Here is a 56,022-nt window from a genome sequence, read left to right on the forward strand (position 1 = left end):
GGAAAGACGGCCGGCGCACGCGGGCTCGTCACTCGCGGTCGGCCAGGTGCACCTCGAGCACCTTGATGCGTCGCGCCTCGACCTCCGCGACGCGCAGCTCGTCGTCGCCCACGTGCACGACGTCGCCCACCTCAGCGAGCCGCCCGAGCCGGTCGATCACGTAGCCCGCGGCCGTCTCGTACGGGCCGTCGACGAGAGTGATGCCCGTCTGCTCCTCGAACTCCTCGATCGTGAGCCCCGCGTCGACGGTGAACACGCCGTCGACCGCGCTCTCGAACGCTGGCTCGTCCGTGTCGTACTCGTCGCGGATGTCGCCGATGAGCTCCTCGACCATGTCCTCGAGCGTGACGATGCCGTCCGTGCCGCCGTACTCGTCAACCACGACCGCGATGTGCACCCGCTCGGCTCGCATGCGCGACATCGAGGGCAGCAGCCGGTTCGTCGACGGGAGCAGCAGGATCTCGCGCGTGAGGTCGCGCACGAGCAGCTCCCTGTCCGCGGCCAGCAGGTCGCGCACGTGCAGGAACCCGAGGACGTCGTCGAAGCTGTCGTCGATCACCGGGTAGCGCGAGTACGGGGCGTCCGCCACGACGTCGAGCGCCTGCGCGACCGTCAGGTCCGCCTCCATGAACGCGACCTCACCGCGCGGGCGCATGACCTCGCTCAGCGAGCGGTCGCCTGCAGCGAAGACGTCGTCGAGGATGCGTCGCTCCATGTCCTCGAGGCCGCCGTGGCCCGCGACGATCCCGCGGAGCTCCTCCTCGCTCATCTCCTCGTTGCGCGCCGCCGGGTCGCCGCCCAGAAGCTTGACGACGACGTCGGTCGAGCGGGACAGCGTCCACACCGCCGGGCGCATGAGCCGCGCGAACCGGTCGAGGGGTGGCGCGACGAGGGTCGCGAACTGCTCCGTGCGCTGCAGCGCAATGCGCTTGGGCACGAGCTCGCCCAGGACGAGCGAGAGGTACGCGATGACGAGCGTGAGCGCGATGAGCGCCGTCGTCTCCGCTGCTCCCTTGGACAGGCCTGCGCTCACGAAGAGCGGGGCGACGTCAGGCGCGAGCGTCGAGGCGCCGAACGCCGCCGAGAAGAACCCGGCGACGGTCACGCCGATCTGCACCGCAGAGAGGAACCTGTTCGGGTCACGCGCCAGCTGCGCCGTGCGGGCCTTGCGCCCGCCCTCCTTGGCCATGCGGTCCACCTGGGACTCGCGCAGCGAGACGAGAGCCATCTCCGTGCCGGCGAAGACACCGCCGACGAGGATGAACACCAGGACGAGGCCGGCAGAGACAAGAGTGTCCTGGTCCATCAGACCCACCCCCGCCGGCATTCGCTGGGGAGCAGGTCGTCGGTACTACAACTGTCATCCATGTGAACTAGTACAAAGAACGACCCGCGCCCTCGTCAAACTGGATGGCTCACGCGTCCGCGCCGCGGAAGCGCGCCCCCACGTGCTGCCGCAGCGCCTCGACGATCCTCACGTCTCCCGGCAGCCACGGGACCGAGTCCCACTCCTCGGGAGCGAGCCAGCGCACCAGGTCGTGCTCGACGAGAGGTTCAGGCGCGCCCTCGCGGACCTGCGCGAACCACAGCCGCATGACGTGGCGGTCCGTGATGATCCAGCCGCCGTCGTCAGGTCCGACCACCTCGCTGCCGAGCTCGACCTTCACGCCGAGCTCCTCGCAGAGCTCTCGGTGCAGCGCCTCCTCGGGCGTCTCGCCCGGGTCGACCTTCCCACCGGGAAACTCCCACATGCCCACGAGGTGCTCGGGCCGGGAGCGCCGCGCCCCGAGCAACATCGACGGCGCAGACAGGTCGTCCACGATCGCTGCGGCCACCACGAGCTTGCGGTTCATGCCCCTATCTTGCCAGGACCTCCCCAGAGATCCCATGACTTGCAGCGAGGGTCAGCGCAGGTCGAGGCCCTTCGCCGCCCGCACGGCCTCCGCGCGCGAGCTGATCCCGAGCTTCCTGTACACGCTGCGCACCTGCGACTTCACCGTGTTGCGCGTGACGTACAGCTCGCGCGCGATCTCCTCGAGAGTCACTTCCTCGTCCAGCCGCGCCAGCACCACACGCTCACGCCTCGTCAGCGTCGGCCGGGTCATGGTGTCCATCAGGGTCATGTCACTGTCCTCACTCTCACGCGCACCGGCCCCCCCGGGCGGTTGCTCTTCGTCGTGCGCGTTGCTGCTCACACGTCATGAGAGGGCGATGCCCGCAGACCATGACGCAACTCTGAGGAACTTCTTTCTGACCACGTGATACATCCGGGCTGTTCACCCGGCAGACGGCGGGCGGCGTGCCACCCACGACGCCGCGACGCCCCCCGCTAGGGTCGGCGGGAGCATCACATCGACACCAGCAGGGGAACTCATGACTACACCGGCACCGCCTCCGCCCACCGACGGACCCGATCCGCGCGACCTCGCCGTCTGCACGTCCGGGCTCCGCAAGACCTACGCGTCCCTGCGGGGACGCTCCACCGCCGTCTCCGGCCTGGACCTTCGCGTCCCGTACGGGGGCGTGCACGGGTTCCTCGGCCCCAACGGCTCCGGCAAGACGACGTCCATCCGGATGCTCCTCGGCCTCGCCAGGGCAGACGCCGGGACGATGCACCTCTTCGGGCAGCAGGTGCCCAAGGCCCTGCCCGACGTCATCGGGCGCGTCGGCGCGATCGTCGAGTCGCCCAAGTTCTTCCCGAACTTCTCGGCCCGCCGCAACCTCGAGCTCCTCGCGACCGCGATCGGCGCTCCTGACCGCGCCGTCGACCAGGTGCTCACGGACGTGGGCCTCCACGACCGGGCGAAGAGCAAGTACCGCACCTACTCCCTCGGCATGAAGCAGCGCCTCGCGATCGCCGCGACCTTGCTCAAGGACCCGGACCTGCTGATCTTCGACGAGCCCACCAACGGCCTCGACCCGGCGGGCATCCACGAGATCCGCCAGACGATGCGCCAGCTCGCGGAGAACGGCAAGACGGTCCTCGTGTCGAGCCACATCCTCGCGGAGGTCGAGCAGGTCGCCGACACCGTGTCGATCATCGGCCGCGGCCGCCTCCTCGCCGAGGGACGGGTCGCCGACATCATCAGCGCCGCCGGCGGCTCTTCCGTCCGTGTCGCGGTGCGCTCGGAGGACCACGCTGCTGCCGTGCGCGTCCTGCGGGAAGCCGGGCTCGACCTGACCGACGACGCGACGCACGTCGTCGTCCGCGGCGTCGACGACGCATCGGAGATCGCACGCAGGCTCGGTCACCACGACCTGTGGGTCAACGAGCTCGTCACCGTGAAGGCCGGCCTCGAGCAGGTGTTCCTCGAGCTCACCGCAGGCGAGGGCCCGGGGACGACGGCGGGCGCCGGCGCGCTCGCCGCCCCCCGTCCGCAGCACGCAGGCCCCGGCGCCGGCACCGGCACCGACACCGACACCGACAAGGTTCCGCCCGCACCGCCGGCTAGCCCCTACGCCCCGAGGGCCACGGACACCGAGGGAGGCGCGCGATGATCCGCCTCGTACGCGCCGAGCTCAGCCGGTCCCGCTCCCGTCTTCTCGTCTGGATCGCGCTCGTCGCGACGCTCGCGGTGACGGCGATGGTCGCGCTGAGCGTCTACTCCTCGACCGTCCCCCCGAGCGAGACCGAGCTCGCGCAGCAGACGCAGTTCTTCGAGGAGAACCTCAAGGACTGGGAGCTGAACCACGTCCAGCAGTACCAGGACTGCCTCACGTCACAGGCAGACGATCGTGAGGCCGCGAACGACCCCACGATCGACTACGCGTGCGAGAGCATCAACCAGGTGCCGACCCTCGACGACTGGCTCTACACCCAGACGGCGAGCGACGTCGCTCCGTACACGTACAGCGGCTTCCTGCAGGTGCTCCTCGGCGGCACGTTCGTCATCGGCGCGAGCCTGCTCGCCGCCGAGATCGCCACAGGAAACCTGGGGCTCTGGCTCACGTTCGCGCCGAGACGTGGCGCGGTCCTCGCGGCGAAGCTCGTCGCGGTCGCGCTCACGTCGCTCCTGTACGCGATCGTGGGCGCTGCAGCCGGCATCGCGGGCATCGCGGGCGCCGCTGCCATCAACGGCGCGCTCGACCTGACCTCCCAGCAGTGGGAGGACCTCACGCTCATGGCGGTGCGGGCGATCCTCCTGGCCGTCGCGACCGGCGTGGTCGGTGCGACGCTCGGGGTGCTGCTGCGGCACACGGCGGCCGCCCTGGGGGCCGCCTTCGGCTACCTCCTCGTGTTCGAGGCGATGTTCGGTATGGGTGTGGGCAAGCTCCAGCCGTGGCTCCTGCTGTCCAACGTGTCGGCCGTGATCGATGGCCGCAAGGAGCTGTACTGGACGGAGTGCAAGGCCGACCCCACCACCGGCGTCGAGGTGTGCACCGAGATGACCAAGGTGCTCACACAGGCGGACAGCGCGCTGTACCTGGGCGTGCTCGCTGCACTGCTGGTCCTGGCGTCGTGGCTCGTGTTCCGTCGCCGTGACGTCGGCTGACGGGCTGGCCCGCCCACCTTCGCTCCGCCTGCTGCGCGCCGAGCTCGGGCGTGCCCGCTCGCGCCTGCTCGTCCGGTGGATCGCTGTCGCGCTTCTCGCCCTGGCCGCCGTGCTCGTCGCGGAGTCGTACTCGCTGACGGCCCCGCCGAGCGCGTCGGAGCGCGCGCAGCTCGACGTCATGTACGCCGGCGACCTCGCCTGGTGGGAGGCGAACCACGAGGCGCGGTACGCGGAGTGCCTCGAGGCCGAGGACGCGATGCGCGCCGCCGAGCCCGAGCTCGATCTCTCGTGCGCGTCGTTCCTCGAGCCGCCCGTGCGGGAGGTGTGGACCGCGAGCGTGGACCTCAGCGAGCTCGTGTCCGCGCACCTGAACCGGCTGGCGCTGGTGGTCGCGGCGGGCACGTTCCTCGTCGGCGCCAGCCTCGTCGGTGCGGAGGGAGCGACCGGCGGCCTCGCGCTGCTGCTGACGGTCGAGCCACGTCGCACCCGCGTGCTCGCCGCCAAGCTGGCGAGCACGGCGCTGACGTCGCTCGCGCTCGCCGCAGCGGCCCTCGGGGCTCTCGTGTGCGCGGAGATCGCGGTGGCCGTCGCTCATGGCACGTTCGAGACGTCTGCCGAGCTCTGGCAGGCGGTCGGCTCTGTCGCTGCGCGCGGCGCCGCTCTCGCCGTCGCGTCCGGCGTCGTGGCGGCCTCGCTCGGGGCGGCGCTCCGCAGCACCACCGGCGTGCTCGGCGTCCTCCTCGGCTACCTGGTGGGGGTCGAGGCGGTCGTGTGGGGGATGTTCCCGTCGCTGCAGCCGTGGGTCGTGCGACCCCACGTCGCGGCACTCGTGAACGGAGGCTCGGAGGTGTCGTGGGACAAGTGCGGCGCCAGCCCGGTCGACGGCTCCCGCCGGTGCGTCCAGGTCGTCTACGACATCTCGACGAGCGCGGGGGCGGCGTACGTCGCCGGCCTGGCCGTCGTCGTCGTGCTCGTGACGTGGCTCATGTTCCGCAGGCGCGACGTCAGCTGACGTCCGGCCGGGTCGTCGCCTGCCAGGCAACGATCCGGTCCACGGCCTCGCCGATGACCCCGGGGTCCTGTGCGAAGGACAGGCGCACCCAGCGGGCGCCGTCGACCTCGTCGAAGTCGGTACCGGGCGTGAGCGCGACGCCGGCCTCGTCGAGCAGGCGTGCGCACCACGTCACCGAGTCGAGGCCCGCGCCGGAGACGTCGGCGTACAGGTAGAACGCCCCGTCCGCGGGCGCGACCTGGGTCCAGCCGAGCTCGTCGAGACTCTCGAGCAGGAGCGCCCGCGACGCCGCGTAGCGGGCGACGTTCTCCTGCGCTGCGGCATAGCCCGCGTCGGAGAACGCCGCGACCGCCGCACCTTGCGCGAGAGCGGGCGGGCACAGCGCGACGTTGCCCGCGAGCGCGTCGACGGGCGCGACGAGGTCGTCAGGCAGGACGAGCCACCCGAGCCGCCAGCCTGTCATCGCCCAGTACTTCGAGAACGACGAGACGACGACGGCGCCACCCTCGAGGTGGTGCACGGCGCTCGCGCCAGGCCAGCGCGCGTCGTCGTACACGATGCCGTGGTAGATCTCGTCGCTGATCAGGCGCACGCCGTGCGACGTGCACCAGGAGGCGATCTGGGCGAGCGCGGCGGCGTCGACCATCGTGCCCGTCGGGTTGGCGGGGCTCGCGAGGACGAGGCCCTCGAGCGGCGCCGCGGCGTGCGCGGCGTCGAGCTGCGCGACCGTCGGCACGTATCCCTCGGCGGGGCCGCAGCCGATCTCGACGACGTCGCAGCCGAGCGACGCGAGGATGTTCCGGTAGGCCGGGTATCCGGGGCGGACGAGCGCGACGCGGTCGCCGACGTCGAACGCGGCGAGGAACGCGAGCATGAACCCGCCTGACGACCCGGTCGTCACGGCGACGCGCGACGGGTCGACGTCGGTCCCGTACCAGCGGCCGTAGTGCGCGGCGATCGCGCGGCGCAGGGCGGGCGAGCCCATCGCCTCGGTGTAGCCGAGGCTGCCCGTCGCGAGGATCTCCTGGGCGAGGTCGCGCACCGCGTCGGACGCGCCCGTCGTCGGCTCGCCGACGCACAGGTTGATGATCGACTGTCCCGCGGCGCGGCGGGCGTTGGCCGCGGCGACGATCTCCATGACGGCGAAGGCGGGGACGGCGGCCCGGCGAGCGATCTTCATGCGTCCATCCTGCCTCGCGCGGCCGATCGCTCGCCCTCATGCCCGAGTCGCGCATCCACGGGATACATCGGTAGCCCCTCCCGCCTGTCACCGAGGCTGTCGGGCGAGCCCGGTTCGGATCTCCGCCATGAGACCGTCGACCGCTGCCTCGACCTCGTCGAGACAGAGCTCGAAGTCCTCGGGCCCGCCGTACCAGGGGTCGGCGACGTCGAGGTCGCTGTCACGCCGGGGAGCTGGGGCGGCCGGGTCGAGCGAGCGGAACATGTGCACGCGGTCGGCGGCGTCGGGTGCAAGACGGCGCAGGGTCGCGGCATGGTGGGCCGTCATCGCGAGGACGAGGTCCCGTTCACCGATCTCGTCGGGCCGCACGCGACGCGCCCGGTGCGCGTCGACGTCGTCCCCCGCATAGCCGCGGCGCGCGAGCGCCGTGCGGGCGCGTCGGTCGATCGGGTTGCCGTGCTCCTCCGAGCTGATGCCGGTCGAGTCGACGACGACGCGGTCGTCCAGACCGTGCTCGCGCAGCCGCGCGCGCAGCACGATCTCCGCCATGGGGGACCGGCAGATGTTGCCCGTGCAGACCATCATCACGCGCAGCGGGCCGCCCCGGGTGAGCGCTGGGCCGTCGGTCGAGAAGGGGTTCGCGCTGGTCATGGACACCATCCTCGCCCATCGAAGAAAAAGCCGTGCGAGGCCTCCGGAGCAGGCGTAGCGTCGCTCGCACGTAGGGAAAGGAGGTGGTCCACGAGATGAAGTACTCCAGGACTCTCGAGGTGGTCGCCGGCTGACTGCCGGCCCGACCGGACGGTCCGCCAATCCCAGGCGGCCACCGGGACCCGTGGGGGTGCGGACCAGTCCACCGCACCAGCGCAGAGCGCGCGACCCACGGGTCCTTTCACGTCTTCACACGGACGTCGCCGCACTTTTGCCCGCGCGACGTCGGGGCACCGCTCGCAGGTCGGCTCCTTGTCAGAGGGCGCCGATACGTTAGCGCTATGACTCAGATCACAGCCTCCATGGTCACGTTCGACTGTTCCGACGCCGTCGCGCTCGCGCGCTGGTGGGCGGGGGTCACCGCCGGCACGATCGAGAACGAGGACGAGTGGTTCACGGTCGTGACCTACGGCGACGCGAGCCCGAACCTCGGCTTCCAGAAGGTCCCGGACCCGACGCCCGGGAAGAACCGCGTGCACCTCGACTTCCACGTCGAGGACCGCGAGGCGGAGGTCGCGCGGTTCGTCGAGGCTGGCGCGACCGTCGTCGGGGTCCGCGAGGAGGGCGGATTCACGTGGACCACGCTCGCCGACCCGGACGGGAACCAGTTCTGCCTCGCCTGACCGTGGGGCTTTCCACCGATAAATGAGTGGCCCGTCGCACACGGGCCGCGACAGACTCGGGGAGTCCTCGAGAACGAGGACTCCCCCCATCTACCAGGAGAGATACGTCATGTCCGTATTCCGCAGCGGGCGCTCGCTCAGGGCACCCGTCACCTCGGTCACCCAGCGCTACAGGCGCGCGGCCGTGCCGGACGGCGACCCGATGTCGCACGACCAGCGCACCGCGGTCGACATCTACCAGGCGAACCGCCCGATGCCGAACCTGATCATCCGATGAGGCGCACACCGATCCACACCCACCTTTGAAGGGGCCGACGCACCGTCGGCCCCTTCGTCGTTCCCGGGCTTCTCAGACGAGCTCGAGGCCGCGCGCCTCTTCGACGAGCGCCTCGAGGAGCGCCTCGACCGCGGCACCCGGCTCGTGCCGGCTCTTCCGGTGCCGGGCGACGATGCGGCGGCTGCCGAGCCCCGGGAGCGACACGACCTCGACCCCCTCAGGGATGCCGGACTGCAGCGCAAGCGCAGGCAGCAGCGCGGGGCCGTCGCCTGCGGCGACGAGCGTGAGCGCGATGTCGAAGTCGAAGAACGTGTGCCGCATCTGCAGCTCGACACCGAGCGCCTGCGCGACGCGCCCGAGGGCGCGCGCAGCCGCCGTCGACGGGTCTGGAGCGACCCAGCGCACGTCGGCGAGGTCGTGGAGCGAGGTCGGCGTCGGGAACGACGACGGGATGACGAGCCGCCACGGCTCGTCGAGGATCGGGATCTCACGCTGGCCGCGCGGGATGTTCGGCGCGGTGTCCTCGTCGCGCTCGTGCAGGACGACGTCGACCTCGCCCGCGCGCAGCGCGCGCAGCGCCTCCGCGTACTCCATCTCGCGGACGTGCGGCTCGACGCCCGGAGCGGACTCACGCAGCTTGAGGATCGCCGGGACGAGCGCCGCGATCGTGACCGTCTGGAAGGACGCGACCGTGACCGTCCCGCTCGCTCCGTCACCCGCCGCGGCGAGACGCTTGCGGGCCGTGACGAGCTCCGCCTCGATGTGCTCGGCTGCCTCAGCGAGGATGCGGCCCGCCTGCGTCAGGGTGACGCCGCGCGGCCCGCGATCGAGCACGGTGACACGCTCCTCGGCCTCAAGCCGGGCAATCTGCTGAGACACCGCAGAAGGGGTCACATGCAGCAGGTCTGCGGCCGCCAGGACGCCTCCAGCCCTGTGCACGGCCAAGAGGAAGGCAAGTCTCTTCGGGTCTGCGGTCATGTAGCAACACTACACTGGGTATCAAAGAAGATTCAATTGTGCTTAAGCAGATTCGCGGTCAAGATAGAGGTGTTCCTCCACCGGGACGACAGAGATAAGGAGCAGAGAGATGACCGCCGCACAGCACTCCATCGCCAAGGCCGCACGTTGGTTCAAGCGTCGGGCCACGGCTACGTCGTGGGTCCACGGAGAGCACCTGCGGATCAGCCCGGCCATCACGATGCACCAGGAGCCGTTCACCGGGATGAACGTGCGCTGACGCGCACCTTCACACAGGGCCGCGGGACCCCCGCCCGCGCCGCCCACGAGAGCCGCGACCACATGGTCGCGGCTTTTTCGTACCCTCGGCACCCCGGACGCGCACCCCGCCCTTCGCGAGGCAGGCCCTGCCGTCTGAGGTAGGGGCCTCCACGCCGAACAGGGCCGTGCAGGGCCCTACCTCACACGGGCGGCCCTACCTCGCGCGCAGGGCCCTACCTCGGGACCGGCCCCCACCTCGGGACCGGCCCCACCTCGCGTGCGGGCGCACCCTGGCGGGCGGCGCTGCTCGGCGCCGCCCGCCAGGGTCAGGCGAGGCCCAGGATCTCCTCGATCGGGCCAGTCATGAGGTCGGCGCCCTTGATCCGCGCAGTCTCCTCGCTGCCGAGGACGACGCGCTTCCCGTCGGGCTGCTGCAGCTGCGACGCCCCGCCCGTCGGCCCGAGGGGCACCACGATCTGCTCGCGCGCGGCCGTGTAGGTCGCGGTCGGGTTCTCACCGGCGATGAGCGAGCGGATGTTGGCGGCCGCCACGTGCGCGTGGGCGATGGCCGCCTGTGCGCGCTTGGACTCGGGGACGTCCGTGACGTCGCCGACCGCGAACACCGTCTCGAAGCCCTCGACCTGCATCGTGGGCTGGACGGCGAGCCGGCCGTCGCCGCGGCGCACGTTCGCGAACGCGGCGTCGAGGTAGTCGGACTCCTGCTGGTTGCCGAAGCACCGGAACCACATCTGCGCGTCGATGCGCTGCCCGTCGGTCGTGTGGACGGTGAAGTCGTGCAGCGTGCCGACGTCGCCGGACGGCCAGTAGGCGAGCTGCCGCCCGAGGATGAAGTGCACGCCTGCGGCCTCGAGCTGCTCGTGGAGCGCGGTGCGGAACTCGGGCAGGTAGGCGGGGCTCGGGAGGATGTCGAACTCTCGCTCGACCATCGTGATGTTGAGGTGCGGGAACGCGTGCAGCAGCTCGCCGGCGAGCTCGACGCCCACGGGCCCGCCGCCGACGAGAAGGACGTCGCGCGTCACCGCGAGCGCCTCCCGCAGCCGCGCGAGACGCGAGCGCGCGACCCAGGCCTGCTGCTCGATGTACTTGGCGGGGAACGGGTACGTGGTGCCGGTCGCGAGGACGAGGTAGTCGGCGTCGAGCGTCGAGACGGGCGAGATCCGCACCTGGGTCGGCGTGACGAGCCGCGCGGTGTCGTGGATGACGCGGCCGCGCTCGAGCAGCTTGTCGTAGGAGTGGAAGACCTTGTCCTCCCACGCCTCGTCGACGGTGGCGCGCAGCGTCGCGACCGCGTGGACGAAGTGGTCCTTCGGCTCGACGACGGTGACATCGGCGACCGCGTCGAGCTCGCGTGCGACGGTGGCGCCGGCGTAGCCTCCGCCGACGACGACGACGCGAGGCTCGCGGGGGGCGTCGGCCGGTGCGGACTGGGTGGCAGGTGCGAGCTCGGACATCTCAGACGACCTTTACGAGCAGAAGGACGGTCAACGTCGCCGAGACGAGGATCTCGCCGACCCCGACCTGCTTGGGCGTCGCACCGGTCCGGGGCACGGCCAGCGCGCGGAGCAGCAGGATCACGTTGAGAGCGACCAGCAGCCCTAGGTCGAGCGTAGCGACCTGGGAGCCTGTTGCGCCCGGGACCATCCGTCCCGCGATCGCGGCGGCCGCGAGCGGCAGGGGGACCATCGCCGCGTGGTAGGCGAGCGACAGCGCGAGGTAGGTGCGGTTGCCGCGTTCCCTGATGATCGTCTTGACGTAGAACGCGGTGCCGACGAAGTACGCGAGGACGAGGACGGTCGCGAGCCAGACGGCGGGCCACCCGTCCGCCGGGCCGTGTCCGGCGTCGTACGCGACGGGCAGCATGAGGCACGCGGCCGTGACGGAGACGGCGTCGTTGAGCAGGGAGCGGTCCTTGCGACGGTGGGAGCACCACAGGGAGACGAGGAGCAGCGGCAGGAAGACGGGAACCCAGCGCAGGAGTCGCGGCTCGGCGAGCGCGACGACGGCGCCGAGCGGTGCGCTCGCGAGGACGTAGGCGCGCACGGGCGGGAAGTAGCGGGCCTTGCGACGCGAGCGGAGCCACTGGCCGGTCGCGAAGAAGGCGAAGTATCCGACGAACCACAGGAGCGCGAGGGGGACGTGCACCCAGGCGCCACCGGAGGCTGCGACGCCGACGAGGAGCGGCACGACGAGCATCGCCCAGGCTCCGTGCTGGTCTGGGATCCAGCCGCGCGGAGGTTTCCGACGACGTCGCTCCGTCGCGCGTGGGGTCGTCACCGACATCATGACGACACCATCTCATGAAACGTCAGAATCTCTGCACGGCGTCGTGACGCAGCGGTCATGTCTCGTCGCTCACAACCCGGCAAAACATCCTATGATTCGCCCTCGTGACCCTCTAGCGTTGACACCAGATCCCCCACACCTTCCCGGAGCTGACCGTGTCCGCCGTGCTGGACCTCCTCGCACAGTCCCCCGTCCTGACCGTCTTCCTGGTCGTCGCGCTCGGCACCGCCCTCGGCACCGTGCCGTTCGGGCCCCTACGGTTCGGCGCCGCCGGCGCGCTCTTCGTCGGCCTCGCCGTGGGCGCAGCGGACCCCCGCCTCGGCGAAGGCCTCGGGCTCCTGTCCACCCTCGGCCTCGCGCTGTTCGTCTACTGCGTCGGCCTCGCCGCCGGCTCCACGTTCTTCCGCGACCTGCGTCGGCAGTGGCCCCTCATGGTCGTCACCGTCGTCGCGATCGTCGCCTCCGCCGGTGTCGCGAGCATCGCCGGCAAGGCCTTCGGCTTCGGCAGCGAGGTCGCCGCCGGGATGTTCACCGGAGCGCTCACCGCGACCCCCGCTCTCGCCGCCGCGACCGAGGCCGCCGGCAACAACAACCCCGCAGTCGGCTATTCGCTCGGCTACCCGGTCGGCGTGACCGTCGCGATCCTCGTCGTCGCCTCGACGGTGCGTCGCATGTGGGACGCCCGCCGTGACCCCGCCTCAGCCTCGGGCGCCGGCCTGTACGCGACGACCGTCGAGGTCGAGCGCCAGACCTGGCTCGGAGAGATCCCCGGCTTCGACGCGCAGGAGGTCCGCATGTCCTACCTCGCGCGCGGCGGCCGCACCCGCGTCGTCGCACCCGACGACGAGCTGCGCCCCGGCGACCAGGTCGTCGTCGTCGGCCCGGCCGACGCCGTCGCGCTCGCCGTCGAGCACCTCGGCCGCGAGGTCGAGATGCACCTCGCGGACGACCGCCGGTCCGTCGACTACCGCCGCGTCGTCGTCTCCAACCGCCGCATCGCCGGCCGCACCGTCGGCGACCTCGACCTGCCCGGCCGGTACGGCGGCGTCATCACGCGGGTCCGCCGCGGCGACGCCGACCTCCTCGCGAAGGACGACCTCGTCCTCGAGCTCGGCGACCGCGTCCTGCCCGTCGTGCCGCGCGACCGCCTCAAGGAAGTGCGCAAGCTCCTCGGCGACTCCGAGCGTCACGTCTCCGAGATCGACGCCCTCACGATGGGCATCGGCATGGCCGTCGGCCTGCTGGCAGGGCTCGTGTCGATCCCGCTCCCCGGCGGCGTCGTCTTCTCCCTCGGGTCCGCTGCCGGCCCGCTCCTCGTCGGGATGATCCTCGGCGGGCTCGAGCGCACCGGTCCCGTCGTCTGGGGCATGCCCCACGCCGCCAACCTCACGATCCGGCAGCTCGGCCTCGTGCTGTTCCTGGCCGCCGTCGGCCTCTCCTCCGGCCAGGACTTCGCGGCGCGGGCGTTCTCGCTCGAAGGGCTCGCGGTCGGCGCGTCCGCAGCCGCCGTCGTCGCGGTCGCCGCCCTGGTCCTGTACGCCGGTGCGCACCGGCTCGGCATCAGCGCGCAACGCACGTCCGGAGCGTTCGCCGGGCTCCTCGGCCAGCCCGTCATCCTCGCCGACGCCAACTCCCGCATCATGGACGACCGCATCGACGCCGGGTACGCCGCCACCTTCGCCCTCGGCATCGTCGTGAAGATCCTCCTGGTCCAGATCCTCGTCGTGCTGTAGCGGCGCCACCAGCCACGACACACCCCGGACCGGTACGCTTCAGGCGACACTCGACGGAGTCCGGAGGCACCGTGACCGACAAGCTGACCATCGCGGCGATCGTCCCTTGCCACGACGAGGAGGTCGCGATCGGCAAGGTCGTCGACGACCTGCACGCGGCGGTGCCGGGCATCGACGTCTATGTCTACGACAACCGCTCGACGGACCGCACCGCCGAGGTCGCAGCCGCGCACGGTGCGATCGTGCGGTGCGAGGACACCAAGGGCAAGGGCAACGTCGTGCGGCGCGCGTTCGCCGACATCGACGCCGACGTCTACCTCATGATCGACGGCGACGACACGTACGACGCGAGCGCCGCCCCGGAGCTGATCCGCACGCTCCTCGAGGGGCCGTACGACCAGGTCCTCGGCTGCCGTGCTGACGACCCGGCGGCCTCGGCCCACCGTCCAGGCCACGCCCGCGGCAACGCCGCGTTCAACAAGGTCGTCGGGCTGCTCTTCGGCGCCAAGGTCACCGACATGTTCTCCGGGTACCGCGTCTTCTCACGTCGATTCGTCAAGTCGTTCCCCGCGCTCTCGCGCGAGTTCGAGATCGAGACGGAGCTGACGATCCACTCGATGGCGCTGCGCGTCCCGCAGCGTGAGGTCGAGGTCGGGTTCAAGGAACGGCCCGAGGGCTCCGCCTCGAAGCTGCGCACAGTACGCGACGGGTTGAGGATCGTCTGGGCGCTTGCGCGCATGCTCGTCCACGAGCGCCCGTTCGCGATCTACGGCGGGGTCGCGGCCCTCCTTCTCGTGGCGTCCCTCGCGCTCGGCATCCCGGTCGTCTACGAGTTCACGCAGACAGGTCTCGTCGAGCGATTCCCGACGGCGATCCTCGCGTCGAGCCTCGCGATCCTCGGCGTCCTCTCCGGGGCTGTGGGGCTGCTGCTCACGGGCGTGCTGCGGCTCCGTCGGGAGTCGATGCGTCTCGCCTATCTGCGCCTGCCGCCCGTGCCGACGCCGGCCGAGGAGCCCCTCGCCACCCGATGACGAGGGCGGCGACGAGGATCGCCGTCGCGGCGCCCAGGCTCCGGTGGGTGAAGAACGCGTGGATCTGGCTGTGGTTGCGCAGGAACTCGTACCAGACGACGACGAGCAGGGCAGGAGCGGCGAGTGCGGCGACAGTCGTCCAGCCGCCACGTGCCGCTACGCCCGCGCGCAGGTCCGTACGCCGGAGCACCACCGTGACCACGAGAGCCACGACGATCACGACGGCGGCCCACAGGCCCACGGTCATCGCCCAGTAGCCGAGATTCTTGCCGAGCGAGCCGAGCGGCACGTCGCTGAGCTCGATGGCCGCCCCGGTGAAGGTCGTGTCGCCGTCGATCCGGAAGCGCGCCGTCCGAAGCACGTCGTCGACCACGCCGTCCACGCCGACGTATGCCGTCGCGTACACCCACCGCGATGCCCAGGAGACCCCGTATCCGGCGCACCACGCGACAGCGCCACCCGCGGCGGCGGTCAGCACGGCGCCGGCGGGGCTGGCGGTCCGTCGCCCTGCCGCCCACGCGGACCACGCGCGCAGCCCCACGGCGAACACCGTGAGCGCCCACGACGTGCTGGGCACCGTGAGGAGGTCCACGAACACGAACGCCGACGCCGCCGCGGCAGCTGCGGGAACCACCCAGCGCCGCGGGACGAGCAGGACCAGGGCGGCGCCCGCGAGCGCGACGGACTCCGAGACGGCCATCGTGTAGGCGAGCGGCGTCGTCGTGACGTTCGACGTGAGCACGTACGTGCCGACGAGCGCTGCTGCTGCAAGGCCGCCAGCACGGCGCAGCACCCCGTGTGCGAGACCTGCGAGCGCGCCGACGAGCAGTATCGCGCTGCCCGTCTGAGCGGCGACGATGCCGCCGAGCGCAAGGAGGGGGCGCGCGACGATCGAGTAGCCCGACCAGTACCGGATGTAGCCGAACGCCTCGCCCCGGTCGGGATCAGCGAAGGGGCCGTCCGTGGCGAGGTTCCCGAAGTAGGCGCCGAGCTTCTCGCACTCGCCCGGCCCGCGGGGCACCATCGTCATCCTGTCGACCAGGCTCGTGGTCGACGACGTCGGGAGGACGCCGCTCGTCGTGCTCAGGCACTGCGTGTACCCGTCGAGGCGCCCACCGAGCGGGTTGTCGGGGTAGACGTCGGCTAGGCGCCCTGCGGCGAGGTCGGCTGAGACGTGGCGGACGATCGGGGCGTCCGGGATCGCGTAGGTCGCCGCGAAGAGGCCGACGAGCACGAGGTGCGCGCCGAGGATCGCCACGAGGGTGCGCAGGCTGGCTCCTGCCAGCCTGCGCCACGGGATCGGTCGGCGGGGGCCGTCGGTGGGCACGGGAGGCAGCTCCTCGGTCGTCGTGCGGGCCGGGGTCCCGGACCTGGTGCGGCCAGGCGGCGAACCCGCCCAGGCCGGTACAGATCGTATCGGCCTGGGCAGACGCCCCGCTGGCGCCGCCCGATCGCCGTCGAACCATGTCAGGTCGGCACCGGCAGCACGCACAGAGACGGCCCCCACACGGGTCGCGTGCGAGGGCCGTCCTGTCAGCGGGTCAGAGGATGAACGACCCGAACAGGTAGCCGAGCGCCACCGCGATCGCGATGTTGATCAGGCCCGGGACCAGGAACGGGTGGTTGAAGACCGCCTTCCCGATCCGCGTCGATCCCGTGTCATCCATCTCGACGGCTGCGAGCAGCGTCGGGTACGTCGGGAGGATGAACAGTGCGGACACCGCCGGGAACGCTGCGACCATGCCGAGCGGCGAGACGCCGATCGCAAGCGCCGTCGGCATGAGCGCCTTCGACGTCGCTGCCTGCGAGTAGAGCAGCGCCGCAGCGAACAGCAGGACGACCGCGAGCAGCCAGGTGTTCTCCTTGAGGATGTCGGAGGACGCCGTCATGATCTCCTCCTCGTGCGCCTTGACGAACGTCGTGCCGAGCCAGGCGACACCGAGCACGCAGATGGACGCGCTCATACCGGACTTGAACGTCGACGCCCCGAGGATCTCCGAGGTGTTGACCTTGCAGCAGACGACGATGATCGTCGCGATCGACAGCATGATCGAGATGATCGCAGCGTCACGGCCCATGACCGGCTCCTCGATGAGGCCGACCTTGTCCGAGATGATCGTCGCGTACGTCATGACCACGACGAGGCCGAGGCAGAAGATCAGCACCGAGAGCTTCGCGCCCGGCTTGATGTCGCGCTCCTTGCGCCCCGTCGGTGCTGCGACGGTGCCCTCGGCGAGGCGCTTCTGATACTCGGGGAGCGTGTCGAGCTTCGTCGTGCCCCGCATCTTGTCGATCGCCATCATGATCGCGGCGGTCGCCATGCAGGCGAGGAACGTCGACGGGATCGCGACGGCGAGCAGGCCGATGTAGTCGACGCCGGTGCTGCCCTCCTCGAGCATCCCGGAGAAGAAGACCACGGCCGCGGAGATCGGTGAGGCCGTGATGGCGATCTGCGACGCGACGACCGCGATGGACAGCGGGCGCGCGGGGCGGATGTTGTTCTCCTTGGCGACCTCGGTGATGACCGGCATCGTGGAGAACGCGGTGTGGCCGGTGCCCGCCATGATCGTCATCAGGTAGGTGATGACCGGGGCGAGGAAGTTGAGGTGCTTCGGGTTCTTCCGCAACGCCCGGTCCGCGAGGTCGACGAGGTAGTCCATACCTCCGGCGACCTGCATCGCGGCGATCGCCGCGATCACGGACATGATGATCGAGACGACGTCGAGAGGCATGGCTCCCGGCGTCACACCGAGCATGGCGAGGACAAGAACGCCGAGACCACCGGCGAAACCGATCGCGATGCCGCCGAGGCGAGCACCGAGGAAGATGGCCGCGAGGACGACCAGGAACTGCACTGCGATCATCATCGTGCGTCAACCTGCCTTGTCACGTCGTCGTCAGACTTGTAGAGGTGGCCGCTGTAGTGCGGCCTCATGAGGTTGGCCGGCGAGAGGATCTCGTCGAGCGTCTCCTCGTCGAGGAGCCCCATCTCGAGGACCACCTCTCGCACGGACCGTCCGGAGCGGGCGCACTCCTTGCCGACCAGGTCACCGTTGTGGTGACCGATGATCGGGTTGAGGTAGGTCACGATCCCGATGGAGTTCATGACGTAGCGCAGGCACACGTCGGCGTTGACGGTGATGCCGTCGATGCACTTCTCACGCAGCGCCCGGGCGGCGTTGCGGAGCAGGCTCACGGACTCGAACACGCACTGCGCGATGACGGGCTCCATGACGTTGAGCTGGAGCTGCCCGCCGTCGGCGGCCATGGTGAGGGTCACGTCGTTGCCCATGACCTTGAAGCAGACCTGGTTCACGACCTCCGGCAGCACCGGGTTGACCTTGGCGGGCATGATCGACGATCCGGCCTGCAGCTCGGGGAGGTTGATCTCGTTGAGGCCGGCGCGAGGACCGGACGACAGCAGGCGCAGGTCGTTGCAGATCATCCCGAGCTTGACGGCGACGCGCTTGAGCCCGGCGTGGACCGCGACGTAGGCGCCGGTGTCGGAGGTCGCCTCGATGAGGTTCTCCGCTGTGACGAACGGCAGCCCGGTCACCTCGGCGAGGCGCGCGGACGCCTTCTCGGGGTAGCCGAGCGGCGTGTTGATGCCCGTCCCGATCGCGGTCGCGCCGAGGTTCACCTCGAGCAGCAGCTCGATCTGCCGAGCCAGGTAGCGCATCTCCTCGCGCATGAGGAGGCCGAAGGCGCCGAACTCCTGACCGACCGTCATGGGGACGGCGTCCTGCAGCTGGGTGCGGCCCATCTTGAGGACGTCAGCGAACTCGACGCTCTTCTTCTCGAACGCCTCGGCCAGCAGCCCGAGCTCGTCGCGCAGCCCCTCCACGACGGTGTGGACGGCGAGGCGGAACCCGGTCGGGTACGCGTCGTTCGTGGACTGGCACTGGTTGACGTGGTCGTTCGGGTTGATGACGTCGTAGCTGCCCTTGGGCAGGCCGCGCAGCTCGAGCGCGAGGTTGGCGACGACCTCGTTGGTGTTCATGTTGACGCTCGTGCCAGCGCCACCCTGGAAGACGTCCACGGGGAACTGGTCCATGCAGCGACCTTCCTCGAGGATCAGGTCGCACGCCTCGACGATCGAGTCGGCGACGTCCGCGGGGAGGGTGAACATGTCCTTGTTCGCGAGCGCGGAGGCCTTCTTGACCATGACCATCGCCCGCACGAACTCGGGAACGTCGCTGATCTTCGCGGAGCTAATGGGGAAGTTCTCGATGGCACGCTGGGTATGGACGCCGTAGTAGGCGTCGGCAGGCACGTCCTTCGGGCCGAGCAGGTCGACCTCTGTGCGGAATTGCTGGGTCATCTCTCTTCTCCGTCCGTCTGGCATGAGCGTCGTTGCTCACGCTAGGCGTGACCGGCGTCGTTGCCGGTCCGGCGGCGTCATTGCCGCCCTAGGTGATTCTGTCGGGCGCGGACGGCGCCCTGCTGTGGCCCGGGCGGAGCACGTTCTCCGCCCGGGTCGGTCGTTCAGTCGTTCCTGCCGCGCAGCACCACCCTCATCCGCTCGCGGTTGACGACGGCGATCGCCGCGAGCGGGATGCCTGCAGGGCAGACGTCGGCGCACTCGCCGTAGGAGGAGCACGGGCCGAAGTCTTGCTCCATCTCGTCGACCATGGCACGGGCGCGCCGTCCGCGCTCCTTCTTCCCGCCCGGGAGGGCGGCGAGGTGCGCGAGCTTGGAGCCGACAAAGAGGTGCGCGGCGCCGTTGGGGCACGCGGCGACGCAGGCGCCGCAGCCGATGCAGGCCGCGAAGTCGAGGGCCATCTCGGCGAGCGCGTGGTCGACCGGGGTCGTGTCGGCGTCAGGCGCGGTGCCTGCCTGGACGGCGATGTGGCCGCCGGCCTTGACGACGCGGTCGAGCGCGGAGCGGTCGACGACGAGGTCGCGGACGACCGGGTACACGCGCGAGCGCAGCGGCTCGATGCGGACGGTCTGCCCGTCGGTCCACGAGCTGAGGCGCTGGTGGCACGACGGCGTGTTGGGCTGCGGGCCGTGGGGCCGTTCGTCGACGGTGACGCCGCACGCGCCGCAGATGCCCTCGCGGCAGTCGGACTCGAACGCGAAGGGTTCGCGTCCCTCTTCGACAAGGCGTTCGTTGAGGCGGTCGAGAAGCTCGACGACGGACATCTCGGGGGTGGCGTCGTCAACCTCGTGGGTCTCGAAGCGGCCTTGGTCTGCGGGGTTGGCCTGTCGCCAGACCTCGAGCACGAGTCTCACTTGTAGTTCCTCCTCGTCAGCGGGACGGCGTCGAACGCCAGGGGCTCGGCGTGCCGGACGTGCCGACCGTCGCCGGGGACGCCCCACGCGGAGACGAACGCCCAGCGGTCGTCGTCGCGCACGGCCTCGCCGTCCTGCTGGTGCTCGGCGCGGAAGTGTGCGCCGCAGGACTCCTCGCGGTCGAGGGCGTCGACGCACATGAGCTCCGCCAGCTCGAGGTAGTCCGCGACGCGGCCCGCCTTCTCGAGCTCCTGGTTGAGCCGGTCCTCGTCGCCGAGGACCCGCAGCTCGGTCCAGAACCGTGTCCGCAGCGCACGGATCTTGTCGATCGCGGTCGTGAGGGTCTCGCGGGTCCGCTCGACGCCGCAGCCTTCGTAGAGGATGTCGCCGAGGAGCCGGTGGAAGTACGTCGGGCCGTGCTCGCCCTGGACGGACATGAGGCGGTCGACGCGGTCGCGGGTGCGGTCGAGGGCCTCGGTGACGGCGGGCGCGTCGTCGGGGAGGCGCTGGCTGCCGAGCAGGGGCGCGAGGTAGTTCGGCACGGAGTACGGCAGGGTGAACCAGCCGTCGACGCAGGCCGAGAGCAGCGAGTTCGCGCCGAGGCGGTTGGCGCCGTGGTAGCCCCATCCAGCCTCGCCGCCGACGAACAGGCCGGGCAGGGAGGTCATCTGGTCGTAGTCGGACCAGAGGCCGCCCATCGTGAAGTGGGCGCCGGGGGCGATGCGCATGGGCTCGGTGTACGGGTCCTCGCCGGTGGCGTGGGTGTACATCTCGAAGAGGTTGCCGTAGCGCTCGGCGATCTTCTTCTTCCCGATGCGCTTGATGGCGTCGCGGAAGTCGAGGTAGACGGAGTTCTTCAGCGGGCCGACGCCGCGGCCTGCGCGGATCTGCTCGTGCGCGTTGCGCGAGGCGACGTCGCGGGGGGTGAGGTTGCCGAACGCGGGGTACTTGCGCTCGAGGTAGTAGTCGCGCTCGTCCTCAGGGATGTCGCCGGGTGCGCGCTTGTCGTCCGGGTCGACGGGGACCCAGATGCGACCGTCGTTGCGCAGCGACTCGCTCATGAGGATGGTCTTGGACTGCCACTTGCTCGACACGGGCAGCGCGGTCGGGTGGAACTGGATGAAGCTCGGGCTCGCGAGGAGCGCGCCGCGCTGGACTGCTCGCCAGGCGGCTGAGGCGTTGGAGTTCTTCGCGAGGGTGGAGAAGTAGAAGACGTTGCCGTAGCCGCCGGTCGCGAGGATGACGGCGTGGGCGGTGTGCGCGCTGATCTCACCGGTGAGCAGGTTGCGCATGATGACACCCTGCACGCGACCGTCCTCGATGATGAGGTCGAGCATCTCGTGGCGGGTGCGCAGCGTGACGGTGCCGGCGTCGACCTGGCGCAGGAGGGCCTGCGCGGAGGCGATCTGGAGCTGCTGACCTGTCTGCCCACGCGTGTAGTACGTGCGGGAGACCTGGACGCCGCCGAACGAACGGGTGGCGAGCTGGCCGCCGTACTCGCGGGCGAACGGCGCTCCGATCGCGTTCATGTGGTCGATGACGCGGACGGACTCCTCGCCGAGGCGGAAGGCGTCGGCCTCGCGTCCGCGGAAGTCGCCGCCCTTGACGGTGTCGATGACGAACCGGTCGACGGAGTCGTTGTCGACCTTGCGGGCCCGGGCCGCGTTGATGCCGCCCTGGGCGGCGACGGAGTGCGCGCGGCGCGGGGCGTCGTGGTACGTGAACGCATGGACGTCGTACCCGAGCTCGCCGAGGGCTGCCGCCGCGCCAGCGCCGGCGAGCCCGGTGCCGACGACGATGACGCGGAACTTGCGGCGGTTGTTCGGGTTGACGAGCTTGTAGGAGAGGCGGCGGCGCTCCCACGCGGTGCGCGGGTCGCCGTCGGGGACGCGGCCGTCGAGGATCGATCCGGGCTCGACGCCGGGGACGGAGCTGTCGGGGGCTTCGAACGTCATGACAGCACTCCGGTCGTGATGGCGATGGGCAGGAGGATGTTGCCGACCAGGACGATGAGGGCGACGAGGCCTGCGACGACGACCCCGATCTTGCGCAGCCGCTGTCCCGTCCCCCCGAGGTCGGAGACGACCGTCCAGATCCCGTGCGCGAGGTGGACCGTGAGGATCAGGAGCGTGATCGCGTAGATCGCTGCGGACCAGGGCCGCTGCATGCTCGCGATGAGGTTCTCGTAGGCGTAGGACGTGTCCGGGGTGACGTGACGGTAGTCGTCGGTCGCGACGACCTTGCCGGCCGTCAGGTCGAGCAGGTGGAACACGAGGAAGCCGAGGATCACGAATCCGCTGACGAGCATGTTGCGGGCGCCGAACGACCGGAGGTTGAGCTTCTTGCGACGGAAGCTGCCTCGGGAGGCCCTGGCGCGCCGGGCGATGGTGACCGCTGCTCCGACGTGGAGGACGAGGCTGACGGAGAGGACGATGCGCAGGATCCAGAGCATCGCGTCGACCGGCAGGAGCGGGTAGAGGGCTGTGTGGAAGAACAGCGCGTAGTGGTTGTAGTCCTCGGGGCCGATGAACGCCTTGAGGTTGCCGACCATGTGCGCGAACACAAAGGCCACGAAGATCGTGCCGGTGATGGCCATGGTCACCTTGAGGGCCCACGAGGGGACCTTGGGTGCCTTGCGGATCCGCTGATCGGTCACGCGGCCGAGCGCGAGCGCCGAGGCCTCGCCGCCAGGAAGGGTCCGGGGCTGGCGTGGCACGTCAACCGGAGCAGTCGTCTGGGGCTTCGCGTCGTCCACTGGTCTCTCCCTTGAAGTTCCCTCCACGCTAAGTGGGCCGGATCACATTCCGGTGGGACTTCCGGCCCCCGGTTGCCCCCCGGTCGGCCGGGGAAAACAGGACCTATGTCGGACGATCCCGACATGGTGTGCGGGCGTCGCAGCCGCAGGTCCGACATCGTCGTCGGGACTCTCGTCGGGCTATAGGGACTCCGTCAGGGTTCCGGGGAAAGACGAAGGCCCCGAACCAGAGGTTCGAGGCCTAGTCTGCGTGCGTGAGGGGGGACTTGAACCCCCACGCCCTTGCGGGCACTGGCACCTGAAGCCAGCGCGTCTGCCATTCCGCCACTCACGCATACGCTCCGAGGAGCGCATCGAAGACTAACACGCGCCTGTTCTGCTCCACCAATCGCGCTATCCCCACCGTGTTCACACACGTGCGCACCACTGACGAGGAGGTTGACCGATACGATCACAAGGGATCGTTGCGCCTGCCGACCCTCCGGATCAGCCGGAAGGACGGCGCAGCACCCTGCACGGACCTCGATCCGACGACAGCACGAAGGAGGTGGGCATGGGCGTCCTCGACAGATTCGAGAAGGGCGTGGAGCGCGCGGTGAGCACGGCGTTCGCCAAGGTCTTCCGCAGCGAGCTCAAGCCGGTCGACCTCGCCAGCGCCCTGCGGCGCGAGGTGGACGACCGTGCGGCGGTCGTCGACCGCGAGCGCACCATCGTGCCGAACGAGTTCACGATCCAGCTGTCCCCGCAGGACTTCGAGCAGGTCGACTCGTGGGGCGCCGAGACGATGGCAGACGAGCTCGCCGCCAACGTCACCGACTACGCCGCGTCGCAGCACTACGCCTTCGCCGGCCCCGTGACGGTCACCTTCGAGCGCTACGACGACCTGCAGCCGGGACGCTTCGAGCTTCGCTCGCGCACAACTCGCGGATCGGTCGCCCCCGCTTCGGCGAGCCCGAGCGCCCGCCACCCTCTCGTGGACATCGACGGCCAGCGCTACCTCCTCACCGGGCCGGTCACGGTGATCGGCCGCGGCTCGGAGGCCGACATCGTCGTCGACGACCCGGGCGTCAGCCGCAAGCACCTCGAGATCCGCATCACGCCCGACGGCGTCATCGCGTCCGACCTCGGCTCGACGAACGGCCTGTTCGTCGAAGGTCACCAGGTGCCGGCCGCGACACTCCTGGACGGCAACTCGTTGACGATCGGCCGTACCCGCATCATGTTCTGGACAGGCACGACCGACGACGACGCCACGGGCCGGTGACACGAGAACCATGAGCGAGCTGACGATCACCCTGCTGCGGCTGGGTTACCTGGCGGTGCTCTGGCTCTTCGTCTTCGCCGCGATCGGCGTCCTGCGCAAGGACATCTACGGCACGCGGATCACCGCACGACCGACCGACCGCCCCGCCCCGCGACGCAACCCGGTCCGGCCCAGCCAGCCCGTCGCCCCGCAGGCGACCAGGCTCGTGGTCACCGAGGGCCGCCTGTCGGGCACGACGATCCCCCTGTCGACGTCTGCCGTCCTCATCGGCCGCGCGCCTGCGTGCACGCTCGTGCTCGACGACGACTACTCGTCGTCGCGCCACGCCCGGATCTTCCCCCAGGGGGATCACTGGGTGGTCGAGGACCTGGGGTCGACGAACGGCACGTTCGTCGACGGGCACCGTCTGAACGAACCCACCATCCTTCCGATCGACACCCCCGTGCGGATCGGCCAGAGCGTCCTGGAACTGCAGAGGTAACCGGCCCGTGTCGATCGCCCTTCGTTACGCCCTCCGTTCCGACGTGGGGCTCGTCCGGTCCAACAACCAGGACTCCGGCTTCGCCGGCCCCAACCTCCTCGTCGTCGCGGACGGCATGGGCGGCCACGCGGGCGGCGACGTCGCGTCGTCGATCGCGGTCGCGACCCTCGCGCCGCTCAACGACGACTCGTTCGGCTCGGACGACGCCGTCGAGGAGCTCGAGCGTGCGCTCGTCGTCGCCCGCGAGGCGCTCGTCGCGCGGACCGCCGAGGAGCCCGACCTCTCCGGCATGGGCACGACCGTCACAGCGATCCTGCGCACCGGGACGAAGCTCGCGATGGCCCACATGGGCGACTCGCGCGCCTACCTGCTGCGCGACGGCGAGCTGACGCAGGTCACGACCGACCACACCTTCGTCCAGCACCTCGTGGACACGGGCAAGATCACGGCGGAAGAGGCCGAGGTCCACCCGCAGCGCTCCGTCGTCATGCGCGTGCTGTGCGACTTCGGCCTGGACCTGCGTCCTGACGTCTCGGTCCGCGAAGGGCGCCCGGGCGACCGCTGGCTCCTCTGCTCGGACGGCCTGAGCGGGTACGTCTCGAAGCAGACGATGCAGCAGACGCTCGTGGACGTCGAGGACCCGGATCTGTGCACGGAGCGGCTGGTACAGCTCGCGCTGCGCGCCGGCGGCCCCGACAACATCACGTGCATCGTCGCCGACGTGCTCGACCCGGACGAGCTCCCCGAGGGCATCGAGCCGACGTCGTCCGTGCAGGTCGCGGGCGCCGCCGCGATCGAGCGCAACATCCCGTCGGCCGCCGCCGACGGACCGGCCGCCCGAGCCGCGGCGCTCGTCGCGAGCGCCGAGGAGACCGCGGAGGACGACGAGCCCGAGACGGCCGAGGACAAGGACGCCCCTGGCGAAGAGGCGAACCTCTCGGCGCTGCCCGCCCGTCGGAAGAAGCGCCGTGCCGGTCGGGTCCTCGGTCTCCTCGTCGTGCTCGTGCTCCTCGGCGGAGGCGCGTGGGGCGGGTACCGCTGGACGCAGACCCAGTACTACGTCGGCGTGGCTGACGGCGTCGTCGCGATCTTCCGCGGCATCCCGCAGACCGCCGGCCCGATCAAGCTGTCGTCCGAGGTCGAGCGCACGAACATCGCGGTCACGTCCCTCGACGCGTTCATGGTCGAGCGTCTGGAGCAGACGATCCCCGAGAGCTCGCTCACCGAGGCGCGCAGCCGCGCCCTCTCGCTCGCCGCAGCGGCCGCGGACGCGTCGCTGAGCCCGGCCCCCACGGACCAGCCGACGACGACACCCACGCTCCCGCCTGCGGCGACGCCGCCCGCCCCCGAGACCACGACGGTGGCCCCGTGACGGTGAGGCTGACGTGATGGCGACCGTCGAACCGAGCCAGACCGCTCCGGGTCGAGGTCGCGAGCTGCTGCTGCTGGTCTTCGCGATCGCCGTCGGCATGGGGGCCTACGCGCAGGTGAGCCTCGCCGTGACGGACGAGCTGCCCGCGGACTTCTACCTGCACTGCGGGGCTCTCGTCCTGCTCGCTGCGGTGCTGCACCTCATCGTGCGGTTCGTCGCGCCCTACGCCGACCCGGTTCTGCTGCCGGTCGTCGTCGCGCTCAACGGCATCGGTCTCGCGATGATCTACCGGATCGACCTCGCGAAGGGCGACTCGTCGCTCGCGACGAAGCAGCTGGGCCTGACCGCGCTCGGTGTCGTCGCCGCTGCGGCGCTCCTGATCCTGCTGCGTGACCACCGCCTCCTGCGGCGCTTCACGTACACCGCGATGATCGCCGCGCTCGTGCTCATCCTCCTGCCGCTCGTCCCGGGCCTCGGCACCTCGGTCTACGGCGCCCGCATCTGGATCAACATCGGCGGTTCCTCGTTCCAGCCGGCCGAGCTCGCGAAGATCGCGCTCGCGATCTTCTTCGCCGGCTACCTCGTGACGAACCGGGACACGCTGGCTCTTGCCGGCCCGCGCGTCGCCGGGCTCCAGCTGCCGCGGCTGCGCGACTTCGGGCCGATCCTCGTCGTGTGGGCCGTGTCGATCGCGGTCCTCGTCCTCGAGCGCGACCTGGGCACGTCGCTCCTGTTCTTCGGCCTGTTCGTCGCAGTGCTCTACGTCGCGACCGAACGCGTCTCGTGGATCATCATCGGCCTGATGATGTTCGCGGGGGGCGCCGTCCTCGCCGCGAAGTCGTTCGCGCACGTCGCAGCCCGGTTCACGATCTGGCTCGACGCGATGGACCCCGAGGTCTACTCCGCCCTCCCGGGCTCTGAGCAGCTCGTCAAGGGCCTGTTCGGGCTCGCGTCCGGCGGCCTCCTCGGCACCGGTCTCGGCCACGGCCACCCGACTCTCGTCGTCTTCTCCGAGTCGGACTTCATCACGACGTCGCTCGGCGAAGAGCTCGGACTGACGGGCCTGCTCGCGATCCTCGTGATGTACGGCGTGGTCGTCCAGCGCGGCTTCCGCATCGCGGTGGGCGTGCGCGACGGCTTCGGCAAGCTCCTCGCGTCCGGCCTCGCGTTCGTGCTCGTGTGGCAGGTCTTCGTCGTCGTCGGCGGGGTCACCCGCGTCATCCCCCTGACCGGCCTGACGATGCCGTTCCTCGCGTACGGCGGATCCTCGCTCCTCGCGAACTGGCTCATCGTCGCCCTCCTCCTGCGCATCTCGGACAACGCTCGCCGCCCGACGCCGCTGCCCGTCCGCGGCGCGAGCCCCGTCTCCATGCACGAGGACGACCTGGAGGACGACGAGCCTGACGACGCCATCCCCCTCCCTGTGCCCGCACCCCCGGCAGCAGAGCACCCTGCGACCGACGTCACCGAGGTGGTGCCGGTGGCGCGCACCGCCGAGGACGTCGAGCGGACGGAGGAGGACCGATGAACGCCGCCATCCGCCGTCTGTCCGTCGTCGCGTTCGTGCTGCTCATGGCCGTCATGATCGCCGCGACCAACATCCAGGTGCTGCAGGCGCCCGCGCTCAACGCGGACAGCCGCAACATCCGCACGATCTACCGCGAGTTCGGGCTGCCTCGCGGCCCGATCGTCGTCGACGGCTCCGCGATCGCCTCCTCCAAGCCGTCCGACGACGCGTTCGGCAACCAGCGCTCCTACAGCGAAGGCCCTCTGTACGCCCCGATGACGGGCTACTTCTCCATCGTGTTCGGCACCTCCGGGATCGAGAAGTACGAGAGCGACGTCCTCAACGGCACCGCGGACTCCCTGTTCATCCGGCGGGTCCAGGACCTCATCACGGGCCGCCAGCCGAAGGGCTCGTCGGTCGAGCTCACCCTGTCCGCTGCGGCCCAGAAGGCCGCGTGGGACGCGCTCGGCAAGCAGAAGGGCGCCGCCGTCGCGATCGACCCGCGCACAGGCGCGATCCTTGCGATGGTCTCGAAGCCGAGCTTCGACCCCAACGACCTCGCTGCGCACTCGTCGAGGGGCGTCAACGAGGCGTACCAGGCGCTGCTCGCCGACCCGGACAACCCGCTCGTCAACCGTGCGACGTCCATGACGTATCCCCCCGGCTCGACGTTCAAGCTGGTCGTCGCGGCGGCCGCCCTCGAGGCCGGCACCGTCGACGCCGAGACGATGATCGCCGCACCGAAGGACCTGCCCCTCCCGCAGACGAGCACGACGCTCGGCAACTTCGGTGGTGTCGCATGCTCGCCGTCGGGCGAGATGACGCTCGCCGACGCCCTGCGGATCTCCTGCAACACCGCCTTCGCACAGCTCGGCATGGACATCGGTCAGGACGCGATCCGTGAGACCGCCGAGAAGTTCGGCTTCAACGAGCAGCAGGCAGTCCCGCACCGCGTCGCGGCGTCCGTCTTCCCCACCGACATCGACTCCCCCGGTGTCGCCCTCAGCTCGATCGGGCAGAAGGACGTCCGCTCGACGCCGATGCAGATGGCGATGCTCGCCGCGACGATCGCGAACGACGGCGTGCCCATGCAGCCGTACAGCGTCGAGCGTGTGCGGGACGCCGACCTGGACGTCGTCTCCGAGACCGAGCCCAAGGCGCTCGACCGCGCGGTCAGCACGGGCACCGCGGCCACCCTCAACCAGATGATGCAGGGCGTCGTCGAGCGTGGCTCGGGCACCGGCGCGAAGATCTCCGGCGTCAAGGTCGCCGGCAAGACCGGCACCGCGCAGACCACCTCGGAGGCAGCGCCGCACGCCTGGTTCGTCGGCTTCGCGCCTGCAGACGACCCGCAGATCGCCGTCGCCGTCATCGTCGAGAACGGCGGTGACCTCGGCAGCGAGGGCACCGGCGGTGCCGTCGCAGCGCCGATCGGCCGCGCGATCATGCAGGCGGTGATCAAGTGAAGCCCGTCGCAGGACTCGTCCTCGGCAGTCGCTACCGCCTCGTGCGCCTCATCGCCGTCGGCGGCATGGGCGAGGTGTGGGTCGCCCACGACCTCGCGCTCGCCCGCGACGTCGCCGCGAAGGTCCTCAAGGAGGAGTACGCGGGCAACGAGGACTTCCTCGAGCGCCTGCGCACGGAAGCGCGCAACGCCGCCGGTCTCTCCCACACGAACATCGCCCAGCTGTTCGACTACGGCGAGCAGGGCGGCTCCGGCTACCTGATCCTCGAGCTCATCGTCGGCGAGCCGATGAGCGACCTCCTCGAACGTGAGCCGATCCTCCCGCTGCGCAGGCTCCTGCCGATCCTGTCCCAGACGGCGCGGGGCCTGCACGCCGCGCACGTCGGCGGCGTCGTCCACCGCGACGTCAAGCCGGGCAACATCCTGCTCGAGCACGGCTCGACCGTGAAGATCACGGACTTCGGGGTCTCGCTCGGGGCCAACCAGGTGCCGATGACCGCGGCGGGCATGGTCATGGGCACCGCCCAGTACCTGTCACCCGAGCAGGCGATCGGCAAGCCCGCGACCGGCGCCTCGGACATCTACGCGCTCGGCATCGTCGCCTACGAGGCGATCGTCGGGCACCGTCCGTTCACGGGCGCGACGGCGGTCGACATCGCGGTCGCGCACGTCAACGAAGCGGTCCCGCCCCTCCCGGCGACGGTGCACGTCGACCTCGCCGCTCTCGTCATGCAGATGCTCGAGAAGGACCCGGTCAAGCGTCCACGCTCGGCAGCGACGCTCGCGCGGCTGCTCGACGAGCTCGCCGAGAGCATCGACGAGGACCCTTACGGCCACCTGTCGGCGAGCCGCAGCCGCCACAGCCAGCGCACGACGAGCCCGGCGACACCCGAGCCGTCCCGCATCGCGGCGACGGTCCACACGACCTACTCCACGCGCACGGCACTCTCGGCCGAGGAGCCGGCTCCCGTGCTCGCGTCACGCTCGGCCCGGCGCGCACGCGCAGACCTTCCGCCATCCTTCCCGCCACAGCGTCCGATGACGCGCCGCGAGCTGCACGGCCGCGGGGTGTCCGAGACGGGGCCGTCAGCCCCGTCCGCGCGGTCGGCAGCAGCGCCAGCGCCGTCGGCTCCCTCGGCCGCAGCGCCGTCCGCACCTTCGGCTGCAGCACCGGCGGCGACGGGCGTTCCGGCGCCCGGCGTGCCGGGACCGTCGGCCGCCGTGAGCCGCGACGCGACGCTCCCGGCTCGGCCGAGCCGAGCCGTCCCGCCGCCGCCGGCACCAGCACGGGCGGTGCCGTCTCCCGCAGCCCCCTCGGTCTCGTCGTCCCCGGGCGTCCAGTCCGCACGGTCTGCGCACGACACCGCAGCACCGTTGCGGGCCGCGGAGGCGTGGCGACCGCGGATGCCGTCGACGGACGCTCCTGCGTCGTTCGACCCGACCCTGCCGCCGGTGCCACCTCCGCCGTCGCTCCCCCCGGTGTCGGTCCACCGACCGCAGGCGCCCGTCCCTCCGCCGCCCACCGGGCGCAGCGCGCACGAGGTGCGTAGGTTCTCGACGAGCACCGGGCTGCGGCTCGGAAACCTGTCGTGGCCCCTCCTGGGGCTCGTCGCAGTCGGGGTGATCATCGTGATCGCTCTGATCGTCAAGGCGGCGACTGGCGGTGGCGACGCCGACGCGGCGGCGGCCAGCATCGGGCTCGGAACGGTACTCATGAGCACCGCGACGCTCGAAGATGACAAGATTGCCTACGCGGGGCCGTCGTCACACGACGAGCTCCTCATCCCGACAACTCCTAAGGACGAGTAGTGGCGCACGACGCACCCCGAATCCTCGCCGGCCGCTACGAGGTCGGTGAGCTGATCGGCCGTGGTGGCATGGCCGAGGTTCACATCGGCCACGATGCCCGGCTCGGCCGCACCGTCGCGATCAAGATCTTGCGGTCGGACCTCGCGCGGGACCCCAGCTTCCAGGCTCGCTTCCGCCGTGAGGCCCAGTCCGCGGCCGCCCTGAACCACCCGGCGATCGTCGCGGTCTACGACACGGGCGAGGAGACGTACACCGAGCCTTCGGGCGCCGTCTCGCACGTCCCGTTCATCGTCATGGAGTACGTCGAGGGCCACACCGTGCGCGACATCCTGCGCGACGGTCACGCGGTCCCGATCGACGAGGCCGTCGAGATCGTCTCAGGCGTGCTGTCCGCGCTCGAGTACTCGCACCAGGCCGGGATCGTCCACCGCGACATCAAGCCCGCGAACGTCATGCTGACGCCCACGGGCGCAGTCAAGGTCATGGACTTCGGCATCGCCCGCGCGGTCGCCGACTCCGCTGCGACCATGACGCAGACGCAGGCCGTGATCGGGACCGCGCAGTACCTCTCCCCCGAGCAGGCGCGCGGCGAGTCCGTCGACGCACGCTCGGACCTGTACTCGACCGGCTGCCTGCTCTTCGAGCTCCTCACCGGGCGTCCGCCGTTCACGGGTGACTCGCCCGTCGCCGTGGCCTACCAGCACGTCCGTGAGGCGCCGCAGCGTCCCTCCGCGATCGCCGGCGACGTCCCCGAGGTGCTCGACCGCATCGCGCTCAAGGCGCTCGCGAAGGAGCGGGAAGCCCGCTACTCGACCGCGGCAGAGTTCCGCTCCGACCTCGAGTCGGCGCAGCACGGCGGCCGGGTCCAGGCTGGCCCGCTCGGCACCGTCATGGCCGCTGCGGCCGCGTCGGCGCTCCCGCCGCTGGGCGAGCCGACGACGCAGGTCATGGGCGGCACGGATGCCGCCACGCAAGCGTTTGCGCCCGTCGGTGCGGCCGTCCCCGTGGCCGCGACCACATCTGGCTGGGAGCCGACCGGCCTCGTTGCCCCGGCGGAGCCCAGGCCCGGCAACGGCGCCGTCGCGGACAAGGACTCGCGCAAGCGCAAGACGCTCCTGTGGACGCTCATCACGGTCGCCGTCGTGGCTGTCGTCGCGATCCTCGCGATCCTCTTCCTCCCGCAGGACGACGACGTGAAGACGGTCGCGGTGCCGACCCTGACCGGCATGAACGCCGAGGAGGCGACAGCCGCGCTCACGGCGTTCGACCTCAAGATCAAGAAGGGCACCGAGGCGTCGTCCGTCGAGGAGGGCATCTTCACGCGGTCCGACCCGGACGCGGGCGCACAGGTCGCTCCCGGATCGACCGTCTCTGTCTGGTTCTCGAGCGGTCCGGACGCGGCCCAGATCCCGGACGTGTCAGGGCTCGACCAGGACTCCGCACGGGCGAAGCTCACCGCAGCAGGCTTCCAGATCGCCACGTCGACGGAGTCGGAGTCCGGCGGACAGATCGACAAGGACCGCGTCACGCGCACGGACCCCGCAGCCGGGGAGACTCTGCCCAAGGACACGGTCGTCAAGATCTACCTGTCGGACGGCACCGTCGAGATCCCCAAGCTGGTCGGCATGACCGTCGACGAGGCGAAGGCGAAGATCAAGGAGGTCGCCGGCACCAAGATCTCCGTCGACACCCGCACGCAGCCCGACACCGCCGAACCCGGTACGGTCATCGACCAGTCGCCGTCGGCCGGACCGGTGCAGCACGGGCAGACGATCACGCTGACGATCGCCGAGGAGATCCCCCCGGCACAGCTCACGATCCCGTCGAACCTCGTCGGTATGACCGAGGCCGAGGCACGTTCGGCGCTGCGCGCCGCCGGCTTCCCGGACGTCACGATCGAGGCGGAGAGCTCGAGCGAGTTCGTCGCGGGCCTCGTCATGGGCGTGTCGCCGCGGGGCGGTACGACCGTCGACGAGGGCACGGTCATCACCCTGTTCGTGTCCAAGGGGCCAGGCCCGGCACCGACGAACACCGACTCGCCGCCGCCCGCTGGCGAGCCGACCGGCGAGGGCGATCCTCAGCAGTGACCTGAGCGTCTCGCTGTGACGCACGAGAGCCCCGGACCACCATGTGGTGGTCCGGGGCTCTCGACGTATGTCAGCGTCACATGCGCACGAGCGGCGCCATCCCGGCTGAACGCTCGACCGCACCCTCGAGGCCTGCCAGCTCGAGCCAGTTGGCGAAGAGGCGGTGCCCACCCTGCGTCAGCACGGACTCCGGGTGGAACTGCACGCCGTGCAGCGGCAGCTCGCGGTGCTGGAGCCCCATGATGATCCCCGAGCTCGTCGTCGCGGTGACCTCGAGCTCTGCCGGAACCGTCGCGTTCACCACGGCGAGCGAGTGGTAGCGCGTCGCGGTGAACGGCACGGGGAGGCCCGCGAGCACGCCGGTGCCGTCGTGCTCGATCTCGCTCGTCTTCCCGTGCATCAGCTCGGGCGCGTGCGTGACCGTCGCCCCGAACACCTCACCGAGAGCCTGGTGGCCGAGGCAGACGCCCAGCATCGGGACGCGGGCGTCGGCGCAGTGGCGGATCACGTCGAGGCTCTGACCGGCCTCGGCAGGCGTCCCGGGGCCGGGGGACACGAGCACACCGTCGATCCCCTGCCACTCCTCGGGCGCAGGCACGTCGTCGTTGCGGACCACGACCGTCTCGGCGCCGAGCTGGCCGAGGTAGCCGACGATCGTGTAGACGAAGGAGTCGTAGTTGTCGACGACAAGGATGCGCGTCATGGGTGGCCTCGTGCTTCGTAACGGGGTCGGGCTCAGGACTGGGGCAGCGCGGGCAGGACTGCCGAGGCCTGCTCGACGGTCTGCTCGTTGAACGGCATGTGCTCCGCCACGAGCGGGAACAGCCATTCGAAGGCGATCGCGACGAGCACGACCGCGAGGATCGTTAGGACGAGGATCTTCGCCCATGCTGGCCCCGGGAGTGCCCGCCACAACGCTCCGTACATCATGCTCCTTCCGTGAGGGCGGCGGGGACGCCGTCCGCGACCGGCATCCACCCCTCGAGCTCGCCGTGCACGATGTAACGCTCGCGCGCCGAGAACATGGGGTGGCAGGCGGTGAGCGTGATCGCCGCGCGCTCGGGCGCGGCGCCGGGCTTGCCGGGCACGGGCGCGACGACGTCGACCTGCTCGGGCAGGACGATGCGGTGCTCGGTCACGCGGTAGACGAACCACAGGTCGGCTGTGCGCACGACGAGAGCGTCTCCCGGTTCGAGCTCCGCGATCCGGTTGAACGGCTTGCCGTACGTGGTGCGGTGCCCTGCGACGGCGAAGTTGCCGACCCCGCCGGGCATGGCTGTCCCGGGGTAGTGCCCACCCGAACCGGTGTCGAGGATCGTGGGACGGTCGACACCCTGCCGGACGGTCACGGCGTCCTGCCCGTCCCAGCGCGGGACGCTCAGGAGCGCGATCGTGTCGCCGTCCTGCGTGGGCTCGTCGAGGGTGGGGGGTGGGTCTGTCCGCAGCCCTGCGGCGGGTGCCTCGGCGCTCGAGGGTCGGGGCCAGTCGAGCCCGGCGACGATCTGCTCCTGCGCTCGGGCTGCCTGGACGTCGGTCCACCACAGCTGCCAGACGACGAAGAGACCGAGGACGACGCCGAGGGTGATGAGCAGCTCGCCCACGACGCCGACGACGCCGAACATGACGTCGCTCGCACTGCGTCGCTTCGGGGCTGGCTGCCCGTTCTGCGCAGCGTCCGTCACGGCAGCACGTCGACGCCCGCGGGGACCTGCGCCTGAGCGAGCTCGGCAGGCAGGCTTCCGGCAGGGATCTCGAGGCTGTCAGCCACGTCGACGCTCCACCCGAGGCCGACCCTGTCGACCCACTGACGGTAGATCTGGATCTCGCGCGACGCGCCGAGCGCAGCCTCGAGAGCGGTGGGCTCCCCGATCGCCTCGACGCGGTAGGGCGGAGAGTAGACCCGGCCTCCGAGCGAGAGGACGTTGCCGACGCAGCGGAACGCCGTCGACACGGTGACGCGCTGCCCTTGGAGCGTCATCGCCTGGGCACCGCCGGCCCAGAGGGCGTTGATGACCGCCTCGAGGTCCTGCTGGTGGACGACGAGGGAGTCCGGGCGCACCGTGGCGCTCAAGGGCGTGGACGGAGGCGCGTCGTCGAGCGTGACGCTCAGGCCCGGGCCTGTGACGGCGACCGTCCCTGCCATGATCGCGTCGCTCTGGGCGATGTTCTCGTCCTCGGGTGTGTCGACGACGGTGGGGTTGGCGAGGATGCCGTCGATCTCGGCGGTGATCTGGTCGACCTGCTCCCCGAGCTGGCGAACGCGGTCGTTCTCGATCTCGACGAGCTCGGCGAGGTTGGTCGCGTGGCGCTCTCCGCCGCTGCGGGAGAGCCGCGCGTTGGCGGTGAACAGGAGGCCTGCGAGCGCGAGCACGAGGGTGACCGCGACGGTGGCTCGCACCGGTCGCTGGCCGCCCGCGACGGCGTCACGCATGGCGGCACTCCCTTCCACGGCTTCGACCTGCGGGGCATGTTACGGCAGGACCACTAGGCTATGGGGTGAACTGCGGATCGTCATGGTCCGCCTGACCCGACACAGCAGCAGGACAGGAGCCGTCTCCGTGACCGAATCCAAGTCGTCCGAGAACGACAACGCGGGCGAGAAGGTCGTCCTGCCACCTTCCGTGAAGAAGGAGCAGGCGAAGAAGGCGAAGTCGGGCAGCAAGCCGGTGAAGGTTGCGACGACGGGCAACCCGCGCTGGCTCGTCCCGACGATGCTGGGCCTCATGATCGCCGGTCTGGTGTACGTGGTCGTGGCTTACCTGGCGCAGATGCAGTACCCGCTGCCGATCGGCAACTACAACCTCGTGGTGGGCTTCGCCCTGATGATCGCGGGATTCGGTCTGACGACTCGCTGGAAGTAGCCGCGCCTCGTCGCGACGGCGTCACCCTCTCGAGGGTGGCGCCGTCCGTCGTTCCGGGGTCTGGTCAGCGCATGCGCGGCTCGCGTCCCGAGGGCCGTGCACAGATCAGGCTCTTCCCCAGCGCCCTGTCCCCAGCGGTGGACAAGGGTGTGGATAACTACACGGATGTAATTCCACACCTGTGAGCAAGCCTGTGGAGAACTGTGGAAGGCCGAAGTTCTCCACAGCCAGCTAGAGGGCGGCGTACTTGACGATCGTGGCTGCCGCGAGCACAGCGGCCGTGAGCACGGGGATCGCGAACGCCCACGGCGTCCGTCGTTCCCGAGGCGCATATGCGTAACCAGCGCCCATGATGACGCCGACGACGAACCCGCCCAGGTGCGCCTGCCACGCGATGCCCGGGAGGAAGAACCCGAGCGCGAAGTTGATCCCGATCACCGCATAGAGTTGCGTGCTGCTCGCGTCGAAGCGCCGGAGCACCACCATGAAGGCCCCGAACAGACCGAAGATCGCGCCGGACGCGCCGGGGACGATCGTCACCCACGAGGCGCTCGTCGGCGACGCGAGGAGCAGGTAGCCGACGGATCCGGCGATCGCGGTCAGCACGTACAACGACACAAAGCGCCCGATCCCGAGCAGGCGCTCGAGGACCGGTCCCACCATCCAGAGCGCGTACATGTTGAACGCGATGTGGAAGATCGAGTCCGAGTGCAGGAACGCCGTCGTCAGGAAGCGGTAGGGCTGCACGTCGGCGATCCACGGCGTGAACACCCACCGCCCGGTCCACGCGTCGAAGGGCAGCGCGTTCTGCAGCACGAAGCTGAGCACGCACAGCGCGATGATCGTGACCGTCGCGACCGGACGCTGGGTCCGTACCCGCGCACCGAGCGCGGACCGCTCCGGGCGCGCGGCCTTCTGCTGCTGCCTCACGCAGTCGACGCACTGCACCCCGACCGCGGCGGGCCGCTGGCACTCGGGGCAGGCAGGTCGCTCGCACCGCTGGCAGCTCACGAAGGACACCCGGTCCGGGTGGCGGGGACAGACAGGGGCCGCCGCAGCCCCGTCGTGTGCACTCGTCATGCTCTCGCTCCTGGGGTTGCGGCGGCCCTCGGGGTCGCTGCTGTCAACGATCAGTTCTCGATGGTCACCGAGCTGATCACGATGTCCTCGACGGGGCGGTCGCCCGGGCGCACGCGCGTGCTCGCAATCGCGTCGACGACGGCGCGCGAGGCGTCGTCGGCGACCTTGCCGAAGATCGTGTGCTTGCCGTTGAGCCACGGGGTCGGCGCGACGGAGATGAAGAACTGCGAACCGTTGGTGCCCTCGGCCTCACCCGTGATCGGGTTGCGGCGCGTCCCTGCGTTGGCCATGGCCAGCAGGTAGGGCTCGGAGAACTGCAGCTCCGGGTGGATCTCGTCGTTGAACTTGTAGCCCGGGTCACCGGTGCCCGTGCCGAGCGGGCAGCCGCCCTGGATCATGAAGCCGTCGATGACGCGGTGGAACACCAGACCGTCGTAGAACGGCGCGTTGGAGGACTCGCCGGTCTTGGGGTCCGTCCAGGACTTGGACCCGGCCGCGAGACCCGTGAAGTTCTCGACCGTCTTGGGTGCGTGGTTCGGGAACAGCTCGATGCGGATGTCACCAGAAGTGGTGTGCAGGGTTGCGAACATGAGCGCCATTCTCCCACGAGGACGCCCCAAAGACGCCGTGGGACCGGTGCGGGAGGGTCGCTCTGGTGGCAGAGTAGAGAGGACAACCACGCACAGGCACGTCACCGCTCAGGAGGACACATGTCGCACGGCATTCGCAGCTCGGCCCGGGAAGCCCTCGAGACGATCGACTCCGAGAAGGTCAAGGACCAGGCGGCAGCCGCTGCTGCGGCTGTCAGCGAGGCGGGGGCGCAGGCCTCGCAGGTCGCGGCGCACCTCGCGAACCAGGCGAAGGATGCCGCTGCGGCGGCGCTCGACTGGAGCCAGCCCCGGCTCGAGGCGTTCCGCGAGTGGCTTCAGCCGCGCATCGAGAAGGCATGGGACGACGGCGTCCAGGCGGCCGCGCCCCAGGTCGAAAAGGCGGCTCTCAAGGCGGCACCGGTGATCGACACGGCGCACGACAAGCTGGTCGAGGACTACCTGCCGCGCCTCGTGGCAGCGTTCAACGCGGCGGCAGCGACCGCTGCGGAGAAGTCCGGGCACGCGGCGGAGAGCGCCGCGGACGTGCTCGCGCGCGTGGCCGACGACGTCGCGGACAAGGCGGGGAACAGCACCAGCAAGGTCGCCTCTGCTGCGGGCGAGCGCGTGGCCAAGAGCGCCGACAAGCTCGCCGTCGTCGCGGAGAAGGCGGCGAAGAGCGCCGAGAAGGCGCAGAACAAGGGCGGCAAGGGCAAGGCGTTCTGGTGGGTCGCGGGGACGGCAGCCGCTGCTGGAGGCGCGTACGTCGTCTGGAAGAAGTCCCAGCCTGAGGTCGACCCGTGGGCAGAGCCGTGGGAGAAGGTCGAGGGCAGCACGTTCGACGACTTCGTCGAGGAGACGAAGGACGCCGTCGGCCACGCGGCTGAGGTCGTGGGCGAGGCGGCCGGCGTGACGGTGGCCAAGACGAAGGAGACTGCCGAGGAGCTCGCGGAGAAGGCGGCCGAGGCTCGCGAGGATCTCGCTGAGAAGGTCGACGAGGTCAAGGCGTCGGCAAAGAAGGCGGCCGAGAAGGTGCGCTCCGCAGCACCGAAGCCCAAGGCTCCGGCGAAGCCGAAGCCGGCCGCCACCGATGACGTCCCCGGGCCCGCAACGGGCACCGACACGGTCGAGAAGGCGGACGGCGAGGCCTGACTCTCGCCACCTGCCGCCACGACGGCGCCGCACCCGGTCGGGTGCGGCGCCGTCGTCGTCTGCGTTGCGTTGCCAGTCAGCTCATAGCACCGGAGTACCGCCGCACTTCCCTGTTCCAGAGCACGACGACGAGCAGGACGACTGCGGCCGTGACGAGCACGGCCGCGACGACCATCCACGCCGACGCCATCGAGAACATCATCTGCGCAGGGACGGTCGCGACGAACGAGACCGGGACGACCCACGTCAGGAGAACCTGGATGGCGCGGCCGTACAGCGGGGTGGGGACACGCGCGAGGTTGTGGCCCGCGTGCAGCAGGAAGCTCGCGTCGAACTGCACCTGGGTGAGCACCTTGTAGCTCGTGAGGACGCCGAACGCCCACATGAGCACGAGGCCGCAGAGGAGGCACACGAGGCTCGCGACGAGCGCGCCGACCGACGCCGGGCCCCCTCCGCGCACCACGGCACCGACCCCGAGCGCTGCGGCCAGCAGGATCTTCGGCAGGTCCTGGACGCCGAGCGTGCCGAACGAGCACATGACGAGCGACCGCACGGGTCTCAGCAGCACGGCGTCGAGCGCCCCGGTCTGTACCTGCCTGCCCCACTGACCGATGTTCGGCATGATGATGATCCACATCACCGCGTCCATGAGGTACCAGATGGCCAGGAGGTACATCAGGCGCGGGAGCGTCCAGCCCCCAGCACCGTCGGTGTGCAGCGTGACGACGATCGACGGCACGGCGGAGACCCCGAGCCAGACGAGCGACACGAGGGTGCCGACGACAAGGTCGCCGCGGTACTCGGCGGCACCGGACAGCGCTGCTCGCCATCCGCACCACACGACGGCGAGGGTGTGGCGCAGGCTGCCGACCTGGGTCCGCTCCTGCTCGCGCGTGACGGCGTCGGTCTGCGCGCTCATGTGCCGACCGCCTCGTGCTTGCGCAGCGCGCGTCTCCACACCTGCCGGAAGATCAGGTGCAGGACGAGGATCCATGCCGCGCACTCGACAACGAGCCACCACGAGTGGTCTCCCATGCCTGCGACGATCTCCGCGGGCGCACCGCACGCGTACCAGAGCGGCTGGTGCGCGAGGATCGCCGGCAGCGCCCCGGGAAGCAGCGCGATCGGCGAGATCATCCCGCCGAGGACCCACTCTGCCCCGAAGAGCAGGCCTTGGACGCCGTGCGCCTTCGTCATCCAGAAGGCGATCGTCGCGACCATCGCGCTCAGGTAGGACGACGCCGCGACGCCGAGGACGGTGACGACGACGGCGAGCGCGACGTCGCTGGGACTCCCCGTCGTCTGACCGCCGGCGGCGATGATGATCGTCGGGACGACCACGACGAGCATCGGCAGACGGTACACGTTGCTCGCGAGCTCCTCCGCGGCCGGGACGATGACCGGGTGGTACGGCCGCAGGAGCATCGCCGACAACCTGCCGTCGTGCAGCCGGTCGGAGAGGCCGAAGATGATCCCTCCGCCGAGGGAGAGGCTCGTCGTGACGAGGACGATCGCGAAGTACGTCGTGAACTGTGCCTGCGTGACACCGCTGACGGCGCCGTCGTCGGACGCACCGCGCCACAGTGCCATGAAGGCGAGCGGGACGACCCAGCCGAGGGCCCCGATCGCGAGCTGTGCCCGGTAGGCGGCCCTGGCCTGGAGCTCGCTTCGCAGCACGGCTCCCGTGACGCGCGCGACGTAGCGCGCGCCGCGTACCGGTGTCCTCTGCAGCTCTCGTGCCTGCGGCACGGTGACCGCGACCGGCGCGGTCACGCCTCCGCCCCGGTGCGCTGGTAGAGCTGGTGCAGCGTCTCCTCGAGCGGCGGGTCGACCATGGTCAGGTCAGACACGGCGTCAGACTGCTCGAGGCGTCCGACCACGTGCCCTGTCCGCCCGCGCGGCACCTCGAGCACGAGCTCGGTCGCCGAGTGGTCGACGACGTCGACGTCGCCGCCCAGGTCGAGCTCGGAGAGCTCTGACTCGGGCATCGGCCGGACGAGCTGTGCGCGGACCCGCTTCGTGTCGCTCGCCATCGCCTGGACGTCGCGCAGCGGCCCGCGGTAGGTGAGGTGACCGCCCGAGATCGTCATGACCTCCTGGCACAGGGCCTCGATGTCCGCGAGGTAGTGCGAGGTGAGCAGCACGCACGCTCCGGTGCGCGCGACGTACTCGGCGACGAACTCGCGGATCTGCACCTGCGCCTCGAAGTCGAGGCCCAGGGTCGGCTCATCGAGGAGGACGACCTGGGGCCGGTGCATGAGCGACGCTGCAAACTCGCAGCGCATGCGCTGACCCAGGCTGAGCTTGCGCGCCTGCTGCATGACGAACGGTCCGAGCCCGAGCATCTCGATGAGCTCGTCCCGGCTGTCCTCGTACTCGCGGCGCCCGAGCCCGTACGTGACGCGGTGCAGCTCGAAGGACTCCATGACGGGCAGGTCGATGTGCAGCTGCCAGCGCTGCCCCATGACGAAGCCGAGCTGCCGCAAGAACTCCGGGTCCCGTCGGGAGGGCGTGTGCCCGAGGACCTCGACCCGACCTGACGTGGGCGTGAGGAGACCCGCGAGGCACTTGAGCGTCGTCGTCTTCCCGGAGCCGTTCGGTCCGAGGAAGCCGAGCACCTGTCCGCCGCCGGCCGTGAAGGAGACGTTCTCGACGGCGGTCACGGTGCGGTGCTCGCGCTTCACGATCGAGCGCAGTGCAGCCTTGAGGCCTGGCTCACGGACGGTGATCTCGAACTCCCGGACGAGATCCTCGACGACGATCATGGTGAACCTCTCGTAGCTGCTGATCACGGCCCTGCACCGGGGTGCCGTGCGGTCCGGAGAAACGTAGCGCCTCCGTCTGACAGACCGCGAGCAATTTTGCTGCAAGGTTGCACGCTAGTCTCGTCAGAGGCCCGGGTGGGCCGCAGGACAGGAGCGGGACATGGCACGGGTGCTCGTGGCGGGCATGATCAACGTCGAGACCAACCTGCGGATCGACGGCTTCCCGCTCGGCTACCACCCCGTCACCTACCCGTTCCACGGCGTGACGACGAACGTCTCGGGCGCGGCCTGGAACGTCGGGAAGGCCCTCGCGGGCCTCGGGCACGACGTCCGCTTCGTCAGCCTCGTCGGCGACGACGCGCTCGGCGAGCTCGCCCGCCGTGACGTCCGAGAGACCGGCGTCGACGACAGGTTCGTCCTCACCGTCCCGGGTGCCACGTGCCAGTCGGTGATCCTCGTCGACCCGGACGGGCGCCGCCAGGTGCACACCGACCTCAAGGACCTCCAGGAGCCGACGACGGTCTACCCGGCCGACACCCTCGCGGGCGCGATGGACGGCTGTGACGTCGCCGTCGTCGGCAACATGAACATGTGCCGCGACATCCTGCGGCGCGTGCGCGGGGAAGGCATCCCGACGGCGATCGACGTGCACGTCCTCCACGACCTGCACGACGCGTACGACCGCGAGTTCCTCGCGGGCGCCGACACACTCGTGGTGAGCGACGAAGGTCTCGACGGCCGTGACCCGCGCGACTACCTCCGCGCGATCCAGGAGCTGTACCCCGCGGCGACCGTGATCCTCGGACGGGGGGCGGACGGCGCGACCGTGCGCCATCGCGACGGGGACGACGTCGAGATCCACGACGTCGCAGCTGTCGCGCCTCGTGGCGTGGTCAACACCGTCGGTGCGGGTGACGCACTCCTGAGCGGGTACGTGCATGCCGTCCTCGGCGGCGCGTCACCTCGTGACGCGCTCGTCGTCGCGACGACGTTCGCGGGGTGGAAGGTGGGTGCCTCGGGCGCCTCGACCGGGCTGACCGGCGCCGCACACCTCGCGGAGCTGGTCGCCGCGCGGTCGTGACACGGGTTCTGGTCAGCTCTCGGGTCTCAGGTCCTCGGCCGCGTCCTGCCGCCCGCGCCACCATCCCAGCACGCCGAGCGCGGTGCTGCCGGCCGCGAGCAGGACGCGTGGCCGCCGTACGCCCCACCGCGAGAGCCTCTCGTGCATGCGGCCGTCGAGCCGTTCGCTCCACCGCGCGCTCGCCAGGCCGAGCGCCGCACCGCCGACCGCCGCGCCGGCCCGAGCGCGCCGCGACAGGTCGGGGGTCTCTGTGCTGAGGACTGCCCAGGCCATCCACGCTGTGAAGGCGCTGTTCGCCGCGCGATAGGCGCGCAGGCTCGTCCGATCCAGGCCCCGCGGATCGACGAGGGCGATCGCGTACGTCGCCGCGCTCGACACGAGCAGGTGCGGCACGCTCCGTGAGTCGTTGAGGATCATGGGTGCGGAGACAGGGGTCGGCATCTGTCCACCCTAGCGAGGCGCTCGAGGGCGAGCACGGCACCACGTCACAGGGTGGGGATGAGTGCCTCGAGGTAGTCCGCCGTGTCTTCCCAGCCCTCGACCGCGTGGCAGGTGACGCCCATCGCGAGGACCGGGTAGTCGTTGCCCGCCTCGTCCAGCCGGTCCCCCACGAACAGCATGTCGTCGAGCGGGACCCCGGACGCGGCCGCGAGCTTGTCCATCCCGTACGCCTTGTCGATGCCCTTGCGCGTGATGTCGACGGACGTCGAGCCGCCCGACCGGACCTCGAGGTCCGGGAGCAGCTCGGCGACGGCCGAGCGCAGCTCGGACTTCTTCTCGCCGGTCGGGTCCCAGGCAGACTTCGCCGCGACGGGGGCAGCCTGACCGAGAGCAGAGAACGTGATCTGCGAGCCACGGTCCTCGAGGATCGGGCCCCACGTCTCGGACTCCCACAGCCCGAGCCGGCGTGCCTCCTGCTCGACGGCGGCGAGCGCACGTGACTTCTCGTCGTCGCTCAGCGTCTCGGCGTACACCTGCTGCCACTGCCCGTCCTCGTGACGGAAGTACTGCGTGCCACAGGTGGGCATCAGGTGGAGGCGCCGGAGCGCTGCGTCCTGCGCGCCGTCGAGACGTTCGATCACCTGGCTGCGGAACTGAGCGATCTGACCGCCGGAGATGATGCACACCTCGACCTTCTCGAGGAGCTTCGTGAGGAGGTCGCTCATGCGCGGGTCGAGGGGGGACTTCGACGGCGCGAGAGTATCGTCCAGGTCGAAAGCGACGAGGCGCGGCGTGGTCACAGGAGGGCTCCAACGTGGTCGGGATACCGTCCCGATCGTCGGTCAGCGGTGATCGGCCGGCCAGTGCGGGGAAGTGCTGGTGGAGCCAGGGGGACTCGAACCCCCAACCCCCTGCTTGCAAAGCAGGTGCGCTACCAATTGCGCCATGGCCCCGTGGCGGGCGTCAGCCCGCGGGTCTTACTCGAAGGTATCCGTGACCTCGGACCACACGTCGCGGCGTGCGGTCTCCTCGGAGTACTTGCGCCAGGCGGCATAGCCGGCGGTTGCGACGAGCGCCAGGATCAAGACCTTCTTCATCGCATCCTCCATCGGTGAGGTGTGTCGTGGGCCCAGGAGGACTTGAACCTCCGACCTCTTCCTTATCAGGGAAGCGCTCTAACCGCCTGAGCTATGGGCCCGTACCGCGCTGCGCGTCCCACCTGGATCAGGGGGCCGCGACGAGCAGCGCTGATGAGACTACCTCAGCGGCGCCGATCATCCAAAACCGAGGAGCGTCGTCGACCGCCGAGGTGAGCTCAGCAGCTCACTCGTCGGTCAGCGTGACGTGCAGGCCGCCGACGAGCGCGGCCGTGACGTTATAGAGGAACGCGCCGATCGTGCCGAGCGCAGTGAGCAGGACGACGTCGACGACCGCGATGAGCGTCGCGAGCGAGAGAACCTTGTCACGCTCGACGTACTGCAGGATGTCGAGCGTTGACTCCGAGCCGACGATGTCGCGGACCATCTCGTCGATCTGCGTGAAGACACCCATGCTGTTGACCGCGTACCAGAACACCCAGGCCGCGACGATGAGCATGACTCCCGCGGCGACAGACAGCAGGAACGACAGCTTCATGACGGACCACGGGTCGACGCGCGACAGGGTGAGCCGCACCTTGCGCGGTCCGGCCACGGGGGCGCTGGGCTCCGCATCCACGTCGTCCTCGGCGGGCGACACCGCGGGCCGCCAGGCCGGCTGGCTCGTGTCTGGCGCAGGGGAGGACACGTCCGGACCGGACGACGACGTCTTCGCCGGCCCAGCGGACGCCGTCTCGGGGGCGGAGCTCGCGGCCTGTGCCGACGGACCCGACGGCACGGCGGCCGTCTCGACGGGGCTGCTCGTCGGGGCTGCCTCTTCGGCGGGCGGGGCGGGGACCGGGTTGGTCGCCTTGGCCTTGTCCGTCGTAGGACGGGGGACTGGCTTGCGCGGTGCGATGGCCGGGGGCGCGGCCGCGCCCTTCTTGTCCTTCTCGGTCACTGCGCGTCCTCCTCGTTGCCGGCCTCGTCGTCGGGCGCGGCGGTAGGAACAGTCTGTCCGTCGTCGCTCGCGTCGTCACGCTCCGTCAGGCTCGCGGAGGAGGTGTCCACAGAGTCTTCACCGGCCTCGCCGTCCTCGCCACCGGCGAGAGCGTCCTGGTCCTCGCTGGCCTCCTCGTTGCGAGCGACCCCGATGATGCGGTCGTTCTTGTCGGGCTTGGCGAAGATCACGCCCTGCGACGTGCGCCCGGTCGGGTGCACCCCGGCGACCGCCGAGCGCACGATCTTGCCGCGCTCCATGATGACGAGCACCTCGTCACCCTCGTCGACGACGAGCGCACCGACGAGGTCGCCGTTGCGCTCCGGCAGGTTGGCGACACGGATGCCGAGCCCGCCACGTCCCTGGACGCGGTAGTTGTCGGTCGTGAGCTGCGTGCGCTTGGCGATGCCGCCCTCCGTGACCGTGAAGAGATAGGCGTCGTCGCGGACGACGTCCATCGCGAGAAGGTCGTCGTCGTCGCGGAACTTCATGCCGGTGACGCCCGAGGTCGAACGGCCCATGGGACGGACCTGCTCGTCGTTCGCCGTGAACCGGATCGACTGGCCCTTGCGCGAGACCAGGATGATGTCGTCGGTCGACTCGACGATGCGCGCGGACACGAGCTCGTCCGAGCGGCCCTCCTCGTCCTCGCGGAGGTTGATCGCGATGAGGCCTGCGGAACGGTTCGTGTCGTACTCGGACAGGCGCGTCTTCTTGATGAGGCCGCGTCGCGTCGCGAGGACGAGGTACTCGGCGTCGTCATAGTGGCGCAGCGCGAGCACCTGGGCAATCTTCTCGTCCGGCTGGAACGCGAGAAGGTTCGCGACGTGCTGGCCCTTGGCGTCGCGGCCGCCCTCAGGCAGCTCGTACGCCTTCGCCCGGTACACCCGCCCGAAGTTGGTGAAGAACAGCAACCAGTTGTGGGTGGACGTCACGAAGAAGTGGTCGACGATGTCGTCCTCGCGCAGCTGCGCACCGCGGACGCCCTTGCCGCCACGCTTCTGCGCCCGGTAGTTATCCGTCCGCGTGCGCTTGACGTAGCCGCCGCGGGTGATCGTGACGACCATCTCCTCCTCGGCGATGAGGTCCTCCATGGACACGTCGCCGTCGAACGGGAGGATGTGTGTCCGACGCTCGTCGCCATAGCTTGCGACGAGCTCCTCGAGCTCTTCGCCGACGATGTCGCGCTGACGCTGCGGCGTCACGAGGATCTCGTTGAAGTCCGCGATCTTGCGCTCGAGCTCGGCATACTCGTCCGCGAGACGCTGGCGCTCCATGGCAGCCAGCGCGCGCAGCTGGAGGGCGAGGATCGCGCGGGCCTGGAGCTCGTCGACGTCGAGGAACTCCATCAGGCCGGTGCGTGCGTCCTCGACGGTCGCGGACGCGCGGATGAGCGCGATGACCTCGTCGAGGACGTCGAGAGCCTTGAGGTAGCCGACGACGATGTGCGCCCGCTCCTGGGCCTCACGCAGCATGTAGCGCGTTCGGCGGACGATGACCTCGATCTGGTGCGTGGTCCAGTGGCGGATGAACGCGTCGATCGAGAGCGTGCGCGGGACGGAGTCGACGAGCGCGATCATGTTCGCGCCGAAGCTGTCCTGGAGCTGCGTGTGCTTGTAGAGGTTGTTGAGCACGACCTTGGCGACGGCGTCGCGCTTGAGCACGATGACAAGACGCTGGCCGGTGCGGCCCGACGTCTCGTCGCGCAGGTCGGCGATCCCCTGGATCTTGCCGTCCTTGACGAGGTCACCGATCTTGGCGGCGAGGTTGTCAGGGTTGACCTGGTAGGGGAGCTCGGTGACGACCAGGCAGATGCGGCCCTGGATCTCCTCGACGTTGACGACCGCACGCATCGTGATCGAGCCGCGGCCCGTGCGGTAGGCGTCTTCGATGCCCTTGCGACCGAGGATGGTCGCGCCGGTCGGGAAGTCCGGACCCTTGATGATGCCCAGGAGCGCCTCGAGAAGCTCCTCACGGGGCACGTCGGGGTGGGCGAGGTGCCAACGGACACCCTCGGCCACTTCGCGGAGGTTGTGTGGCGGGATGTTCGTCGCCATGCCCACGGCGATGCCGGCGGACCCGTTGACGAGGAGGTTCGGGAAGCGCGACGGCAGGACCGTCGGCTCCTGCGTACGGCCGTCGTAGTTGTCCTGGAAGTCGACGGTGTCCTTGTCGATCTCGCGGACCATCTCCATCGCGAGCGGCGCCATGCGGCACTCGGTGTACCGCGGCGCCGCGGCCGGGTCGTTTCCGGGCGAGCCGAAGTTGCCCTGACCGGAGACGAGCGGATACCGGAGCGACCAGTCCTGGACGAGGCGCACCATGGCGTCGTAGATGGCGGTGTCGCCGTGCGGGTGGAACTTGCCCATGACGTCACCGACGACGCGGGTGCACTTGGAGAACGCGCGGTCCGGGCGGTATCCGCCGTCGAACATCGCATAGAGCACGCGCCGGTGCACGGGCTTGAGGCCGTCGCGCACGTCAGGGAGGGCACGCGACACGATGACGCTCATCGCGTAGTCGAGGAACGACCTCTGCATCTCCTGGTTGAGGTCGATCTCGTCGATGCGCCCGTGGTTGACGCCGTTGACGGCGCTCGCCTCGAGCGCCTTCGGCGTGGTGGTGTCGGGAGTCTCGTCGCTCACGGTCCTGGTTCCTTCGCTCGGCGCTGACGCCGGTTCTTGTCGTGGTTCCTGGTGGTGCTGGCCGGGCGGTCGCCCGGTCGGCTCAGATGTCCAGGAACCTCACGTCCTTGGCGTTGCGCTGGATGAATGAACGTCGCTGCTCGACGTCCTCACCCATGAGCACCGAGAAGATCTCGTCGGCGGCTGCGGCGTCGTCGAGGGACACCTGGAGCAGCGTGCGGTGCTCTGGGTCCATCGTCGTGTCCCACAGCTCGGTGTAGTCCATCTCACCGAGACCCTTGTAGCGCTGGATGCCGTTCTCCTTGGGAACGCGCTTCCCGGCGGCCTGGCCGGCCTCGAGGAAAGCATCACGCTCACGGTCCGAGTAGACGTAGTCGTGCGGCGCGTTCGACCACTTGATCCGGTACAGCGGTGGCTGAGCGAGGTAGACGTATCCGGCCTCGATGAGCGGTCGCATGTAGCGGAAGAGCAGCGTGAGCAGCAGGGTGCAGATGTGCTTGCCGTCGACGTCGGCGTCTGCCATGAGGACGATCTTGTGGTACCGGATCTTCTCCGGGTCGAAGTCCTCACCGATGCCCGTGCCGAACGCGGTGATGAGCGCCTGGATCTCGGCGTTGCCGAGCGCCCGGTCGAGGCGGGCACGCTCGACGTTCAGGATCTTCCCGCGCAAGGGGAGGATCGCCTGGTTGTACGGGTTGCGTCCGCGGACGGCGGAGCCTCCTGCCGAGTCACCCTCGACGATGAAGATCTCGCACTCTTCAGCCTTGTTGGACTGGCAGTCCTTGAGCTTGCCGGGCATCGAGAACGAGTCGAGCAGCCCCTTGCGGCGGGTGGCCTCGCGCGCCTTGCGAGCTGCGAGCCGCGCCTGTGCCGCCTGGATCGCCTTGCGGATGACGTCCTTGGCCTCGTTCGGGTGCGAGTCGAGCCAGTCGCCGAGCCTCTCGTTGACGACGGACTGGACGAACGTGCGGGCCTCGGTGTTGCCGAGCTTCGTCTTCGTCTGGCCCTCGAACTGGGGCTCGCCGAGCTTGACGGAGATGACGGCGGTGAGTCCCTCGCGGATGTCGTCACCCGTGAGGTTCTCCTCCTTCTCCTTGAGGATGCCCTTGGCACGCGCGTACCGGTTGATCAGGGACGTCATGGCTGCACGGAAACCCTCCTCGTGCGTGCCGCCCTCGGTCGTCGAGATGGTGTTCGCGTACGTGTGCACGGACTCCGAGTACGCGTCGGTCCACTGCATCGCGATCTCGACGGAGATGCGCTTCTCCGCGTCCTCCGCCTCGACGTCGATGATCTCGGGGTGGATCAGCTCGCGCTTCTTCGCGGAGTTGAGGTGACGCACGTAGTCGATCAGGCCGTTGTCGTACTTGTACGTGACGCGGCGCTGGAGGTTCTCGGACTCTTCCGCCGCGCTCTCGAGGTCGTCCTCGGAGTCGACGTGCTGGCGCTCGTCCGTCAGCGTGATCGCGAGTCCCTTGTTGAGGAATGCCATCTGCTGGAACCGCGCCCGAAGGGTCTCGAAGTCGAAGTGCGTCGTCTCGAAGATCGAGCCGTCCGGCCAGAACGTCTGGGTCGTTCCGGTCTCGTCGGTCGCCGCGCACTTGCGGAGCTCCCCGACCGGCTTGCCGCCGTCGGCGAAGCTCTGGTTCCACGTGAAACCGTCACGCTTCACCTCGGTCTCGACGCGCTCCGAGAGAGCGTTGACCACCGAGATGCCGACGCCGTGCAGACCACCGGACACGGCATAACCGGATCCGCCGAACTTTCCGCCGGCGTGGAGGATCGTCATCACGACCTCGACGGTGGGTCGACCTTCCGTCGGGTGGATCGCCACGGGGATGCCTCGACCGTTGTCGACGACGCGCACGCCACCATCGTCGAGGAGGGTCACCTCGATGTGGTCGCAGTGCCCCGCGAGCGCCTCGTCCACAGAGTTGTCCACAACCTCGTACACCAGGTGGTGCAGACCACGCTCACCGGTCGAACCGATGTACATGCCGGGGCGCTTACGGACGGCCTCGAGGCCCTCGAGGACCGTGATCGCGCTTGCGTCGTAGGAGTTGTCCGGGTCGACCGGTCCTGTAGGTCCGGCGTTGGTCGGCTGCTCAGTCACTGAAGAAGTGCTCCTCGACGTTGTGCTCCATGTTCCCGCAGGTCAACGTCGCGTCCGACATGTCGGACTGCAGAGATCGACCACTCGCCGCGCGAGCGGCAAGACGCAGGAGGGAAGCCTGAGGGAAGTCCTGGGCTGCGCCTCTCACGATGCGGCGTCGGCGTCCTGACGCGAACGGAGGGACCTGGGAAGCTGCACCTCGCGTGCCGTCCCGTGCCCCTCGTCGACGTCTTGCCAGCCAACTTCCCTAGTCTACCTGGAAACGGCAGAATCGTCGGCCTGACACGACTTTTCCACAGCCTTTCCCACAGCACGTCACCGCAGCTCGTGCCCCATCCCTGTCAGCCCCACGTATCCCGCGGCCCGCGCCCCTTGACCGAACGCTGACCACGGCTGAACGACCGACCCACGGGGCCCTGGACACGCACCTCGGAGACGACCCCCTCACCCAGCTCCGCAGCGAGCCGCGTCAGCAGCTGCGGGGTCAGCAGCTTGAGCTGGGTCGCCCACGCCGTCGAGCTCGCCCGCACGTGCAGCACATGGTCCTCGAAGTGCTCCGGCGTGCTGTGGTCAGCGATCTCGTCACCCACGACCTCGCGCCACCTGCCGATCGCGCCGCCGACCGACACCTCCTCCTCCCAGCCACGTTCCCGCAGCAGCGAGGACATGGTCGAGCCGAAGAGCTGGGGGTCACGACCGTCGCGCCCAGGCCCGGAGCGGACGGTGAAGTCTGCTCGCTTCCGTGGCATCCCCGGCCGCAGGCCGCGCTCCCGCGCCGCCGCCTTTGCACGGTTGAGGGCCTCGCGCGCAACCTGCGCCGGCGAGGGCAGCTCCACGACGTCGCGAACCGTTCCCGGCGGCTCGAGCGCGTCGTCGTCGCGCACGACGACAGCCGACCCGTCCCACGTGGCCGTCTGAGCGTGCGCGATCTCGGCGTCGTCGCGCGGAGCGCTCGCCTCCTGCTGGGCGCGCTCCGCTTCCGCGCGGGCGGTCGCGCGTCGCGCCGCAGCCCGCGCCTTCGCCACAGCCTCCGCCGCAGCAGCAGCCGGCTCCGGTCGTTCCTCCACCGCGGGGACGACGTCGTCAGACGACACGGCTCACACGCCCGTCCAGGACGTCGTGCCGTGTGCCGCGCAGGCTCGCCGGGACGTCCTCAGGCACCGCAGCCGTGATGATCACCTGTCGCGCACCCCCCACGAGCTCCGCGAGACGCTCGCGGCGCCGCACGTCGAGCTCCGCGAACACGTCGTCGAGGATGAGCACGGGCTCACCATCCTCGCGCGAGTCGGCGACCCAGAGGTCGTCGTCGTCGACCGCGCCGAGACCACCGGCGCTGCCGGACGCCAGGAACCGGTATGCCGCGAGCCTCAGCGCGAGCGCGAACGACCACGACTCACCGTGGCTCGCATACCCCTTCGCAGGCAGCCCACCGAGGACGAGACTGACATCGTCACGGTGCGGACCGACGAGGCACACGCCCCTCTCGAGCTCCTTCGCGCGCACGCGCCCGAGCGCCTCGAGCATCTGGGTCTCCAGCTCAGCACGGCTCGGCAGACTGATCGGCGCGACCTCCGGGTCGACGTCGAGCGTGATCGCGAGCGACGAGCGGTACCTCGCCACCGCCTCCCCCTGGCCCGCGCTCACCTGCTCGTACGCCTCCTGGACGTGCGGTGCGATCGCGTGCACCAGCCGCTGCCGGACCGCGATGATCTCCGCGCCGAGCTCAGCAAGCCTCGCGTCCCACACGTCGAGCGTCGACAGGTCCGGCGCGGCACCACGCGTACGACGTGCGAACCCTGCCGACTTGAGGAGCGCCGAACGCTGACGCAGCACCCGGTCGTAGTCGCTCAGCACGCTCGACATCCGCGGCGTCACGAGGACCGTGAGGTCGTCGAGGAACCGCCTTCGCGCGTCGGGGTCTCCCTTGACGAGGACGAGGTCCTCGGGGGCGAACAGCACCGTCCGCAGTATCCCGACGACGTCGCGCACCTTGGTCGTGACCGCCCTGTTGATGCGCGCACGGTTCGCACGCCCCTGGTTGATCTCTATCTCAATCGTGCTCGCCCGGTCCCCACGCACCACGCGCGACCGCACGAGCGCGCGGTCCTGACCAGCGCGGATCAGCGCGGCGTCGGTCGCGACGCGATGGGAACCGAGAGTCGCGACATAGCCGATCGCCTCGACGAGATTCGTCTTGCCCTGGCCGTTCGGCCCGACGAGCGCGTTGACCCCCGGTTCGAGCTCGAGGTCCACCTCGGCGTACGACCGGAAGTCGTGCAGCGAGAGGTGCGAGACGTACATGCGACGCGCAAACCCTCGTCAGCTGGCGAAGCGGATCGGGACCAGCAGGTAGCGGTAGTGGGTCAGGTCCTCGCCATCGAGCGACTCCTGCCCGGTGAACTCGACCGGCTTGTTCGGGTGCGTGAAGCTCATCCTGACGAAGTCCGTGCCGAGCGCGCCCAGGCCGTCGAGGAGGAACGTCGGGTTGAACGCGACCGAGATGTCCTCACCGACGATCAGCGCCTCGAGCGCTTCCGACGCCTGAGCGTCGTCCCCCTGGCCGGCGTTGAGCACGACAGAGCCGTCGCCGAACGTCAGGCGGATCGGGGTGTTGCGCTCAGCGACGAGGGCGACACGCTTGGTCGCCTCGATGAGCGGCTGCGTCGGGACGACCGCGTGGATCGGTGTCTCGTCAGGGAAGAGACGCCGCACGGGCGGGTAGTCGCCGTCGACCAGGAGAGACGTCGTGTGCCGCCCGCCAGCCTCGAACCCGATGAGGTCGACGCCGGCGCCCGTCGAGAGCGCCACGGTGACCTCGCCGGACGAGCCGAGCGACTTCGCGACGTCAGACAGGGTGCGGGCGCGCACGAGCGCGACGTCCGACATGTCCGGGCGGGAAGGCTTCCACGTGAGCTCGCGCAGCGCGAGACGGTAACGGTCCGTGGCGAGGAGGGTGATCTGCTCGCCCTCGATCTCGAGACGAACTCCCGTGAGCAGCGGGAGCGTGTCGTCCTTGCTCGCGGCGACGGAGACCTGCGCGACGGCGGAGGTGAGCTCGTCGCCGGAGACGGTACCGACCGTCGCAGGCATCGCCGGCAGCGCCGGGTAGTCCTCGACCGGCATGGTGAGCAGGGTGAACCGGCTCGCACCGCACGTCACGGTGACCTTGCTGCCGTCGAGCGTCACGTCCACAGGCTTGTTGGGCAGCGCGCGAGAGATCTCCGCGAGGAGCCGGCCCGAGACGAGCACCTCGCCAGCCTGTGACACCTCAGCCGGGATCTCCGAGCGGGCCGAGACCTCGTAGTCGAACGTCGAGAGCTTGAGCATGCCCACCTCGTCCGCCTCGATCCGGATGCCGGAGAGGACGGGGGCCGGCGGCCGTGCCGGCAGCGTGCGAGCGGTCCAGGTGACCGCCTCGGCGAGGACATCGCGTTCGACGCGGAACTTCATCGGCCACCCTCCAGGACGTCGAGCTCGTGAGAACAGTCCGGAGCCAGCGTGCGGGGACGCACGAGCGGTCACGGATCTGCCCCACACTACGCGAGCCGAGGCTTGGGAGTCACCTCGGTGTCTCTTGCCACACCGATGGGTCTGTGCGCTGGCCGTCGTGTCGTCGTCCATGGCCTGCCTGTGGAGTCAAGGAACAGGTCGGAGCCGATCTGGGGACGAGCGTGTGGGCCGCCAGAGTCACTGGATGAAGGTGTGTGGATTTCTCTGAGGGGAAGGGTTCGTCGTCGTCATCGGTGCTGTGGATTCCGTGGATCAGGGTTGTCTCAGCAGGTCACGCTTGGTTTTTGCGTGTGTGCCAAGAGATGCAAGAACCTGTGGACTGCGGTGGCCGGGTGTGGACGGTCCGATCGGTCCCCCGCGGCGTCCACGAGAGTCCACGGCGCCGTCCACAGTTTTGGGGGTGTCGTCCACGTCTATCCACAGCCTTGCCCACAGGTGTGGACAGTCGTCCCATGCATTCTTGAAGGTCACGTCGAGGTCACGGCGTGTCCATGGCACGAGCCGACCCGTCACGGGGTAGTCAGCTGCGGTGCTCGTGCTTGATGCGGCTCGTGAGCTCGGTCACCTGGTTGTAGATCGAGCGCCGCTCCGCCATCTGTGCACCGATCTTCCGGTTGGCGTGCATGACGGTCGTGTGGTCGCGGCCACCGAACTGCTGACCGATCTTCGGGAGGGAGAGGTCCGTGAGCTCGCGGCAGAGGTACATCGCGATCTGGCGCGCGGTGACGAGCACACGGGAACGCGAGCTGCCGCACAGGTCCTCGATCGTCAGACCGAAGTACGTCGCCGTCTGCGCGATCACGCTCGCCGCGGTGATCTGCGACGTGTCGTTGTCGGTGATGAGGTCCTTCAGCACGATCTCTGCGAGGCCGAGGTCGACCTGCTGACGGTTGAGGTTCGCGAACGCCGTCACGCGGATCAGTGCACCCTCGAGCTCACGGATGTTCGTCGTGATCTTCGAAGCGATGTACTCGAGCACGTCGTCAGGAGCAGCGAGCCGCTCACCCGAGGCCTTCTTGCGGAGGATCGCGATCCTCGTCTCGAGGTCGGGCGGCTGCACGTCGGTGATGAGGCCCCACTCGAAGCGCGAGCGCAGGCGGTCTTCGAAGCCGTTGAGCTGCTTGGGCGGCAGGTCGGACGTGATCACGACCTGCTTGTTGGCGTTGTGCAGCGTGTTGAAGGTGTGGAAGAACTCCTCCATCGTCTGTTCCTTGCCCTGCAGGAACTGGATGTCGTCGATGAGGAGAACGTCGACCTCGCGGTACCGGCGCTGGAAGGCGCCCGCCTTGCCCTCACCGATCGAGTTGATGAAGTCGTTCGTGAATTCCTCGGAGTTGACGTAGCGGACGCGCACCCCCGGATACAGGCTCTGCGCGTAGTGACCGATCGCGTGGAGCAGGTGCGTCTTGCCGAGTCCCGAGTCGCCGTAGATGAACAGAGGGTTGTAGGCCTTGGCCGGCGCCTCGGCGACCGCGACGGCAGCTGCGTGGGCGAAGCGGTTGGACGCGCCGATGACGAAGGTCTCGAAGATGTAGTGCGCGTTGAGACTCGTCGGCTCGAACGAGGAAGGGTTCGACGACGGCCTGCGGTTGGGGTTGAAGACGTCGCTCTCAGAGATGAGCTGGGTCGGCGCCGCCTGCGGCGGAGCCCCGGCGGGCGTGACCACGGGGACCTGGCCGGTCGACGGCTTGGCCTGGCGCAGGTGCGCGGCCTCGGTACCGTCGTCGAGAGTCGTGTCGACCGTGATGGCGAAGCGTGCGTCGTCGCGCTCCGTCGCGTTGACGAGGGCCTGGGTGAGCTCGAGGCGCACCCGGCTCTCGAGGTAGTCGCGCGTCCACTCGTTGGCCACGGCGAGGATCATGTTGCCCTCGACCAGCGCGAGCGGATGGGCGAGCTTGATGAACGCGAGCTGGCGCGGAGTCATGTCCGGGCTTGCCTCGAGCTCCGCGAGGGCGGAGCTCCATACGGCTGTGACGGAGTCGTCAGGGCTGGACATCCCGGATCCTTCGTAGATGGTAGGTGCGTGGTGAGTCTGTCACGGCGGGCGACGATCCACATAGTTGTCCACAGCCTGTGCGTTCAGATCAGGCGGCTAGCCCTGTCACGGCGCTGGGCCGCTCGAGCCGCACGATCTCGAGGCTCCCGATGTTCCTTCCGGTTCCGTGGGCTCCGCCGACAGCACCCAGCAGGCTTGTCGTGGTGTGCTGATTTCCACAACGTGGGTAACGGCCCTTCACAGGATGTGGGTGCACGGTGGAAGCCGGCACGAGGGAGACTTCGTGTCGCGATGTGCCGGACTCCCGTCGCGGCGTGGTAGTGCTGGTTTGACCAGAGGCCTGGTCGCGACGTAGCGTTGTCAAGCCATTCGGCACCTTCGCCATGCCCTCGATGAGGGCACGGGCGGCGCGCTGAATCAGTGCCTAGGCACAACCTCGTGACTGTCTCCTGCCCGTGGGAGGTAGTACTCCCCAACCTCCTTGGAGTTACTCGTGAGCAAGCGGACTTTCCAGCCGAACAACCGGCGTCGTGCCAAGACCCACGGCTTCCGGCTTCGCATGAGCACGCGTGCGGGTCGCGCGATCCTCGCCGCCCGCCGCCGCAAGGGCCGCGCCGAGCTCTCCGCCTGAGGTGCTGCCTGCGGCGCAGCGCCTTCGCCGTTCGGCCGACTTCGGGCGGACGGTAAGAAAGGGCGCGCGCGCCGGACGATCGACCATGGTGGTTCATCTGTTCTCCCAGGAGAGCGACGAATCCGCCATGGTCGGTTTTGTCGTCTCCAAGGCTGTCGGGAACGCCGTCGTGCGTAACCGTGTCAAGCGACGGCTGAGGCATGCTTCCAGCCACCTCGTGGAATCGCTGCCCCAGGGCACGACCGTCGTCGTGCGGGCGCTCCCCGCCGCAGCGGACTGCAGCTACGCACAGCTGACGAAGGATCTTGCCGCGTGCGTCACGCGTGCCCGGACCGTGCGGGCCCCACGATGACGTCGGTCAGGGCAGCCAACATCCAGCGCGAGCGGCGCTCGCTGCGGGCGATCCTCGTCGGGCTCCCCTCGGCGGCGTTGATCGGGCTGCTGCGGCTGTACCAAATCGTCCTGTCGCCGATGACGGGGCCGACCTGCCGGTTCTACCCGTCGTGCTCGTCCTACGCGATCACGGC

54 protein-coding genes and 3 tRNA genes (1 of these 57 only partly in view) are annotated in these 56,022 nt (G+C 69.8%); 21 read left to right on the top strand and 36 right to left on the bottom strand.

What is annotated here, in order from left to right; translation table 11 throughout:
• Positions 1 to 28: 28 nt before the first annotated feature.
• The 3 genes from HF995_RS05490 to HF995_RS05500 form a co-directional block, all read right to left on the bottom strand.
• Positions 29 to 1,306, bottom strand: coding sequence for a hemolysin family protein (locus HF995_RS05490; RefSeq protein ID WP_168446737.1), 1,278 nt, complete (start codon positions 1,304 to 1,306; stop codon positions 29 to 31).
• A gap of 109 nt (positions 1,307 to 1,415) precedes the next feature.
• Positions 1,416 to 1,853, bottom strand: a complete 438-nt coding sequence (locus HF995_RS05495) for a (deoxy)nucleoside triphosphate pyrophosphohydrolase (RefSeq protein ID WP_168446738.1) — start codon at positions 1,851 to 1,853, stop codon at positions 1,416 to 1,418.
• A 51-nt stretch (positions 1,854 to 1,904) separates the two neighbouring features.
• Positions 1,905 to 2,123 (bottom strand): helix-turn-helix domain-containing protein, encoded by a 219-nt coding sequence (locus tag HF995_RS05500; RefSeq protein ID WP_168446739.1) that lies wholly within the window; start codon positions 2,121 to 2,123, stop codon positions 1,905 to 1,907.
• 250 nt (positions 2,124 to 2,373) lie between these two features.
• On the opposite strand from HF995_RS05500, the gene HF995_RS05505 reads away from it, so the two are divergent.
• From HF995_RS05505 to HF995_RS05515, 3 genes are read left to right on the top strand one after another with little or no spacing between them, the layout of a single operon-like run.
• The gene (locus tag HF995_RS05505) at positions 2,374 to 3,498 is read left to right on the top strand and encodes an ATP-binding cassette domain-containing protein (RefSeq protein WP_168446740.1); all 1,125 of its coding nucleotides are present in this window, start codon (positions 2,374 to 2,376) and stop codon (positions 3,496 to 3,498) included.
• The gene (locus HF995_RS05510; RefSeq protein ID WP_168446741.1) at positions 3,495 to 4,493 is read left to right on the top strand and encodes a DUF2705 family protein; all 999 of its coding nucleotides are present in this window, start codon (positions 3,495 to 3,497) and stop codon (positions 4,491 to 4,493) included. Before HF995_RS05505 ends, HF995_RS05510 begins: the two co-directional genes overlap by 4 nt.
• Positions 4,480 to 5,505, top strand: coding sequence for a hypothetical protein (locus HF995_RS05515; protein WP_168446742.1), 1,026 nt, complete (start codon positions 4,480 to 4,482; stop codon positions 5,503 to 5,505). The genes HF995_RS05510 and HF995_RS05515 overlap by 14 nt, the downstream gene beginning before the upstream one ends.
• Here HF995_RS05515 and HF995_RS05520 read toward each other — a convergent pair.
• Both HF995_RS05520 and HF995_RS05525 read right to left on the bottom strand, forming a co-directional pair.
• Positions 5,498 to 6,685 carry a pyridoxal phosphate-dependent aminotransferase gene (locus HF995_RS05520; protein ID WP_168446743.1) on the bottom strand — a complete coding sequence of 396 codons (1,188 nt, stop codon included), beginning with the start codon at positions 6,683 to 6,685 and terminating at the stop codon, positions 5,498 to 5,500. The two genes, HF995_RS05515 and HF995_RS05520, sit on opposite strands and share 8 nt — an antisense overlap.
• 87 nt (positions 6,686 to 6,772) lie before the next feature.
• On the bottom strand, positions 6,773 to 7,336 hold the full coding sequence (locus tag HF995_RS05525) for a low molecular weight protein-tyrosine-phosphatase (RefSeq protein WP_168446744.1): 564 nt from the start codon (positions 7,334 to 7,336) through the stop codon (positions 6,773 to 6,775).
• A 341-nt stretch (positions 7,337 to 7,677) separates the two neighbouring features.
• Between HF995_RS05525 and HF995_RS05530 the strand changes: the two genes are divergently transcribed.
• Both HF995_RS05530 and HF995_RS05535 read left to right on the top strand, forming a co-directional pair.
• Positions 7,678 to 8,019, top strand: a complete 342-nt coding sequence (locus tag HF995_RS05530) for a VOC family protein (protein ID WP_168446745.1) — start codon at positions 7,678 to 7,680, stop codon at positions 8,017 to 8,019.
• Positions 8,020 to 8,128: 109 nt separating this feature from the next.
• Positions 8,129 to 8,296 (top strand): hypothetical protein, encoded by a 168-nt coding sequence (locus HF995_RS05535; protein ID WP_168446746.1) that lies wholly within the window; start codon positions 8,129 to 8,131, stop codon positions 8,294 to 8,296.
• Between the two features lie 72 nt (positions 8,297 to 8,368).
• On the opposite strand, the gene HF995_RS05540 is transcribed toward HF995_RS05535, so the two are convergent.
• Entirely contained in the window at positions 8,369 to 9,274 is a 906-nt protein-coding gene (locus HF995_RS05540) for a LysR family transcriptional regulator (protein ID WP_168446747.1), read from the bottom strand.
• Between the two features lie 109 nt (positions 9,275 to 9,383).
• Here HF995_RS05540 and HF995_RS05545 point away from each other — a divergent pair, with 109 nt between their 5' ends.
• The gene (locus HF995_RS05545; protein WP_168446748.1) at positions 9,384 to 9,533 is read left to right on the top strand and encodes a hypothetical protein; all 150 of its coding nucleotides are present in this window, start codon (positions 9,384 to 9,386) and stop codon (positions 9,531 to 9,533) included.
• Positions 9,534 to 9,840: 307 nt separating this feature from the next.
• Here the strand turns inward: HF995_RS05545 and HF995_RS05550 are convergent, their stop codons facing one another.
• Both HF995_RS05550 and HF995_RS05555 read right to left on the bottom strand, forming a co-directional pair.
• The gene (locus HF995_RS05550; RefSeq protein WP_168446749.1) at positions 9,841 to 10,986 is read right to left on the bottom strand and encodes an FAD-dependent oxidoreductase; all 1,146 of its coding nucleotides are present in this window, start codon (positions 10,984 to 10,986) and stop codon (positions 9,841 to 9,843) included.
• 1 nt (position 10,987) lies between these two features.
• Entirely contained in the window at positions 10,988 to 11,815 is an 828-nt protein-coding gene (locus tag HF995_RS05555) for a YwiC-like family protein (protein ID WP_210727234.1), read from the bottom strand.
• 158 nt (positions 11,816 to 11,973) lie between these two features.
• Here HF995_RS05555 and HF995_RS05560 point away from each other — a divergent pair, with 158 nt between their 5' ends.
• Together HF995_RS05560 and HF995_RS05565 are read left to right on the top strand one after the other, a co-directional pair.
• Positions 11,974 to 13,551, top strand: coding sequence for an aspartate:alanine exchanger family transporter (locus tag HF995_RS05560; RefSeq protein ID WP_350308742.1), 1,578 nt, complete (start codon positions 11,974 to 11,976; stop codon positions 13,549 to 13,551).
• 71 nt (positions 13,552 to 13,622) lie between these two features.
• Positions 13,623 to 14,582 (top strand): glycosyltransferase family 2 protein, encoded by a 960-nt coding sequence (locus HF995_RS05565; protein WP_168446750.1) that lies wholly within the window; start codon positions 13,623 to 13,625, stop codon positions 14,580 to 14,582.
• Here the strand turns inward: HF995_RS05565 and HF995_RS05570 are convergent.
• The 7 genes from HF995_RS05570 to HF995_RS05600 all read right to left on the bottom strand — a co-directional run bounded on the left by HF995_RS05570 (position 14,482) and on the right by HF995_RS05600 (position 22,906).
• Positions 14,482 to 15,909: a hypothetical protein gene (locus HF995_RS05570; RefSeq protein ID WP_168446751.1), complete on the bottom strand. Its 1,428-nt coding sequence runs from the start codon at positions 15,907 to 15,909 to the stop codon at positions 14,482 to 14,484. The two genes, HF995_RS05565 and HF995_RS05570, sit on opposite strands and share 101 nt — an antisense overlap.
• 214 nt (positions 15,910 to 16,123) lie before the next feature.
• On the bottom strand, positions 16,124 to 17,449 hold the full coding sequence (locus HF995_RS05575; protein ID WP_286189214.1) for an anaerobic C4-dicarboxylate transporter: 1,326 nt from the start codon (positions 17,447 to 17,449) through the stop codon (positions 16,124 to 16,126).
• Entirely contained in the window at positions 17,446 to 18,903 is a 1,458-nt protein-coding gene (gene aspA / locus HF995_RS05580; RefSeq protein ID WP_168446752.1) for an aspartate ammonia-lyase, read from the bottom strand. The genes HF995_RS05575 and aspA overlap by 4 nt, the downstream gene beginning before the upstream one ends.
• A gap of 164 nt (positions 18,904 to 19,067) precedes the next feature.
• Complete coding sequence (locus HF995_RS05585) at positions 19,068 to 19,817, bottom strand: succinate dehydrogenase/fumarate reductase iron-sulfur subunit (RefSeq protein ID WP_168446753.1); 750 nt, start codon at positions 19,815 to 19,817, stop codon at positions 19,068 to 19,070.
• Positions 19,814 to 21,772, bottom strand: coding sequence for a fumarate reductase/succinate dehydrogenase flavoprotein subunit (locus HF995_RS05590; protein ID WP_168446754.1), 1,959 nt, complete (start codon positions 21,770 to 21,772; stop codon positions 19,814 to 19,816). The genes HF995_RS05585 and HF995_RS05590 overlap by 4 nt, the downstream gene beginning before the upstream one ends.
• Positions 21,769 to 22,572, bottom strand: coding sequence for a succinate dehydrogenase cytochrome b subunit (locus tag HF995_RS05595; protein ID WP_350308743.1), 804 nt, complete (start codon positions 22,570 to 22,572; stop codon positions 21,769 to 21,771). Before HF995_RS05595 ends, HF995_RS05590 begins: the two co-directional genes overlap by 4 nt.
• A 251-nt stretch (positions 22,573 to 22,823) precedes the next feature.
• Positions 22,824 to 22,906: transfer RNA gene (locus HF995_RS05600), tRNA-Leu, on the bottom strand.
• Between the two features lie 219 nt (positions 22,907 to 23,125).
• On the opposite strand from HF995_RS05600, the gene HF995_RS05605 reads away from it, so the two are divergent.
• From HF995_RS05605 to pknB, 7 genes are read left to right on the top strand one after another with little or no spacing between them, the layout of a single operon-like run.
• Positions 23,126 to 23,836, top strand: coding sequence for an FHA domain-containing protein (locus HF995_RS05605; RefSeq protein ID WP_168446755.1), 711 nt, complete (start codon positions 23,126 to 23,128; stop codon positions 23,834 to 23,836).
• Between the two features lie 10 nt (positions 23,837 to 23,846).
• Positions 23,847 to 24,317, top strand: coding sequence for an FHA domain-containing protein FhaB/FipA (locus HF995_RS05610; protein ID WP_168446756.1), 471 nt, complete (start codon positions 23,847 to 23,849; stop codon positions 24,315 to 24,317).
• A gap of 7 nt (positions 24,318 to 24,324) precedes the next feature.
• The gene (locus HF995_RS05615; protein WP_168446757.1) at positions 24,325 to 25,689 is read left to right on the top strand and encodes a PP2C family protein-serine/threonine phosphatase; all 1,365 of its coding nucleotides are present in this window, start codon (positions 24,325 to 24,327) and stop codon (positions 25,687 to 25,689) included.
• 16 nt (positions 25,690 to 25,705) lie between these two features.
• Positions 25,706 to 27,217, top strand: a complete 1,512-nt coding sequence (locus tag HF995_RS05620) for an FtsW/RodA/SpoVE family cell cycle protein (RefSeq protein WP_168446758.1) — start codon at positions 25,706 to 25,708, stop codon at positions 27,215 to 27,217.
• Positions 27,214 to 28,662 carry a peptidoglycan D,D-transpeptidase FtsI family protein gene (locus tag HF995_RS05625; RefSeq protein WP_168446759.1) on the top strand — a complete coding sequence of 483 codons (1,449 nt, stop codon included), beginning with the start codon at positions 27,214 to 27,216 and terminating at the stop codon, positions 28,660 to 28,662. The genes HF995_RS05620 and HF995_RS05625 overlap by 4 nt, the downstream gene beginning before the upstream one ends.
• The gene (locus HF995_RS13595; protein WP_350308744.1) at positions 28,659 to 30,470 is read left to right on the top strand and encodes a serine/threonine-protein kinase; all 1,812 of its coding nucleotides are present in this window, start codon (positions 28,659 to 28,661) and stop codon (positions 30,468 to 30,470) included. Before HF995_RS05625 ends, HF995_RS13595 begins: the two co-directional genes overlap by 4 nt.
• Positions 30,470 to 32,557, top strand: a complete 2,088-nt coding sequence (gene pknB, locus HF995_RS05635; protein ID WP_168446760.1) for a Stk1 family PASTA domain-containing Ser/Thr kinase — start codon at positions 30,470 to 30,472, stop codon at positions 32,555 to 32,557. The genes HF995_RS13595 and pknB overlap by 1 nt, the downstream gene beginning before the upstream one ends.
• A 76-nt stretch (positions 32,558 to 32,633) precedes the next feature.
• Here the strand turns inward: pknB and HF995_RS05640 are convergent, their stop codons facing one another.
• From HF995_RS05640 to HF995_RS05655, 4 genes are read right to left on the bottom strand one after another with little or no spacing between them, the layout of a single operon-like run.
• Complete coding sequence (locus tag HF995_RS05640) at positions 32,634 to 33,260, bottom strand: aminodeoxychorismate/anthranilate synthase component II (protein WP_168446761.1); 627 nt, start codon at positions 33,258 to 33,260, stop codon at positions 32,634 to 32,636.
• Between the two features lie 32 nt (positions 33,261 to 33,292).
• Positions 33,293 to 33,484, bottom strand: coding sequence for a hypothetical protein (locus HF995_RS05645; RefSeq protein ID WP_168446762.1), 192 nt, complete (start codon positions 33,482 to 33,484; stop codon positions 33,293 to 33,295).
• Positions 33,484 to 34,239 (bottom strand): class E sortase, encoded by a 756-nt coding sequence (locus HF995_RS05650; protein WP_350308745.1) that lies wholly within the window; start codon positions 34,237 to 34,239, stop codon positions 33,484 to 33,486. Before HF995_RS05650 ends, HF995_RS05645 begins: the two co-directional genes overlap by 1 nt.
• Positions 34,236 to 34,988, bottom strand: coding sequence for a DUF881 domain-containing protein (locus tag HF995_RS05655; protein WP_168446763.1), 753 nt, complete (start codon positions 34,986 to 34,988; stop codon positions 34,236 to 34,238). Before HF995_RS05655 ends, HF995_RS05650 begins: the two co-directional genes overlap by 4 nt.
• A gap of 127 nt (positions 34,989 to 35,115) precedes the next feature.
• On the opposite strand from HF995_RS05655, the gene HF995_RS05660 reads away from it, so the two are divergent.
• The gene (locus tag HF995_RS05660; RefSeq protein WP_350308746.1) at positions 35,116 to 35,418 is read left to right on the top strand and encodes a cell division protein CrgA; all 303 of its coding nucleotides are present in this window, start codon (positions 35,116 to 35,118) and stop codon (positions 35,416 to 35,418) included.
• A gap of 231 nt (positions 35,419 to 35,649) precedes the next feature.
• Here HF995_RS05660 and HF995_RS05665 read toward each other — a convergent pair whose 3' ends face one another.
• Together HF995_RS05665 and HF995_RS05670 are read right to left on the bottom strand one after the other, a co-directional pair.
• Positions 35,650 to 36,348, bottom strand: a complete 699-nt coding sequence (locus HF995_RS05665) for a rhomboid family intramembrane serine protease (RefSeq protein WP_350308747.1) — start codon at positions 36,346 to 36,348, stop codon at positions 35,650 to 35,652.
• 200 nt (positions 36,349 to 36,548) lie between these two features.
• The gene (locus tag HF995_RS05670; protein WP_168446766.1) at positions 36,549 to 37,088 is read right to left on the bottom strand and encodes a peptidylprolyl isomerase; all 540 of its coding nucleotides are present in this window, start codon (positions 37,086 to 37,088) and stop codon (positions 36,549 to 36,551) included.
• Positions 37,089 to 37,208: 120 nt separating this feature from the next.
• Between HF995_RS05670 and HF995_RS05675 the strand changes: the two genes are divergently transcribed.
• Positions 37,209 to 38,237, top strand: coding sequence for a hypothetical protein (locus HF995_RS05675; protein WP_210727077.1), 1,029 nt, complete (start codon positions 37,209 to 37,211; stop codon positions 38,235 to 38,237).
• Between the two features lie 76 nt (positions 38,238 to 38,313).
• On the opposite strand, the gene HF995_RS05680 is transcribed toward HF995_RS05675, so the two are convergent.
• The 3 genes from HF995_RS05680 to HF995_RS05690 are packed head-to-tail and all read right to left on the bottom strand — an operon-like array spanning position 38,314 to position 41,029.
• The gene (locus HF995_RS05680) at positions 38,314 to 39,156 is read right to left on the bottom strand and encodes an ABC-2 family transporter protein (RefSeq protein WP_168446767.1); all 843 of its coding nucleotides are present in this window, start codon (positions 39,154 to 39,156) and stop codon (positions 38,314 to 38,316) included.
• A complete protein-coding gene (locus tag HF995_RS05685; protein ID WP_168446768.1) occupies positions 39,153 to 40,010 on the bottom strand; it encodes an ABC transporter permease in 858 nt (285 codons plus the stop codon). The genes HF995_RS05680 and HF995_RS05685 overlap by 4 nt, the downstream gene beginning before the upstream one ends.
• Positions 40,007 to 41,029, bottom strand: a complete 1,023-nt coding sequence (locus HF995_RS05690) for an ABC transporter ATP-binding protein (RefSeq protein ID WP_168446769.1) — start codon at positions 41,027 to 41,029, stop codon at positions 40,007 to 40,009. The genes HF995_RS05685 and HF995_RS05690 overlap by 4 nt, the downstream gene beginning before the upstream one ends.
• A gap of 133 nt (positions 41,030 to 41,162) precedes the next feature.
• Between HF995_RS05690 and HF995_RS05695 the strand changes: the two genes are divergently transcribed.
• Positions 41,163 to 42,083 carry a carbohydrate kinase family protein gene (locus tag HF995_RS05695; RefSeq protein ID WP_168446770.1) on the top strand — a complete coding sequence of 307 codons (921 nt, stop codon included), beginning with the start codon at positions 41,163 to 41,165 and terminating at the stop codon, positions 42,081 to 42,083.
• 12 nt (positions 42,084 to 42,095) lie between these two features.
• On the opposite strand, the gene HF995_RS05700 is transcribed toward HF995_RS05695, so the two are convergent.
• The 12 genes from HF995_RS05700 to dnaA form a co-directional block, all read right to left on the bottom strand.
• A complete protein-coding gene (locus HF995_RS05700; protein WP_168446771.1) occupies positions 42,096 to 42,524 on the bottom strand; it encodes a hypothetical protein in 429 nt (142 codons plus the stop codon).
• Positions 42,525 to 42,568: 44 nt separating this feature from the next.
• A complete protein-coding gene (locus HF995_RS05705) occupies positions 42,569 to 43,324 on the bottom strand; it encodes an HAD-IIB family hydrolase (protein ID WP_168446772.1) in 756 nt (251 codons plus the stop codon).
• Between the two features lie 77 nt (positions 43,325 to 43,401).
• Positions 43,402 to 43,477, bottom strand: a tRNA-Ala gene (locus HF995_RS05710).
• Between the two features lie 24 nt (positions 43,478 to 43,501).
• A complete protein-coding gene (locus HF995_RS13600) occupies positions 43,502 to 43,621 on the bottom strand; it encodes a DLW-39 family protein (protein WP_210727078.1) in 120 nt (39 codons plus the stop codon).
• Positions 43,622 to 43,648: 27 nt separating this feature from the next.
• Positions 43,649 to 43,722: transfer RNA gene (locus HF995_RS05715), tRNA-Ile, on the bottom strand.
• A 125-nt stretch (positions 43,723 to 43,847) separates the two neighbouring features.
• Complete coding sequence (locus HF995_RS14070; RefSeq protein ID WP_350308748.1) at positions 43,848 to 44,561, bottom strand: DUF3566 domain-containing protein; 714 nt, start codon at positions 44,559 to 44,561, stop codon at positions 43,848 to 43,850.
• Positions 44,558 to 47,245 carry a DNA gyrase subunit A gene (gyrA, locus tag HF995_RS05725; protein WP_168446773.1) on the bottom strand — a complete coding sequence of 896 codons (2,688 nt, stop codon included), beginning with the start codon at positions 47,243 to 47,245 and terminating at the stop codon, positions 44,558 to 44,560. The genes HF995_RS14070 and gyrA overlap by 4 nt, the downstream gene beginning before the upstream one ends.
• A gap of 82 nt (positions 47,246 to 47,327) precedes the next feature.
• Complete coding sequence (gyrB, locus tag HF995_RS05730) at positions 47,328 to 49,358, bottom strand: DNA topoisomerase (ATP-hydrolyzing) subunit B (RefSeq protein WP_168446774.1); 2,031 nt, start codon at positions 49,356 to 49,358, stop codon at positions 47,328 to 47,330.
• A 341-nt stretch (positions 49,359 to 49,699) separates the two neighbouring features.
• Positions 49,700 to 50,452 carry a DciA family protein gene (locus HF995_RS14075; RefSeq protein WP_350308749.1) on the bottom strand — a complete coding sequence of 251 codons (753 nt, stop codon included), beginning with the start codon at positions 50,450 to 50,452 and terminating at the stop codon, positions 49,700 to 49,702.
• Positions 50,442 to 51,659, bottom strand: coding sequence for a DNA replication/repair protein RecF (gene recF / locus HF995_RS05740; protein ID WP_168446775.1), 1,218 nt, complete (start codon positions 51,657 to 51,659; stop codon positions 50,442 to 50,444). Before recF ends, HF995_RS14075 begins: the two co-directional genes overlap by 11 nt.
• An 18-nt stretch (positions 51,660 to 51,677) precedes the next feature.
• The gene (dnaN, locus tag HF995_RS05745; protein WP_168446776.1) at positions 51,678 to 52,808 is read right to left on the bottom strand and encodes a DNA polymerase III subunit beta; all 1,131 of its coding nucleotides are present in this window, start codon (positions 52,806 to 52,808) and stop codon (positions 51,678 to 51,680) included.
• 580 nt (positions 52,809 to 53,388) lie between these two features.
• The gene (gene dnaA / locus HF995_RS05750; RefSeq protein WP_168446777.1) at positions 53,389 to 54,864 is read right to left on the bottom strand and encodes a chromosomal replication initiator protein DnaA; all 1,476 of its coding nucleotides are present in this window, start codon (positions 54,862 to 54,864) and stop codon (positions 53,389 to 53,391) included.
• Positions 54,865 to 55,357: 493 nt separating this feature from the next.
• On the opposite strand from dnaA, the gene rpmH reads away from it, so the two are divergent.
• The 3 genes in view from rpmH to yidD are tightly spaced (at most 1 nt apart) and all read left to right on the top strand, a layout consistent with a single transcriptional unit that may run on beyond the window.
• A complete protein-coding gene (rpmH, locus tag HF995_RS05755; RefSeq protein ID WP_050347370.1) occupies positions 55,358 to 55,495 on the top strand; it encodes a 50S ribosomal protein L34 in 138 nt (45 codons plus the stop codon).
• A 1-nt stretch (position 55,496) separates the two neighbouring features.
• The gene (gene rnpA, locus HF995_RS05760; protein ID WP_168446778.1) at positions 55,497 to 55,847 is read left to right on the top strand and encodes a ribonuclease P protein component; all 351 of its coding nucleotides are present in this window, start codon (positions 55,497 to 55,499) and stop codon (positions 55,845 to 55,847) included.
• A protein-coding gene (gene yidD, locus HF995_RS05765; RefSeq protein ID WP_168446779.1) for a membrane protein insertion efficiency factor YidD crosses the window boundary here: on the top strand, positions 55,844 to 56,022 show its 5' portion. Its footprint extends 145 nt past the window's final position; only the first 179 of its 324 coding nucleotides appear in the window; the start codon lies at positions 55,844 to 55,846; the stop codon falls past the right edge of the window. The genes rnpA and yidD overlap by 4 nt, the downstream gene beginning before the upstream one ends.

This window comes from Sanguibacter hominis ATCC BAA-789 (assembly GCF_012396185.1).
Taxonomy (GTDB): Bacteria; Actinomycetota; Actinomycetes; order Actinomycetales; family Cellulomonadaceae; genus Flavimobilis; species Flavimobilis hominis.

Bases quoted from the DNA above. Each gene is read 5' to 3' on its own strand.
- HF995_RS05590 (WP_168446754.1), bottom strand. From the start codon at position 21,772: ATGACGTTCGAAGCCCCCGACAGCTCCGTCCCCGGCGTCGAGCCCGGA.
- HF995_RS05510 (WP_168446741.1), top strand. From the start codon at position 3,495: ATGATCCGCCTCGTACGCGCCGAGCTCAGCCGGTCCCGCTCCCGTCTT.
- HF995_RS05645 (WP_168446762.1), bottom strand. From the start codon at position 33,484: ATGTACGGAGCGTTGTGGCGGGCACTCCCGGGGCCAGCATGGGCGAAG.
- HF995_RS05655 (WP_168446763.1), bottom strand. From the start codon at position 34,988: ATGCGTGACGCCGTCGCGGGCGGCCAGCGACCGGTGCGAGCCACCGTC.
- HF995_RS05500 (WP_168446739.1), bottom strand. From the start codon at position 2,123: ATGACCCTGATGGACACCATGACCCGGCCGACGCTGACGAGGCGTGAG.
- dnaA (WP_168446777.1), bottom strand. From the start codon at position 54,864: ATGTCCAGCCCTGACGACTCCGTCACAGCCGTATGGAGCTCCGCCCTC.
- HF995_RS05495 (WP_168446738.1), bottom strand. From the start codon at position 1,853: ATGAACCGCAAGCTCGTGGTGGCCGCAGCGATCGTGGACGACCTGTCT.
- HF995_RS05575 (WP_286189214.1), bottom strand. From the start codon at position 17,449: ATGATGATCGCAGTGCAGTTCCTGGTCGTCCTCGCGGCCATCTTCCTC.
- HF995_RS05605 (WP_168446755.1), top strand. From the start codon at position 23,126: ATGGGCGTCCTCGACAGATTCGAGAAGGGCGTGGAGCGCGCGGTGAGC.
- HF995_RS05625 (WP_168446759.1), top strand. From the start codon at position 27,214: ATGAACGCCGCCATCCGCCGTCTGTCCGTCGTCGCGTTCGTGCTGCTC.
- HF995_RS05540 (WP_168446747.1), bottom strand. From the start codon at position 9,274: ATGACCGCAGACCCGAAGAGACTTGCCTTCCTCTTGGCCGTGCACAGG.
- HF995_RS05525 (WP_168446744.1), bottom strand. From the start codon at position 7,336: ATGACCAGCGCGAACCCCTTCTCGACCGACGGCCCAGCGCTCACCCGG.
- HF995_RS05695 (WP_168446770.1), top strand. From the start codon at position 41,163: ATGGCACGGGTGCTCGTGGCGGGCATGATCAACGTCGAGACCAACCTG.
- HF995_RS05490 (WP_168446737.1), bottom strand. From the start codon at position 1,306: ATGGACCAGGACACTCTTGTCTCTGCCGGCCTCGTCCTGGTGTTCATC.
- dnaN (WP_168446776.1), bottom strand. From the start codon at position 52,808: ATGAAGTTCCGCGTCGAACGCGATGTCCTCGCCGAGGCGGTCACCTGG.
- HF995_RS05530 (WP_168446745.1), top strand. From the start codon at position 7,678: ATGACTCAGATCACAGCCTCCATGGTCACGTTCGACTGTTCCGACGCC.
- HF995_RS05620 (WP_168446758.1), top strand. From the start codon at position 25,706: ATGGCGACCGTCGAACCGAGCCAGACCGCTCCGGGTCGAGGTCGCGAG.
- HF995_RS05700 (WP_168446771.1), bottom strand. From the start codon at position 42,524: ATGCCGACCCCTGTCTCCGCACCCATGATCCTCAACGACTCACGGAGC.
- HF995_RS05520 (WP_168446743.1), bottom strand. From the start codon at position 6,685: ATGAAGATCGCTCGCCGGGCCGCCGTCCCCGCCTTCGCCGTCATGGAG.
- HF995_RS05545 (WP_168446748.1), top strand. From the start codon at position 9,384: ATGACCGCCGCACAGCACTCCATCGCCAAGGCCGCACGTTGGTTCAAG.
- HF995_RS05610 (WP_168446756.1), top strand. From the start codon at position 23,847: ATGAGCGAGCTGACGATCACCCTGCTGCGGCTGGGTTACCTGGCGGTG.
- aspA (WP_168446752.1), bottom strand. From the start codon at position 18,903: ATGACCCAGCAATTCCGCACAGAGGTCGACCTGCTCGGCCCGAAGGAC.
- HF995_RS05675 (WP_210727077.1), top strand. From the start codon at position 37,209: ATGTCGCACGGCATTCGCAGCTCGGCCCGGGAAGCCCTCGAGACGATC.
- HF995_RS05680 (WP_168446767.1), bottom strand. From the start codon at position 39,156: ATGAGCGCGCAGACCGACGCCGTCACGCGCGAGCAGGAGCGGACCCAG.
- HF995_RS05555 (WP_210727234.1), bottom strand. From the start codon at position 11,815: ATGTCGGTGACGACCCCACGCGCGACGGAGCGACGTCGTCGGAAACCT.
- HF995_RS05535 (WP_168446746.1), top strand. From the start codon at position 8,129: ATGTCCGTATTCCGCAGCGGGCGCTCGCTCAGGGCACCCGTCACCTCG.
- HF995_RS05670 (WP_168446766.1), bottom strand. From the start codon at position 37,088: ATGTTCGCAACCCTGCACACCACTTCTGGTGACATCCGCATCGAGCTG.
- HF995_RS13600 (WP_210727078.1), bottom strand. From the start codon at position 43,621: ATGAAGAAGGTCTTGATCCTGGCGCTCGTCGCAACCGCCGGCTATGCC.
- HF995_RS05640 (WP_168446761.1), bottom strand. From the start codon at position 33,260: ATGACGCGCATCCTTGTCGTCGACAACTACGACTCCTTCGTCTACACG.
- HF995_RS05505 (WP_168446740.1), top strand. From the start codon at position 2,374: ATGACTACACCGGCACCGCCTCCGCCCACCGACGGACCCGATCCGCGC.
- recF (WP_168446775.1), bottom strand. From the start codon at position 51,659: ATGTACGTCTCGCACCTCTCGCTGCACGACTTCCGGTCGTACGCCGAG.
- HF995_RS05550 (WP_168446749.1), bottom strand. From the start codon at position 10,986: ATGTCCGAGCTCGCACCTGCCACCCAGTCCGCACCGGCCGACGCCCCC.